This is a genomic window from bacterium, assembly GCA_016124905.1.
Taxonomy (GTDB): domain Bacteria; phylum Pseudomonadota; class Alphaproteobacteria; order Rickettsiales; family RI-342; genus RI-342.
The window spans coordinates 1-45,840 of record WGMV01000037.1 but is presented as its reverse complement, the minus strand read 5'-3'; the positions used below and the strand labels follow the sequence as shown (position 1 = coordinate 45,840).

Annotated in this window: 31 protein-coding genes, 1 tRNA gene and 1 pseudogene; 23 read left to right on the top strand and 10 right to left on the bottom strand. The window is 59.3% G+C overall.

Annotated features, from left to right (window positions below; translation table 11 throughout):
* Positions 1–36 precede the first annotated feature (36 nt).
* The gene (locus GC177_09530; GenBank protein ID MBI1276195.1) at positions 37–1,746 is read left to right on the top strand and encodes a hypothetical protein; all 1,710 of its coding nucleotides are present in this window, start codon (positions 37–39) and stop codon (positions 1,744–1,746) included.
* A gap of 99 nt (positions 1,747–1,845) precedes the next feature.
* Here the strand turns inward: GC177_09530 and GC177_09525 are convergent, their stop codons facing one another.
* Entirely contained in the window at positions 1,846–2,541 is a 696-nt protein-coding gene (locus tag GC177_09525) for a peptidase S16 (protein MBI1276194.1), read from the bottom strand.
* Positions 2,542–2,643: 102 nt separating this feature from the next.
* Here GC177_09525 and GC177_09520 point away from each other — a divergent pair, with 102 nt between their 5' ends.
* A complete protein-coding gene (locus GC177_09520; protein ID MBI1276193.1) occupies positions 2,644–4,374 on the top strand; it encodes a hypothetical protein in 1,731 nt (576 codons plus the stop codon).
* Here the strand turns inward: GC177_09520 and GC177_09515 are convergent.
* Both GC177_09515 and GC177_09510 read right to left on the bottom strand, forming a co-directional pair.
* Positions 4,371–5,225: a hypothetical protein gene (locus GC177_09515; GenBank protein MBI1276192.1), complete on the bottom strand. Its 855-nt coding sequence runs from the start codon at positions 5,223–5,225 to the stop codon at positions 4,371–4,373. The two genes, GC177_09520 and GC177_09515, sit on opposite strands and share 4 nt — an antisense overlap.
* Before the next feature lie 76 nt (positions 5,226–5,301).
* Complete coding sequence (locus tag GC177_09510) at positions 5,302–6,726, bottom strand: PAS domain-containing protein (protein MBI1276191.1); 1,425 nt, start codon at positions 6,724–6,726, stop codon at positions 5,302–5,304.
* A gap of 99 nt (positions 6,727–6,825) precedes the next feature.
* Here GC177_09510 and GC177_09505 point away from each other — a divergent pair, with 99 nt between their 5' ends.
* On the top strand, positions 6,826–7,617 hold the full coding sequence (locus tag GC177_09505) for an SDR family NAD(P)-dependent oxidoreductase (GenBank protein MBI1276190.1): 792 nt from the start codon (positions 6,826–6,828) through the stop codon (positions 7,615–7,617).
* A 1-nt stretch (position 7,618) separates the two neighbouring features.
* Here GC177_09505 and GC177_09500 read toward each other — a convergent pair whose 3' ends face one another.
* Positions 7,619–9,925 carry an NADP-dependent malic enzyme gene (locus GC177_09500; protein MBI1276189.1) on the bottom strand — a complete coding sequence of 769 codons (2,307 nt, stop codon included), beginning with the start codon at positions 9,923–9,925 and terminating at the stop codon, positions 7,619–7,621.
* Positions 9,926–10,168: 243 nt separating this feature from the next.
* Between GC177_09500 and mutS the strand changes: the two genes are divergently transcribed.
* The 3 genes from mutS to GC177_09485 all read left to right on the top strand — a co-directional run bounded on the left by mutS (position 10,169) and on the right by GC177_09485 (position 16,184).
* On the top strand, positions 10,169–12,844 hold the full coding sequence (mutS, locus tag GC177_09495; GenBank protein MBI1276188.1) for a DNA mismatch repair protein MutS: 2,676 nt from the start codon (positions 10,169–10,171) through the stop codon (positions 12,842–12,844).
* A gap of 74 nt (positions 12,845–12,918) precedes the next feature.
* A complete protein-coding gene (locus GC177_09490) occupies positions 12,919–14,574 on the top strand; it encodes a hypothetical protein (GenBank protein ID MBI1276187.1) in 1,656 nt (551 codons plus the stop codon).
* A complete protein-coding gene (locus GC177_09485) occupies positions 14,571–16,184 on the top strand; it encodes a hypothetical protein (protein MBI1276186.1) in 1,614 nt (537 codons plus the stop codon). The genes GC177_09490 and GC177_09485 overlap by 4 nt, the downstream gene beginning before the upstream one ends.
* Here the strand turns inward: GC177_09485 and panB are convergent.
* Positions 16,173–17,006 carry a 3-methyl-2-oxobutanoate hydroxymethyltransferase gene (gene panB / locus GC177_09480; protein MBI1276185.1) on the bottom strand — a complete coding sequence of 278 codons (834 nt, stop codon included), beginning with the start codon at positions 17,004–17,006 and terminating at the stop codon, positions 16,173–16,175. The genes GC177_09485 and panB overlap by 12 nt on opposite strands.
* Positions 17,007–17,164: 158 nt before the next feature.
* On the opposite strand from panB, the gene GC177_09475 reads away from it, so the two are divergent.
* The 7 genes from GC177_09475 to atpC all read left to right on the top strand — a co-directional run bounded on the left by GC177_09475 (position 17,165) and on the right by atpC (position 23,401).
* Positions 17,165–17,827, top strand: coding sequence for a hypothetical protein (locus tag GC177_09475; protein MBI1276184.1), 663 nt, complete (start codon positions 17,165–17,167; stop codon positions 17,825–17,827).
* A gap of 199 nt (positions 17,828–18,026) precedes the next feature.
* Positions 18,027–18,602 (top strand): ATP synthase F1 subunit delta, encoded by a 576-nt coding sequence (gene atpH / locus GC177_09470; GenBank protein ID MBI1276183.1) that lies wholly within the window; start codon positions 18,027–18,029, stop codon positions 18,600–18,602.
* Positions 18,603–18,642: 40 nt separating this feature from the next.
* Positions 18,643–20,175: a F0F1 ATP synthase subunit alpha gene (locus GC177_09465; GenBank protein ID MBI1276182.1), complete on the top strand. Its 1,533-nt coding sequence runs from the start codon at positions 18,643–18,645 to the stop codon at positions 20,173–20,175.
* A gap of 47 nt (positions 20,176–20,222) precedes the next feature.
* A complete protein-coding gene (locus GC177_09460) occupies positions 20,223–21,098 on the top strand; it encodes a F0F1 ATP synthase subunit gamma (protein ID MBI1276181.1) in 876 nt (291 codons plus the stop codon).
* Positions 21,095–21,409 carry a hypothetical protein gene (locus GC177_09455; protein MBI1276180.1) on the top strand — a complete coding sequence of 105 codons (315 nt, stop codon included), beginning with the start codon at positions 21,095–21,097 and terminating at the stop codon, positions 21,407–21,409. The genes GC177_09460 and GC177_09455 overlap by 4 nt, the downstream gene beginning before the upstream one ends.
* Positions 21,410–21,419: 10 nt before the next feature.
* On the top strand, positions 21,420–22,925 hold the full coding sequence (gene atpD, locus GC177_09450) for a F0F1 ATP synthase subunit beta (protein ID MBI1276179.1): 1,506 nt from the start codon (positions 21,420–21,422) through the stop codon (positions 22,923–22,925).
* A 65-nt stretch (positions 22,926–22,990) separates the two neighbouring features.
* On the top strand, positions 22,991–23,401 hold the full coding sequence (atpC, locus tag GC177_09445; protein MBI1276178.1) for an ATP synthase F1 subunit epsilon: 411 nt from the start codon (positions 22,991–22,993) through the stop codon (positions 23,399–23,401).
* A gap of 21 nt (positions 23,402–23,422) precedes the next feature.
* Here the strand turns inward: atpC and GC177_09440 are convergent, their stop codons facing one another.
* On the bottom strand, positions 23,423–25,342 hold the full coding sequence (locus GC177_09440) for a hypothetical protein (GenBank protein ID MBI1276177.1): 1,920 nt from the start codon (positions 25,340–25,342) through the stop codon (positions 23,423–23,425).
* Between the two features lie 153 nt (positions 25,343–25,495).
* Here GC177_09440 and GC177_09435 point away from each other — a divergent pair.
* From GC177_09435 to GC177_09415, 5 genes and pseudogenes are all read left to right on the top strand, one after another.
* Positions 25,496–25,589, top strand: a tRNA-Ser gene (locus tag GC177_09435).
* Between the two features lie 56 nt (positions 25,590–25,645).
* Positions 25,646–25,785: pseudogene (locus GC177_09430) on the top strand (DUF2256 domain-containing protein).
* Positions 25,786–26,485: 700 nt separating this feature from the next.
* Entirely contained in the window at positions 26,486–27,115 is a 630-nt protein-coding gene (locus tag GC177_09425) for an exopolysaccharide biosynthesis polyprenyl glycosylphosphotransferase (GenBank protein MBI1276176.1), read from the top strand.
* Positions 27,116–27,226: 111 nt separating this feature from the next.
* The gene (locus GC177_09420; protein MBI1276175.1) at positions 27,227–30,850 is read left to right on the top strand and encodes a hypothetical protein; all 3,624 of its coding nucleotides are present in this window, start codon (positions 27,227–27,229) and stop codon (positions 30,848–30,850) included.
* A gap of 235 nt (positions 30,851–31,085) precedes the next feature.
* On the top strand, positions 31,086–35,096 hold the full coding sequence (locus GC177_09415; protein MBI1276174.1) for a hypothetical protein: 4,011 nt from the start codon (positions 31,086–31,088) through the stop codon (positions 35,094–35,096).
* Here GC177_09415 and GC177_09410 read toward each other — a convergent pair.
* A complete protein-coding gene (locus GC177_09410) occupies positions 35,083–35,829 on the bottom strand; it encodes a WecB/TagA/CpsF family glycosyltransferase (GenBank protein MBI1276173.1) in 747 nt (248 codons plus the stop codon). The genes GC177_09415 and GC177_09410 overlap by 14 nt on opposite strands.
* Before the next feature lie 78 nt (positions 35,830–35,907).
* Between GC177_09410 and GC177_09405 the strand changes: the two genes are divergently transcribed.
* The 3 genes from GC177_09405 to GC177_09395 are packed head-to-tail and all read left to right on the top strand — an operon-like array spanning position 35,908 to position 39,045.
* On the top strand, positions 35,908–37,089 hold the full coding sequence (locus tag GC177_09405) for a UDP-N-acetylglucosamine 2-epimerase (non-hydrolyzing) (GenBank protein MBI1276172.1): 1,182 nt from the start codon (positions 35,908–35,910) through the stop codon (positions 37,087–37,089).
* Positions 37,082–38,332, top strand: coding sequence for a UDP-N-acetyl-D-mannosamine dehydrogenase (gene wecC, locus GC177_09400; protein ID MBI1276171.1), 1,251 nt, complete (start codon positions 37,082–37,084; stop codon positions 38,330–38,332). The genes GC177_09405 and wecC overlap by 8 nt, the downstream gene beginning before the upstream one ends.
* On the top strand, positions 38,329–39,045 hold the full coding sequence (locus GC177_09395) for a methyltransferase domain-containing protein (GenBank protein ID MBI1276170.1): 717 nt from the start codon (positions 38,329–38,331) through the stop codon (positions 39,043–39,045). The genes wecC and GC177_09395 overlap by 4 nt, the downstream gene beginning before the upstream one ends.
* Here GC177_09395 and GC177_09390 read toward each other — a convergent pair whose 3' ends face one another.
* On the bottom strand, positions 39,046–41,148 hold the full coding sequence (locus tag GC177_09390; GenBank protein ID MBI1276169.1) for a hypothetical protein: 2,103 nt from the start codon (positions 41,146–41,148) through the stop codon (positions 39,046–39,048).
* Between the two features lie 67 nt (positions 41,149–41,215).
* Complete coding sequence (locus tag GC177_09385) at positions 41,216–42,322, bottom strand: hypothetical protein (protein ID MBI1276168.1); 1,107 nt, start codon at positions 42,320–42,322, stop codon at positions 41,216–41,218.
* A 150-nt stretch (positions 42,323–42,472) separates the two neighbouring features.
* Here GC177_09385 and GC177_09380 point away from each other — a divergent pair, with 150 nt between their 5' ends.
* Both GC177_09380 and GC177_09375 read left to right on the top strand, forming a co-directional pair.
* A complete protein-coding gene (locus GC177_09380; protein MBI1276167.1) occupies positions 42,473–43,780 on the top strand; it encodes a hypothetical protein in 1,308 nt (435 codons plus the stop codon).
* Positions 43,773–44,837, top strand: a complete 1,065-nt coding sequence (locus GC177_09375; protein MBI1276166.1) for a glycosyltransferase — start codon at positions 43,773–43,775, stop codon at positions 44,835–44,837. Before GC177_09380 ends, GC177_09375 begins: the two co-directional genes overlap by 8 nt.
* Here the strand turns inward: GC177_09375 and GC177_09370 are convergent.
* On the bottom strand, positions 44,803–45,840 hold a 1,038-nt coding region (locus tag GC177_09370), incomplete at its 5' end, for a hypothetical protein (protein MBI1276165.1). The genes GC177_09375 and GC177_09370 overlap by 35 nt on opposite strands.

The following is a 45,840-nucleotide window of genomic DNA, read 5'->3' as shown; positions in this document are numbered from 1 at the left end:
TTGAGCGATTCGCCATTTGCTGCCATAGGGAACGGCATGAAAATTCTTTCCATTCACAGTGGCGGCCACGATTCCAGCGCCTGCCTGTTCGACGACTACCGCCTGGTGGCCGCCATCAGCCAGGAACGCATGACGCGCAAAAAATGCGACGGCAATTTTCCTTATGACGCCATCGAGGAGGTGCTGGATATCGGCGGCACCGCGCGGGCGGAAGTGGATGCCGTGGTGCTGACGCGCAATTACTACCCGGTGGACTACATTGCGCATAACCTGTTCAAACGGGCCGAGTACGCCCTCAAACGTGCCTTCGGTATTACGCGGTACAAGGACCTGGTGCGCATCATGCGCCATCGCGGCAAGGCAGAAGCCGAACAGCTCTGGCGGCGCGATCTCTTCATCAAGCAAAACGGCTTCCGCCCCGATGTGGAAATATTCTTCTGCAACCACCATAAGGCGCACGCGCTTTCCGCCCTGTTCTATACCGATTGGGCCGAGGCGCTTGTCTATACGGCCGATGGCGGCGGCGACAACGTCCATTACAGCCACCGTGTGCTGAAAAACGGTGAACTTGCCGACCTCTATGGCGGCGATGAAGAGCTGATGAAACCCAAGCGCGTGGACAGCATCGGCCTGGCCTATGGCTACGCCACCCAGGCGCTCGGCTTCAAGATCAACCGGCACGAGGGCAAGCTTACCGGACTTGCCGCCTATGGCCAGCCCACGCTTTATGACGAAATGGCCAAACATTTCTCCGTCGATGAAGAAGGCCAGGTGCACAGCACCTTCGCTAGCAACAAGGACATGCGCGCCTATATAGAGAACATCGCCAAAGACCAGAAGCGCGAGGATGTTGCCGCCTCCATCCAGGAACTGCTGGAGCAGGTTGTGCAGCAATCCGTCAGCACGCTGCTGAAAAAGCACAAGCTAAAGCACCTGGCACTCGCGGGCGGCGTATTTGCCAACGTGCGCCTCAACCGCCTGCTGTGCGAGGCCAACAAACTGGATGAAATCTTCATCTTCCCCGCCATGGGTGACGACGGCCTCTGCGTCGGCGGTGCGCTGGAATTTCTGCTGAAAGAACACGGCATCCAGGATTGGCTGAAACACCGACGACGCCTGCCGGATGCCTATCTCGGCCGCGCGCAGAACGAGGCGCTCGACGCCCTTCTAGCGCAGACGCCCGGCATCAAAAAACTCTCCGGAAATCCGGCGGAAACCTGCGCGCACCTTCTGGCCGAAGGCAAGGCGATTGCCATCTACAGCCAGCGCATGGAATTCGGCCCCCGCGCCCTTGGCGCCCGTACCATCATCGCCAGCCCTGAGGATCACGGCATTAACGACAGCCTGAACGACCGCCTCAGCCGTTCGGAATTCATGCCCTTCGCCCCTTACGTGCTGGCCGAGGATGCACGCGAGGTGTTCGAGGTGACCGACGCCAACGCCTATGCCTGCCGCTTCATGACCATCACCTGCGCGGTGAAGGAGAAATGGAAGGCCCTCATCCCCGCCGTGGTGCATGTGGACGGCACCGCCCGCCCGCAGATCATCACCCGCGCCGATAACCCCCTTTATGCCGACATCCTGACCGAGTTCAAAAAGCGCACCGGCCTGCCCGTGCTGGTCAACACCAGCTTCAACGCGCATGAGGAACCCATCATCAACCGCCCGGAAGAATGTTTCAAAGCGCTGGAACAGGGGCGTATCGACGGCGTGGTGACCGAAACCGCCGTCTGGGTAAAGGCGTAGAACCTCCAATCTGTTAACGCGACAGCACGTCGCGCTGCCCAGCCTTGAGCATGCTTCATTGCGATGGCAAGCAGGCCATCGCAGGAAGCGAAACAAAAGTCACTGTTTGACGGAATCATCCGTAGGCGACACGTTCAGCCGCCCGCCGCCCATCATCTCCATGGTCATCAGCCCCATCAGTACACGGGCGCGGTCGTCCAGGTGCGGGCTTTCCACCAGCGCCTGCTTGTCATGTGTGCCAAAGGGCAGGGTCATGGAAAGCACATCCACCAGCAGGTGGGTGGGAATCGTCTCGATGGATTTGCGCTCCAGCTCCAGATGCTTGAAATGCGCATAATCCACCACCTGCTGAATCAGCTTGTCGCGCGGCACGTTCGGCCCGTCATCCGGCTGGAAATCCTGGGCGAATTCTCCATAGCGCACGGTTGCCATGCGATAGCCGCGATAAGAGAGCGGCAGCTCTTCCACCATCTCAAACCGTGTGATGCCCTGCAGCACAATTTGCAGCCGCCCGTCTTTGGTCTCTTCAAATTGCGTGATTTTGCCGAGGCAGCCCACGCGGTAAAGCGCGGGCGCCTCGCGTTCTTCTTCCCCCGGTTCGGGCATGTTCATTGGCTGCACCAGCCCAATCAGCCGCTGATGCCCCAGCGCATCCAGCACCATATGCAGGTAGCGCGGCTCAAAAATATTCAGCGGCAAATGGCAGCGCGGCATCAGCAGCACGCCGTTTAAGGGGAAAATAGGTAAGCTGGCCGGTAGTTCCGCCGCGCTGATATCGAGGAAATTTTTGCTCATATTCTTAAAGATAGGCCTATTTCCGCCGGTTTCAACCAAGCTTTCATAAAAACAACATGAAACCTGTCTACAAGCGGAACAATCCAAGCAAGATCAGCGACAATGAACTATCCCAACCTGTCCGAACTCGACGAATTCACCAAACTGGCATTGTTGAACCATGCCGCCGCGGGCCTGCGCGATGCCGATGACACCATCGGAACCCGGTTTCTCTCTTCGGATGAATACCAGGACGGCCTTGACCGCCTGCATGGCTTTTACGAGACGACCTACGGCTTCGGCACCCATGCTTACACCACGGTCCGGGAATCGCGTGAATTCATCGCCCCAACGGGCCTTGCCGATGTGTTCGACCGGGTGCATGCTTCCCTCATCGGCTTTGTCAGTGCGCTAGGGACTTTCGACATCGCCCGGATGCGCGGCATGGATGTGCCCTATCCTGAATGCGCGGCCCTCATCGAAAGGCTGGAGCAAACCCTGGCGGCCTATCAGCTCACAGCCAACGCCCTGCTGGACGGCCTGACCGCCTATGTCGCGGCCAATCCCGCCCATTTGCCCATTGAGCGTCACCATGTCGCCATGCGGCTGGAAAAGCAGGCCGGAAATTTCGATCTCACCCGCCAGTCGATCGAGGATGACCTGACATGGGAAGAAAACAAAACCGCCGATATGTACGAGCAGGCACGTCTAACCTACGCCCGTCAACATCTGGACCTGTTGCTGGACGACCAGCCTGTGAAGGAAGGGGCTGACCCGATGGGGTGGCCCGCTTCGGCATCCTGGGGCATGCCGTCCCGCGTGAGCGAATGCGAGCCGTTTGTTGCCGCACTGACGGAGTTGATTCGGCTTAACACGGTCTTTCACGACGATATGCTGCGCCTGCAGGAAATCGAACCCCATATCAAAACCATTCCGCTTTTCATGAAACTGCCCGGCAGCGCGGCTGTGCCGATATCCATCGCCAACAGCCGGGTTCTGGTGGGGGATACAAGCGAGAGCAAACAGGTGAGGCCCTTGATGACCCTTGCATTGGCGGGGCTCACCAAATACGGCCAGGCCGACGCCGCCAACCTTCCGCCCTATTACACAACGTTGACCTTTAAACTGTTGGATAATCAGGAAGACGTCATCAGCAACATGGTCCTGCCGATATTTGATTCAATGGCGGGAATAGACCCGCTGGTGGCAAAACAGACGGTATCCTGGCGCATGCTGCATAATGTGGTGGAAAAAAACGCCGATGCGCTGGCCTGGATCCGACAGGCAACCTTTTTCTCCGCCAATGACGCGACCGATTTCATGCCTGCATGCGCCATTGCGGGGATTGATGCCATCGCCGCGCTGACGCAGGTTTCAATTAACGATACCCGTTTTGCAAACCTGCCGTCCAACCAACGCCTGCTGGCCGCGATGCATGGCCTGCACGCCATGGAAAGCTGGGACGATGCCGAAACCTTGCCTGACACCATCACCCCCGCTGCGGGCGAGGAATTAATGAAGGCAATGAACTGGCTGCTCCAGCCCGGCCAGGAAGCAAAAACCGTTCGCCGGTTATGGGCGGATATGGCTATGGAATGGCCGCAGGTCAGGCAATTGATGCTGGATCTCCTCTGCCAGCCGGATGATCGTCTTGGCCATGGTTACATCCGTCAGTGGCTGGCATCGGAGCAGGTGGGTATCCACCGCGGCACCATCCGGCACGACGAGGAATTGATGCGTCAGTTCATGGGCTATTGCCACAGCCAGATCTTGCCCGATGATCTTCTTGTCCAGCTCACCTGTCCGGTGGCGCATACAGCGGAAGCCGCGCGAGCAGGCGCTGATGCGCGTTAAAGGATAATCTGCCCGGTGCCGCTGTCCATCTGGGTTTTCAGCACAATAGGATTATAGCTGCTTGATACGGGCGACAGGCTGACATGTTGCAGGATGCGTTGCTGCTCAAGGGTTTTGATTACCTCGTGCATCGGCACATGTTCTTTTCCCTTCTGCCCTTCAACATGGCCCACCCAGAGATTTCGCCCAAGCGTATGCGCCAGCTCATGCTCCGCGAGCGTAATGGTTGCCGGGGGCAGGTGGTCGGGAATGGAAATCTGCTGTTTCCGATGTTCTAGCGCTTCCTGCACGCGTTTGACGATAGCATCCGCCACGCTTTGCGGGCGTTGGATGCCATGATTATCTTCAAGCCCCAGTGCCGCATACAGGCCAATGCTGACGGCGTTCAAAGCACGATTCGGCAGGGTTACGCAATTATTGCCCGCTGCCGCCGTGGATATCAGATGATAATCGAACGGCTTGCCATAGAGCATGTCTAACACGTCCTCGACTTCCGCCTCGGTGGCGGGAATGGCGGCAAAAGCCCTTACCGCACCTTCATGCCCGTCATCCGCCACCACTTCAGCTTCAATGCCGGAGCGGAAAATACTCAAAATACCGTCAACGACGGTTTTTGCCTGCACGTTGATATCCAGCAATTTGCCACATTGCATATCGCGAAAGCGTATTTTGCGTTCCTCAATGCCAAGCTCACCGGCGCGGTGTTCATCCCGCTCGTCAATATGCGCCTGCAATGCGGCGATGAGGGCTTCATTTTCATCCGGCACATAGATGCACAGCTTCACATGCCCGTTGCGAAGGCTTTTGTTGGCGCGTACCGCCAGTAATATAACCGGTTTCTGTTCGTCCATGCGACCCTCGGAGAAGACGGGCAACATAGACAAAAAACCTGTTCAGGCAATAGAATCGGTGTCGAAACGGGCCTTGTTATGGCGTCTCAATCACCACTTCGCGCTGCCGGATGGGCAGATAGACGGAGAAGCTGCTGCCCACGCCGACGATGCTTTTGACATCTAAAATCGCCTTATGCCGGTGCAGAATATGCTTCACGATGGCCAGCCCCAGCCCCGTGCCGGATACCTTGCGGTTGCTGCCGGTTGCTACGCGATAAAAACGCTCGGTCAGCCTCGGTATATGCTCCGGCGCAATGCCCTCGCTCTGGTCGCTGACGGAAATTTTCAGCACCGGCGCCTGCATCACCACATGCTTGTCGGGCGGAAAGCGGTTGGTCACCTCGGCCGATACCACAATCGGCGTGTCCGCCTTGCCATATTTGATGGCATTCGACACCAGGTTATGCACCACCTGCATCAGCTCGTTCTCGTCCCCGCGCACCATGGGCAGGTTGTCTGACAGGTTGCACTCGATCTTCATGTTCTTTTCCTTAGTGGCCCATTCCAGGTGTTCTTTCACCTTATGGATCACCTCAGCCATATTGACCGAGCCGGTCGGCGTGGTGTTGGCACTCATCTCGATTTTGGAAAGCGACAGCAGATCGTTCACCAGGCTCGACATGCGGCGCGACTGGTCGGACATGATGCTGAGGAACTGCTCCCGCGCCTTCTGGTCGTTCTTCGCCGGCCCCTGGAGCGTTTCGATAAACCCGATGATGGAAGCCAGCGGCGTGCGGATTTCATGGCTCGCATTGGCTACGAAATCGGCGCGCATCTGCTCGCTCCGCTTGATCTCCGTCATATTGTGCATGGTGATGATCACCGCAATCCCGCCGGGGCTTCGCGCAGGAAAATGGTCGATCTTGGCGCGGTAATATTCATCCTGGCTTTTATCGAGGTAGAATTCCACCTCCTTGTCGCGCCCCTGTTCATAAGCCTCGCGCACGGTGCGAAGCAGCGTTTCGTTGGAAACCACATCCTCCAGCCGCCGGTAGGCGAGGTTCTGCCCCAGAAGCTGGCGCGCGCTGGCGTTGGTGCGGACGATGGACAGGTTGCTGTCCACCATGATGAGCACGTCGGGGATGGAATCCACAAGGATCTCGCGCTCATCGATGATGGCTTCCATCTGCTGGCGTTTGCGTTCGTAACTTCGGTGCATTCGCACCAATGACTGCATCAGCGGCTCAAGCCCCTGCACCAGCGTGAGTTCAGGCGGTTCCACCCGGCGGTCCTGCGCCAGGTCGTCCACATAGCGCGTCAGGGTCAGGATATTGGCCAGGTAGGGGCGCACCAGCAGCGAAAACGCTGCCATAATGGTGATGCTGCCCAGCATGGCATGGCCAAATTGCAGCTCGCCCATCACCACAAGCCCCATCATCGCCATCACCGGCACGGCGGAAACCACCAGCACGGCTTTCAGCAGCAGGCGCAATGAGACGTTGGAAACAGGTTGATTCATGGTAAAGAAAAATACTTACAGGATTGGAACATCCGTCATAGCGCATCAAGCCCTAAGGCTTGGTTAAAAAATTAAGGTTTCTCCACGAAAGGATCAGCCATGACAGCCCTTTTCGATTATACGGAACTACCCCTCGCCGGGCAAACCGCCCTTATCACCGGCGCTTCCTCAGGCATAGGGGAGGCCATGGCCCGCGCTCTGGCCTCACGAGGGGTGAACCTGTTTCTCGTCGCCCGCCGTAAGGAACGGCTTGATACCCTCAAGCAAACCATTCTGGCCGCTATACCAAACCTCAAGGTAACCACCATTCCAGCCGACATCACCTCGCCCGAAGGCATGGAAGCCATCCGCGCCGCGCGCGGTTTTGACGCCGATATCCTCATCAACAACGCAGGCGGCGCCCTTGGCAAGGACCCCGTCGCCACTGCCAGGCTGGATGACTGGCACGGCATGATCGCCAGCAACCTCACCGCCGCCGCCGAAATCGTGCGCGCCATCCTTCCCGGCATGCAAACTCGGGGCAGGGGCGACATCATCACCATCGCCAGCGTCGCCGGTCATCAGGCCTATGAAGGCGGCAGCATCTACTGCGCCGTCAAGGCGGGCATCCGCAGCTTCTCGCAGGCGTTGCGTCAGGAAACCTGCGGCCAGAACATCCGCGTCATGCTCATCTCCCCCGGCATGGTGGAAACCGAATTCAGCCTCGTGCGCTTCCATGGCGACCAGGCCGCCGCCGATGCCGTCTACAAAGGCCTCACGCCTCTGACATCCAACGACATCGCCCGCCAGATGCTCTTCGCCCTCCAGCAGCCGCGCCATGTCTGTATGGATGAAATCCTGACCCTGCCGACCGATCAGGGCAGCGTCACCAAAGCCGTGCGTAAATCTTAAACTAAGCCGATTTGCTCTTCAGCTGCGTCACCTTGCCGCCATGCGGTTTTTCCACGCCCACGCCCGCAGCAGCCAACGCCGCCACGTTCATGATCTCGCTGACGGTCGCGCCCATCTGCACCACCTGCGCGGAATGCTCCAAACCGAGGATCACGGGGCCGACCATCGTGCTGCCGCCCAGTTCCTGCAGCAGGTAAGAGCTGATATGGGCCGAGTGCAGCGCCGGCATCACCAGTACGTTGGCCGGGCCGGAAAGGCGGTTGAACGGGTAGAGCTTCATCAGCTCCGGGTTCAGCGCCACATCGGGTGACATCTCGCCTTCATATTCAAAATCCACGCTGCGCGAATCCAGCACTTCCACGGCCTCGCGAATGCGGAGCGTCTTCTCGCGCATCGGGTTGCCGAAGTTGGAAAACGACATCAGCGCTACGCGCGGCGTATGGCCCATGCGCCGGGCGAAATCCGCCGTCTGAACGGTGATATCGGCCATCTGCTCCGGCGTCGGCAGCTCATGCACGGCGGTGTCGGAGATGAACACCGTGTTCTTCGGCGTGATCACCATCGAAACGCCTAGCAGCTGCTGGCCCCGGCGCGTGGCAATCACCTGCGTGATGCCTTCCAGCGACACGGAATAGTTACGCGTCAGACCCGTCACCAGCGCATCGCCGTCACCGCATGCCACCATGCAGGCCGCATAGGTGTTACGGTCGTTCTTCACCATACGCGCCACGTCGCGATGCAGGAAACCCTGACGCTGCAAACGCAAATACAGATATTCCACATAATCTTCCACGCGCGGGTTCATCGCTGCGTTGGAAATCTCGATTCCGTCGCGCTCGGTGATGGAAAGACGGTCCATCGCCTCCAGAATCAGCTTTTCACGGCCCACCAGCACCGGCGTGCCGTAGTTATTGTCGCGCCACTGCACGGCGGCCAGAATCATCTTGTCTTCTTCACCTTCGGCAAAGATCACGCGTTTCGGGTTTTCCCGCACGCGTTCATAAATCAGGTTCAGGCTGTTGGCCGATGGGTCGAGCCGCGCGCGCAGCGTGCGGGCATATTCGAACATGTTGGCAATCGGCTTGCGTGCCACGCCCGTATCCATGGCGGCTTTGGCCACGGCCACCGGTACGGTGGTGATCAGGCGCGGGTCAAACGGTACGGGAATAATATATTCCTTGCCATAGCGCATCTTGCGGCCGGAATAGGCCGAAGACACTTCCTCCGGCACTTCCTCGCGCGCCAGCATGGCGATGGAATGGGCCGCGGCCACCTTCATCTCGTCATTGATCTCGGTTGCGCCCACATCCAGTGCACCGCGGAAGATGTAGGGAAAGCCCATCACGTTATTCACCTGGTTCGGATAGTCCGAACGGCCGGTGGCCACAATGGCGTCCGTACGTACGGAGCGCACTTCTTCCGGCGTGATTTCCGGGTCAGGGTTGGCCATGGCGAAAATGATCGGGTTCTTGGCCATGGTTTTCACCATCTCTGCCGTCACCGCGCCTTTACCGGCCAGGCCGTAGAACACATCCGCGTTTCTCATTGCGTCTTCCAGCGTGCGGTCTTCGGTATCGATCGCATGGGCGGATTTCCACTGGTTCATGCCCTTGTCGCGGCCACGATACACCACGCCGTCACGGTCGATCAGCAGGGCTTGCTTCACGCCGATTTTCTTGGCCATTTCCATGCAGGCGATACCGGCTGCGCCCGCGCCCAGCACCACGAGTTTCACGTCTTCCAGCTTGCGCCCGGTCAGGTGACAGGCATTGATGAGACCGGCCGCCGTAATGATGGCCGTGCCATGCTGGTCGTCATGGAATACCGGGATGTCCATCAGCTCTTTCAGCTTCTGCTCAATAATGAAGCATTCGGGAGCCGCGATATCCTCAAGGTTGATGCCGCCCCAGCTTGGGCCGAGGTAGCGCACGGCGTTGATAAACTCATCCGCATCGGTCGTATCCACCTCAATATCGATGGAGTCGATATCCGCAAACCGTTTGAAGAGAACCGCCTTACCTTCCATCACCGGCTTGGATGCCAGCGCGCCGAGATTGCCAAGGCCAAGCACCGCCGTCCCGTTGGAGATTACCGCCACCATGTTGCCTTTGGCCGTGTAGCGATAGGCCGTGTCCGGGTCCTTGTTGATCTCGATGCAGGGATATGCCACGCCGGGGCTGTATGCCAGCGACAGGTCGCGCTGCGTCATCAGCGGCTTGGTCGGGCTGACCGCGATTTTCCCGGGGCTTCCCATTTCATGAAAGGCAAGGGCTTCTTCGGAAGTGACGGGTACCTGTTCGTCGGTCATGGCAAACTCAACTAAATGGATGGAGCAACTGGCTGAAAATCGGCGATGAAAAGAGATAGTTAATTCAGCCTTTACCGGCTCAAACCCTGGTTTGGCAAGGTTTTGGCGCAAAATTCGTTGCTGCAATGCAGCATAAACGGGTTCGGCTCATAGTGCCTCATCCGTGACAAGTTAACGCCGGCATGCATAATAGCGGTTTCATTTCAGCTCGGCTTACCCATGTCCACACCCGCCCCATCCCCCATGATGCAGCAATACCTGGCCGTAAAGGCCGCGCACCCGGATTGCCTGCTTTTCTACCGCATGGGCGATTTCTACGAGCTTTTTTTCGACGATGCCAAACAGGCCGCCGATGCGCTGGACATCGCCCTCACCAAGCGTGGCCAGCATGAGGGGCAGGAAATCCCCATGTGCGGCGTGCCCGCCCACAGCCACGAAGGTTACCTGCATAAGCTTATCCAGCGCGGCTTCCGCGTCGCCATCTGCGAACAGCTGGAAGACCCCGCCGAAGCCAAGAAGCGTGGCTACAAATCCGTCGTAAAGCGCGACGTGGTGCGCATCATCACCCCCGGCACGCTGATGGAAGATTCCCTGCTGGAAGCCAAGCTCCCCAACCATCTCGCCGCCCTTTCGGTGGCGAAAGAAAAAGGCGAACGCACCACAGCCCTTGCCTGGGTGGACATCTCCACCGGCCGCTTCGGCCTCTGCCGCGTACTTGCTGGCCAGCTCGGTGCGGAGCTCGCCCGCATCCAGCCCGCCGAGCTACTGCTGGACCAGAATCTGTTCGAGGACGCCGACCTCGTCCCCCACCTTGCCGACATGCGCCACCAGCTGGTGGCCGAACCCCCGCACTGGTTCACCCCCGTCAAGGGCGAGCAGATGCTGAAAGCCGCCTACAACGTCGCCCTGCTGGACAGTTTCGGCGCCCTCACCCAGGCCGAACTCGGCGCCTGCGGTGCCTTGCTGGAATACCTGATGCAGACCCAAAAAGGCCTGCTCCCCCGCCTCATGCGCCCTGAGCGTCAGGAAGCGAACGACCATCTGGTGATGGACGCCGCCACCCGCCGCAACCTGGAGCTCCTCGCCAGCATGTCCGGCCAGAAAAAAGGCGGCCTGCTCGCCACCATCGACCGCAGCCAGACAGCCCTCGGCGCCCGCCTCATGGCCTGGTGCCTTATCAACCCGTTGACCGATGCCACCCGCATCAACGCACGGCTCGATGCGGTCGAATACCTCACCGCAGAACTCACCCTGCGCGAAAACCTGCGCGAACACCTGAAACGCTGCCCGGACGTGGAACGCATCCTCGCCCGCATCTGCAGCCGCCGCGCCAGCCCGCGCGATCTCGGCCAATTGCGCGATGCCCTGACCGCCGCCGAAGCCGTCCGCCAATTACTGGAGCAGCATCAAGAGACCCTGCCATCCCTGCTCAAAGCCCAGGCAAAAGGCCTGATCGCCGACCCGACACTGCGCGACGAACTGGTGAAAGCCCTCGTGGAATCACCGCCCTTGCAGACCGCCGATGGCGGCTTCATCGCCGACGGCTACCTCCCTGCGCTCGACAGCCTCCGCCGCATCCGCGACGACTCCCGCACCCTCATCAAGGAACTCGAAACCCGCTACGCTACCGCCACCGGGGTCAGCTCCCTCAAGATCCGCCACAACAACATCCTCGGCTGGTATGTGGAAGTCACCGTTATGCACGCCGCCAAAATGGGTAAGGAATCCGGCGTGGATTTCATCCACCGCCAGACCATGGCCGGCACCCAGCGCTTCACCACCGTGGAACTGGCCGAGCTCGAAACCCAGATCACCCAGGCCGCCGAAAAAACCCTCGCCGCCGAACTGGAAGTGCTCGCCCGCCTGCTGGAAATGGCCCAGCTTCAGGCCGAGCCGCTCTCCCAGCTTGCCCAGGCCATCGCCGTGACGGATGTCTGCGCGGCACTCGCCGAACTCGCCACGGAAAAGCACTATTGCCGCCCCAGGGTGGACGACGGTCTGGCCTTCGCCATCAAAGGCGGCCGTCACCCGGTGGTGGAGGCCGCCCTCCCGCGCGGTCAGTTCGTCGCCAATGACGCCTGCCTGGAAAAAACCTCTAAACTCTGGCTTCTCACCGGCCCCAACATGGCGGGTAAAAGCACCTTCCTCCGCCAGAACGCCCTCATTGCCATCCTGGCGCAGATGGGCAGCTTCGTCCCGGCCGAATCCGCCCATATCGGCGTGGTGGACCGCCTCTTTTCCCGCGTCGGCGCGGCGGACGACCTTGCCCGCGGCCGCTCCACCTTCATGGTCGAGATGGTCGAAACCGCCACCATCCTGCACCATGCCACGCCCAAATCCCTCGTCATCCTCGACGAGATCGGCCGCGGCACTGCCACCTATGACGGCATGTCCATCGCCTGGGCCGCGCTGGAACATCTCCACAACGAATGCCGTTCCCGCGGCCTCTTCGCCACCCATTACCACGAGCTCACCATGCTCACCGCCACCCTGCCGAACCTTGCCGCACACCAGATGTCGGTGAAGGAATGGAAAGGCGACATCGTCTTCCTCCACGCGGTCGTCCCCGGTGCCGCCGACCATTCCTACGGCGTCCACGTTGCCCGCCTCGCAGGCCTGCCCAAGCCTGTTACCGACCGCGCCAGCGCCATCCTCGCCCAGCTGGAAGGCAGCGGCATGGAACAAACCCTCACCAAACTGGCGGGCGATATGCCGCTGTTCATGCACAGCCATGTGGAAACACCCAAACCCCGCCCGAGCCTTGTGGAGGTGGAACCCCAGGAGCCCGACGCCCTGCGCGACCTGCTCGCCACCATCGACCCCGACAACCTCTCCCCGCGAGAAGCGCAGGACGCGCTCTACCGCCTCAAGGCCCTGCTCCAGCCCGCCAGACTCAAGGCCGTGGACCAGGTCGCCTAAACATAACGGTAACGTAACGAACCGCAAAATGTAACAGTCCAAGGCTATAAACCCTGCGCAGAAAGGCGCAGGAAATGACCTATTGGTACCACACCCATGACTCCCAACTCCCCGACCGTGTGGCCGAATTCGGCCTGCCGATCGAGGTGCATGGAAACTGGTGGTGGCAACCCTCCGGCGCCGTAACGACGTACCCGTTACCGGACGGGCAGGGCGTGCCGCTGCATATCAGCGACCTGGTTGCCGCGGGCAATGGCGATGCCGACGCCCTGGCGCGTGTGAACGAGGCCTGGTGGGAATGGACCCATGAATACCCTGACCTTGGCTGCCTGATGCAAGAACAACTCGCCTATCAGGCCGATCAGATGGAGCGCCGCCTGAACGGCGCCCTTTCCACCGTCTTGAGCCAATGGATCGATGCCGGTCAGCGGGATAGTTATTGGGATGCCCTGGCAAGGGCCGGTATATCGGTGGATTACGGCCTGAAGGCCGTCCTCGCCGCGCTGGAGCAGGCCCCATCGGGCGTCCGCAAAGCCGTATGCAGCATCATCGACGGTCAGGATTTCCAGTCATTCGCCCGTGCATTGGTCGAAGAGGAACTGGAAACGACCTTTCCCGGCATACTGAAAACGCATCCCGGCATTCTCTGCGACCTTCCGGGCACCCCAGAGGATAACGGGCTGGAATGCCTGCCCCTCACCATCGATCGCGCCTGCCTGTGGGATTATGCCGAAATGCAATGGCGAAACTGCGGTTTTGAACCCTGCATGCCGCTAGAGCCGGAATCGCTTTTTCAGAATATTCATCAGCAGGTGCGGCAGCAATATGATATCTCCGGCGTGTCCAGCGCGGTTGGAATCGGTCACCGTCTGGACGCGCTGGCGCATGATGCCATGCGTCAAATCAACATGCGCCCAAAGGAGGAGCGCTATGCCATATGCATCGATGCCATCCCCATCCATCTCCTGACCGATGACCGGGGCATGGGGCTCACACAGCGCGCCATCCGAAGCGCGCGCGGGCATCTCGGCACGCTGGATACCAAAGGCGCCACGCTTGGTTATGTCGATACGAATGGCCGCGTTTACATGCACGATGCCGCGCAGATCAGAAGGAAGCTGAGCCGCGAGCCCCATGGGCTAGAGAAGATGATGGGTGAGACCGGCGCGCTCAGCCAGCAACAGGCGGAAAGCATTTTCAAGGAAGCCCTGACCGAGGAACTCACCCACCGTGTGCAAATCGGCACTCGCCGTCCCAAGCATTTTGAAGCGGCGGGAATGTCCCGCCTGCTGCGGCATGAACTGACCCGGTGCGACAAACTGCCGGACCCGCCTTCGTCCCTCAATCTGGCCTGCGAGAAGATGCGCCGCCAGCTGAACGCGCTGCGGGTCGAACTGGACCAGTATGACAAGCGTTACGACAAGCGCGTGCGGCTGGGCATTCACCCCGCGGCAGGCAAGGAGGAATGGCTGGATAACGAATCCTACGCAAAGCTGCACGATATCTGGGCGCTTTGTTCATCAATCGAAGGCGATGCGCTTCAATATCTCGTGCCCGCATCCACGGCGTATCTGGAGGAACTGCACGGCCGCACCCGCGACCTGCTGCCGGAAACACAGGAGGAGAAACGCCGTGCCGACCGCGCCGTCGCCGAATGGCTGATTGCATCCGCCAGCCAGGATACAGATAAGGTAACGGCCGTGATGGACGGTTACGGGGCCGACCGATGACCTATTGGTACAATGACGCATTGCCCATTGAGGTGCATGGAAACTGGTGGTGGCAGCCCACCGGCGCCATCACGCATTTTCCCGTCCATGACCAGATGGGCGTGAGCCTGCACATCACGGATGTGGCGGCGTATTTCCGCAATGCCGGCAATGCCCAGTCCCGCATCCATGATGCCCTGAACGACTGGATGGGACGCACCCCGCGTGAAATAGTCCGGGCCAGTCTCACACCGCAGATGGAAGCCCTGCTTGCACGGGTGGAATACACGTTGGCTTCATACCTGACGCCCTGGCTGCCGCTGAATATCCGCCAGGACTATCTGGATGCGATCAATCATGGCGACATGGTGAAGGGCAATCTGAGCTTCGCAGAACTGATGGCGCGTCTGGACGCGGAGGCGCCGCATTTTGTCCCGATGCTTGAGCAGGTGCTGAAAAAAACGGAATTCAAGGAATTCTGCCACCAGGCGCTGCTGACGGAAATGCGGAAGCTCTATCCAGACATCAAAAAGGCGGAGCCGCCCGTTCTGCGGGTCCCCGCAGAGGATGACGACGCGCTCTACTTGCATGAATGGATAGACGGTCAAGCGCTGGAAGCCCTTGCGCTGAAACAATGGGAGGCACTCAGGATCCCGGCGGACATGCCGCTAAACAGCGACCTGGTGGCCGAAGCGCTTAACACCCGCCTGAAAAAAGCCCGCGGACAATACATGTTCGAGGACCCTGCTTTCTACGGTCATAAACTGGACAATTATGCACATGATGTCATGAAGCACCTGGATAACCGCCAGGGCGTGGAATGCGAAGCCATATGCCGGCATGCCGTGCCGGTTCATGTGTTGGCCGAGGAAGGGGGCGAGCGGCTGGCCAACCTCATCGATCAACTGCCCGCCTACCCGTTTCATGACAGGCGAAGCCGCCCCCTTGGTTACGTTAATGCCGGCGGCGAAGTCTATCTCTTCACACCCGAAGTGCTGGAAAAACGCAACCTGGCCGATGAATACAGAAACCGTACCTGGCTCGACAAGTTTTTAAACAGGCAGATACCGAGGCTGTTTGAAGGCGTCTTGAGGCTATGGTTCAAGGAAGCCACGCAGGAGGAGTTGACCCACCGCATGCAGATTGGCAATAGCATCGACCAGCCCAATGTTGATGTCGCAGGATTTGCGGACTGCCTGCGTTCCGAGATACGCAACCTGAAAACCCTGCCCGAAGGAATAATCCTTCAGCATGGCTGGCGCCACCCGCAGGAGGCGTTTGAGCTGTTGAAGGGGCTGGAAAAGAACCTGGCGCGATATGAACGGAACTTTCGCGCGCAGCTGAAACTTGGCCTGCTGATGGAGGAGAATATTATTCACCTGATGGATATGGAAGCCTTCGCCCAGTTTTATGACTTCATCAGCGCCCATTCGCATCGAAAGGAGGTCGCCATCCTCATGCCGGCATCCACGGCGCGGATCCATGAATTGCTCGATGAATTGAAGGAAAAATTTCCTGCCGACATGCTTGATGCGGATCTGGCATTGGTGGCGTCCCTGCCGTCCGGCTCTTTGCTGGAGCATTCCGCGGGGGAAGAGGACGCGCCGAACCGCGATGGCCTAGGCTTTTGACGCCGCCTTCAGACCGAACAGATTACCCTCCGTCGGAAACCGCCGCCCCTTCACATCCTGTGCAAATTGCTCCGCTGCCTGCTGGATGATGGCAGAAAGCCCCGCATAATCCTTGGCGAATCGCGGCGCGCGCTCCGTCAGGCCGAGCATGTCATCCGTCACCAGCACCTGCCCGTCACATTCGGCCGTCGCGCCGATGCCGATGATCGGCGCCGATGTGCGGTTCACCACATCGCCGACGGAATCGGCAAATACGCCCTCCAGCACGATGGAAAAAGCACCCGCCGCATCCACGGCCAGCGCATCGGCCAGCAATTGCGCCCGTCCGCCCGCATCGCGCGCCTGGGCCTTGAAGCCGCCCATCTTATGCACATGGGTTGGCGTCAATCCGATATGCCCCATCACGGGAATACCCCGCGCGGTCAAAAAGGCGATCGTATCGGCCATATATTCCCCGCCTTCCAGCTTCACGGCCTGCGCGCCGCTTTCCGCCAGCAGGTAGGCAGCGTTTTTGAACGCTTCCTCCGGGCTGGCCTCAAAACTGCCGAACGGCATATCCACCACCACCATCGCGTGGCTGGAATGCGTTGCCACGGCTTTCGCATGTAGGGCCATCATCTCCAGCGTCACGCCGAGCGTGGTTTCCATGCCATACACCACCATGCCGAGCGAATCGCCCACCAGCAGGATGTCGCAATGCGCATCCAGCAGCCGCGCGATGGGGGCGGTATAGGCGGTCAGCACCACCAGCGGTTCCCCACCCTTGCGGGCCTGGATGGCTGGCGCGGTGAGGCGTGCGGTGGCTTTTGGTGTGGCGGACATGGCTTTCTCCCGGAAAGATGGCCTGGAAAGATAGAGGTTCTATTAGCGCAAAAAACCGGGGAATGCACCCATTCCCATATAAACGGCCCATTAAACTGGCTTTAACCTCGCTCTGTTACAGTTGGGAGACTGTCTCTAAAAAACGGACATCGCATTACATGGCAAGCCATTGGTTCGAAAACGAGGAATACGACAAACCCGCCGGGCAGATTAATGACCCGTTCGGGCCCTTGCCGCTCGCCTACCGCCGCTGGCTGGACAAGGACGCCATCCGTTACAAGGTCTACAGCGAAACCGGCAAATACACCATGGTGCTGGCCACCACCGCGGCCCAGGCCATCCGCCTGAGCGGCATCGAAAAACCCTTGAAGGTTGAGCGTTATCTTATCGACAACCAGGTCGAAGCCCCCGAAGAAGCCATGACCGAGACCGAGGGCGTCTATGTCCGCCCGATTCTGGAAAAACTGGCCGACGAATCCCCCGTAGTGGACTACGGCACCATGCAGGCGTTGATTGAAAAAGACGAGCAGGCCGCCCCCTTGGACAAGGCGCCTCCACTCCAGGATGCCGCCCCGGAAACGGTCGAGGAAACGCAAGAAGCGGCCCAGGCTGCCCCCTCCACCGTGGAAGAGCAGGCTTTACCGGAGCCCGTCAACCCCGAAGAACAGGCCAGCCCCGAAGCCCAACCGGTGGAAGATGACCTTACCCCGCCATCCCTCAAATCCATCCTCGCCAAAGATACCGAACAGGGAGGCGAGGAGATGAGCATCATGCCGGATGTCGGCGCTGCGCCGGAAGCCGTGCCCGCCGCAAAACCGTAATTCTTAAATCATATCACCACAACTAATGGCGTGCTTGGCCATTGCCACCCACCATATATCCGGTGGCACAGATTGATTGCACAAAGCCTCACCTCATGCCTTGCGTCCCCTCCAACCCTATGCTAGAGAGGCGCCGCAGCCCGCGCCATCCATGCATGGAGGGATGCTATCCATTCATCCGGTTTGAGGGTTATCCTACATGGCCAATCAGGCAGCAGCGGCAAACGAACTTGGCACACGCTATGGCCGTGCGTTGTTTGAGCTGGCTGAAAACCGCAATCAGACCGCCAAAGTGGCAGAAGCCCTCTCCGCCCTGGCCGAGGTCTATGCCGAAAATGCCGATTTCCGCCGTGTTATCAGCGCGCCCGTTGTCACCCAGTCCGACAAACTCGGCCTGATTCAGGCCATTGCCAAAAAATACGCTTTCCCCGCCACGCTGACTGACACCCTGCAGCTGATGGCGGAAAAAGACCGCCTTTCCCTGATTCCGCAGCTCAACGATGCCTTCCTGCGCCAGATGCGCGAGGCCTCCGGCGTCGTTGCCGCCAGCGTCACCACCGCCTACGAACTCAGCGATGCCGAGCGTAAAGCGCTGACCGGCGAGCTGGAAAAGGCCGTCGGCAGCAAGGTAGAGCTGCATGAGGAAGTGAATGAGAACATCCTGGGCGGCGTGGTCGTGCGCCTCGGTTCCCAGATGATGGACCTTTCCCTTCGTTCCCAATTAACCAGCCTGAAGCGGCAGCTGCGCAAAGCGGCGCTGGGCCAGGCGGCGTAACGCATACTGAACTATTTAGAGAGCCCTTAGGAGTCAGACCATGGACATTAAACCGTCGGAAATTTCATCCCTGCTCAAAAGCCAGATTGCTAATTTCCAGGCGATGGCCGAAGTGGCCGAGGTGGGCGAAGTGGTTTCCGTGGGCGATGGTATCGCCACCGTTTACGGTCTTGAAAAAGTCCAGGCCGGTGAGATGGTGGAATTCGATTCCGGCGTAAAAGGCATGGCGCTCAACCTCGAAGCCGATGCCGTCGGCGTGGTGATTTTCGGTGACGACCGTCAGGTGAGCGAAGGCGCCGTGGTCCGCCGTACCGGCCAGATCGTGGACGTCCCCGTCGGCAAAGAGCTGCTCGGCCGCGTGGTCGATGGCCTCGGCAACCCGATCGACGGCAAAGGCCCGATCAAATCCAAGCAGCGCTCCCTGGTGGAAACCAAGGCCCCCGGTATCGTCTACCGTAAATCGGTGCATGAGCCGATGGCCACCGGCATCAAATCCATCGATGCATTGATTCCGATCGGCCGCGGCCAGCGCGAGCTGATCATCGGCGACCGCCAGACCGGCAAAACCGCCATCGCCATCGACACCATCCTGAACCAGAAAACCATCAACCAGGGCAAGGACGAGAGCAAGAAGCTTTATTGCATCTACGTCGCCGTCGGCCAGAAACGCTCCACGGTTGCCCAGGTGGTGAAGAAGCTCGAGGAAAACGGCGCGATGGACTACACCATCGTGGTTGCCGCTACGGCTTCCGACCCCGCGCCGATGCAGTACCTCGCCCCCTACACGGGCTGCGCGATGGGCGAATTCTTCCGCGACAACGGCATGCATGCCCTGATCATCTATGATGATCTTTCCAAACAGGCCGTTGCCTACCGCCAGATGTCCCTGCTGCTGCGCCGTCCTCCGGGGCGCGAAGCTTACCCGGGCGACGTGTTCTACGTTCACTCCCGCCTGCTCGAGCGTGCCGCCAAAATGTCTGACGACAAAGGCGCAGGCTCCCTCACCGCACTGCCGGTGATCGAGACCCAGGCCGGTGACGTATCCGCCTACATCCCGACCAACGTGATCTCCATCACCGATGGTCAGATCTTTCTGGAAAGCGACCTCTTCTACCGCGGTGTTCGCCCCGCCGTGAACGTGGGTCTCTCCGTAAGCCGCGTGGGTTCTTCCGCGCAGATTAAGGCCATGAAACAGGTTGCCGGTACGATTAAGCTCGAGCTCGCCCAGTTCCGCGAGATGGAAGCCTTCGCCCAGTTCGGTTCCGATCTGGATGCCGCAACGCAGCGCCTCATCAACCGTGGTCAGAAACTGACCGAGCTGCTCAAGCAGCCGCAATATTCCCCGCTCGCGGTGGAAGAGCAGGTCTGCGTGATTTACGCGGGCGTGAAAGGCTACCTCGACAAGCTGAAGATCAACGATGTTGGCCGTTTCGAGCAAGCCCTGCTGCGTCACCTGCACCACAACCATGCGCAGGTGCTGGATTCCATCCGCGCCGAGCAGAAGCTCACCGACGAGATGGAAGCCCGCCTGAAAGCGGCCATTGAAGAACTGCTCAAGACCTTCACCGCGTAACTTCTGAGCAACATGGCTGAACGAAACGGATAAGTGACGGAAACACGATGGCTGGACTCAAGGCGCTACGCATTCGCATCAAAAGCGTGAAATCCACGCAGAAGATCACCAAGGCCATGAAGCTGGTGGCTGCGGCGAAACTGCGCCGCGCGCGCGAAAATGCCGAAGCCGCACGCCCATACGCGGAAGCCATGGGCGCGATGCTCGCATCGCTCCGCAACGCCATGCCCGAAGGCGCGGCCCCGCGTCTGCTGGCCGGCACCGGTAACGATTCCCGCCACCTGCTCATCGTCGCCACCTCCGACCGCGGCCTTTGCGGCGCCTTCAACAACGCCATCATCCGCGCTGCTCGCAAAGACATCCAGGCGCTGACCGCCCAGGGCAAGCAGGTGAAAATCTTCTGCGTCGGCAAAAAGGTGAACGACATCTTCAAGCGCGAGTTCGAAGGCCAGATTGTTGAGCTGCGCGAAGGCATCAGCAAAGCCCCCGGCTACGCCCATGCCAAGGACATCGCCGCCACCGTCATGCGCCGTTTCGATGCCAACGAGTTCGATGTCGCCACGCTCTATTACAACCGCTTCATCTCCGTCATCACGCAAAAGGTGACCGCGCAAAAGCTCATCCCGCTGGAAATTTCCAGCGATGCGCCCCAAGCACCCGTGCAGATGGGCTATGTGGAATACGAGCCGAGCGAAGAGGAAATCCTCAGCAAACTCCTGCCGAAGAACCTGGAAATCCAGATCTTCCGCGCGCTGCTGGAAAACGCCGCCAGCGAGCAGGGCGCCCGCATGACCGCCATGGACAGCGCCACCCGCAATGCCGGTGAAATGATCAAGAAACTGACCCTGCAATATAACCGCAGCCGTCAGGCCACTATCACCAAGGAGCTGATCGAGATCATCTCCGGCGCGGAGGCGATATGACGGATCTGAGCTTCAAATACCAGGCCAGTGACAGGGTCTCGATCGAGGTGAACGAAAATTCCCTGGGCGAAATGCCGATCTATGACGTAACCATCATGGGGGTTATTGACCGGGATCATCAGCGTTTGATTCAAGAGCAGGCACAAATTATCGCTCATATCGACGGCGGTGACCAAGCCTTTGTAACCTTTGAGGTCGAGTCGGATCGTCTGGACGAAGCACTCGCCTTGCTTACGGATAATAATTTAGGAATTACCGCTGCGGAAGCACAAGCCGCGCTGCAGCAAGTTGTTGATTTTGAAGGTATTTAAGGAGCGTATCATGGCCGAGAAGAAACCCACCAAAAAAGCCGCACCGGCAGTTGCCGTTGTTGAGAAATCCGCACCGGTCAAAAAGGCTGCCAAAGGCGCCGTTGGCCGCATCACGCAGGTAATTTCTGCCGTGGTGGACGTGAAATTCGATGGCGGCGAGCTGCCTGCCATCTTGAACGCGCTGGAAACCGACAACCAGGGCAAGCGCCTGGTGATGGAAGTCTCCCAGCATGTGGGTGAAAACACCGTGCGCTGCATCGCCATGGATTCCACCGATGGTCTGGTGCGCGGCGCCGAAGTGCGCGACCTTGGCGCGCCGATCTCCGTGCCCGTCGGCCCCGAAACGCTCGGCCGTATCCTCAACGTCATTGGCGAACCCATCGACGAGCGCGGCCCGGTCAAAACCCGCCAGGTTGCCCCCATCCATGCCACCGCGCCGGAATACAAAGAGCAGGCTACCGATACCGAAGTGCTCGTGACCGGCATCAAAGTCATCGACCTTCTCGCCCCCTACGTAAAAGGTGGTAAAATCGGTCTCTTCGGCGGTGCCGGCGTAGGCAAAACCGTACTCATCATGGAGCTCATCAACAACATCGCCAAAGCACACGGTGGTTACTCCGTATTCGCCGGCGTGGGCGAGCGTACCCGCGAAGGGAACGACCTCTACCACGAGATGATCGAATCCGGCGTTATCAACCTCGAGAACCAGGACAAGTCCAAAGTGGCGCTTGTTTATGGCCAGATGAACGAGCCTCCCGGCGCCCGCGCCCGCGTGGCCCTCACCGGTCTGACGCTCGCTGAATATTTCCGCGATCAGGAAGTTCAGGACGTACTCTTCTTCGTCGACAACGTCTTCCGCTTCACCCAGGCCGGTTCCGAAGTATCCGCTCTGCTCGGCCGTATTCCGTCCGCCGTAGGTTACCAGCCGACCCTTTCCACCGACATGGGCGCGATGCAGGAACGCATCACCTCCACCACCAAGGGCTCCATCACCTCGGTGCAGGCCGTGTACGTACCGGCGGATGACTTGACCGATCCGGCGCCTGCCACCACCTTCGCGCACCTGGATGCCACCACCGTACTTTCCCGCGCCATCTCCGAGCTGGGCATCTACCCGGCCGTGGATCCGCTGGACTCCACCTCCCGCATCCTCGACAAACAGGTGCTGGGTGAGGAGCATTACAACGTGGCGCGTGAAGTGCAGCGCGTTCTGCAAACCTACAAATCCCTTCAGGATATCATCGCCATTCTCGGCATGGATGAATTGTCTGAAGAAGACAAGCAGGTGGTTGCCCGCGCCCGTAAGATCCAGCGCTTCCTGTCTCAACCCTTCCACGTGGCAGAGATCTTCACCGGCAAGCCCGGCAAGTTCGTGCCGCTGGCGGAAACCATCGCCAGCTTCAAAGGCATCGTCGAAGGCAAATATGACGATCTGCCGGAAGCGGCCTTCTACATGGTTGGCGGTATCGAGGAAGCCATCGAAAAAGCCCGCCAGATGGCGCTGGAAGCCGCCTAAGGCATACGCTCTCCCTCTCTCCGCTTGCGGAGAGGGCAGGGTGAGGGGAATAGAAGGAGAGATACATGGCACTGTCACTGCAACTGGTAACGCCCGAAAAACAATTGCTGGATCAACCGGTCGAAATGGTCGTGATTCCCGGCTCCATGGGCGACATGGGCGTGATGGAAGGCCATGCCGCGGTGGTGACCACCCTGCGCTCCGGCCTTGTGACCATCTATGAGCGCGATGTGCCGACGGACCGTTACTTCGTCCGCGGCGGCTTTGCCGAAGTCGGCGGCGCCATCTGCCGCGTGCTGGCTGAAAACGCGCAGCACCTTGCCAGCGTAAAGAAAAGCGATAGCCAGATGGCGCTGGCCGAAGCCAAAGTGGCCCTCGACCTCGTCCGCACCAAGGGCGGCGTGAGCCAGGAAGAGCTGGAGCGCCTGGAACAGGCCCTGGCCGATGCCGAACTGCTGGATAGCCTGGTCGCCTAACGTCTCGCGCCCTTGGCCTCGTCACGAGGCGGGAAAAACCCCATTGATAGCCGGTGTATGCTCATATTGCTGGATAATGTCCAGAATGGGCGCCCCACTGTCACGCTTAAGCGTATTGGCAATATGCTCAAGCAGGCTCAGATCGGTTTTGGAGGGCGTGCGTATGGGGGTAATCGGAATATCAGCCGTGGCGGCCTTATCCTCGGCGGCCAGCTCGTCTCCCCACTTGTCCTGCAGGTGGCGCTGAAGGGGCAGGTTCTCCCAGTGGGCTTTCAGGTTAAAAGGCCTGTTCAGCCGCTCCACCTCTCCGGTGTAAGGCGACATGGTGAGGGAATTCTCCAGCCAGCCGATCATGCCGAGGTAACGCCCCAGCATCAGGCGCAATTCGTGCTCCCGCGTATTATCCACCGGCGGGGACGCGCGCAGGTCAACCGTCAGGGAGCCGCCCGGCCCTGTCCGGAATATCAGGTGCAGGCCATTAAATTCGGCCTTTATGCCCTGCAGCAGGGCGACATAGGGTTCCTTCTCCCATGGATACTGGGTGATATAGGCGTTCCATGCGTCCAAATGGTCGGAATCTGCGCTTCCGGTGCACAGGGTGGCAAGCACCTCTTCCGTAAACAGCGGGTCCAGCAGAAAACGCGGCTGCAATAACGGATAGGGGGTGAACAGCAAGCCGAGCGGCGTACGGTTTTCCTGGTCGGGGATGTTTTTAAGCTGCTTTAGCAGGTTTAGCTCCTGCTCCTTGATGTCATCCTCGCTCAGGGTGACATCTTCCGGCGGGAAAATATCTTCCGCCACGTGTGAAATGGTATGGTTGAGCAGCAAATCATCCAGGCTGCAATAAAAGGTGACCAGATCGGCCGCGCGTGCAAGTTCGTCGGCGGTACCGGTAACATTGACATGCAGGGACCGGTCATCATCCTGCACCACCTCCGCATGATAGCCAAAACTGCTGACAAGAAAATCGGCCAGCGCGTCGAGATCATCCGCTGCCGCCAGGTCCTCGTCCAGCACCAGGCGGTAGGTATCCGCCGCCAGTTGCATCAGATAGATGGGCTCCAGCTGGCTGCGGTAACCTTGTTGATGAAGCAGAAATTGCTCCGCCGCCCTGTTGATGGCCATGGGCGCATCATGGGTAACGATCTCCGCATTGCTGAACATCGCGGCGCGGGGCAATAACTGGCTTATGTTCAGGTCCGGCTTGAACAGGTGCGCATTAAGCGCCTGGGCAACATCCTCTTCCACCGCCTGGCAGTGATTGCGATCTCCCATGCCATAGATACCCGCCATCAGGGGCGATAGATTGCCATAATCAGCCGGGCTTACAGGGGTCCAGACGCTTTGTTCGTTAAGCTGCCCCCCCACATCGGCATAAAGCGCATAAAGCCCGCGTTCGGGAACCAGCTGGTAATAAACATTCCAGATATAGCCGGGCCCATAGGCACTTGGCATACGTGGCGCGGAGATGTGATAAATCCGGCCAGGCTCGGGTAATTCCATGTCCGGCAGGGTGATGAGGTGCCGTTCCATCAGCTGATCGGCCAGCTTCTCGTAATATGTCACCGTTTCGGCGGGCGTTCCTTTCAGATAGCCGCGCAGATAATGCCCTTCCAGATGCCCGTGCCGGAACGCCTGAAGCCATGCGTCATCCAGCTCCGCAAAAAAGGATTCCACCATCGCGGCGAGCCCTTCTTCCGTGAAATAACGCAGGTCCTCATGCCTGAAATAAGGTGGCGCCTCGTTTTGGTCGGGCATGGTGCCGCCCTGGTGTAGCGTTTCCAGCCAGTGGCATATGTCCCGGTGGGAAATATCGCCCGTAAGCATACCCGCATGATGCTGCTCATACCTGTGCACCAGGTTGTGAACGCCCGCCATCAGGTCGCGCTTGTAATCGGCCTTTATCTTTTCAGCCAGCAGATCGAGCTGTTCCTGGTTCATGGGCAGGGTTCCACATTGCTTGCAGGCATGCTGTGTAACGCCCGATTGATACAGTTTAATGAAACAGGCCGTTCAAACGGTCTTTACACTTGCGGCAAAGCCTGATAACCGAACCCTCTTCAGTTCTGTGGCTGCAAAGCAGCCTATCCCTGCGGAGGGGTGGCCGAGAGGCTGAAGGCGGCGGTTTGCTAAACCGTTATACGCCCTTAAAGGCGTATCGTGGGTTCGAATCCCATCCCCTCCGCCAGAATTTCTTTAATGGTTGGCCATGATGTTATCCACCGTGCTGCGCGACCGGGCCTAATGCCAAAGGGAACCAGAAAACGGGATTTACCGCAAAAACCATGCGCGGCATGCGGCAGACCTTTACCTGGCGCAAAAAATGGGAAAAGAACTGGAATGAAGTGAAATATTGCTCAAAACGCTGTGGAGGCAGGGCATGACGCAGGGCTGACCCTGGCGCGTGAACTGTCGTCAACCGGCCGTTCGCCTGAATTTAACAGCACGTGAGTTTAACGGCACGCGGCCTTGCTATTCCGCGAGGCACGTCTTTATCGCCGCGGAGCACAACACCACGACGACTGAGCACAGCCGTTGCGCGTAGCCTAATGCGTAAACAGAGCAATCAAAAGGATGATAGGTAAGGGGATACCCAGCAGCCATAAAAGGATTCCACCGCCAAGTCGCATAACAGCCTCCATTTTTTAATGTGATGATAGGCAATGCTAGCCTTCATCCCGATTAAAACGCCATTAGGCAAAAAGCGAAATTCATCCCCTTGTCATAAAGGTGGCCGGAAAAGGGCGGAATATCGACGCGAAAAACCAAATACCGGCATCTTTTAATGCATAGCCCGGAGCCGGAACAACCATGACGCTACAATTAATGTCATTAACGGCAAAAATTTTAGCCAAATTTTTTTGTCCATAAAATTCAGCGGCATAATCTTCAATCCCACAAAATCATGCCCAGCTATATTTATGATTTTTAAACATTTTGCCCTCATGTTTGAAATAGACACAAAAAAATGTTGAGGGAGCCATGCTCGACGAGGGACAAGACCAAGCAACCTTAGCCTACCCGGCAACGGATGGCGGCATATCCGTTTATGACTGGTTATCCCAGGTCTGCAATCTGCCATCCATGCGTGATGAGGAAATCGTTTCCCATCTCTCCTTCGCCCAGCTGCTTTTCAAGGAAATCTTCGACCGTCTGGTGGCCCTGGTAGGGCTGGTTCTGGCCATGCCGGTCATGCTGCTTGCCGCGCTGGCCATTCGTCTGGAAACCCCGGGCCCGGTCTTTTTCAAGCAGGAACGCGGCGGCCTGAACGGCAAAAGCTTTGTGATCTATAAATTTCGCACCATGACGGCGGAAGCCGGCATGGACACCAAAGCCGGCCATGCAACGAAGCATGATCCGCGCAAAACCCGCGTCGGCACCTTTTTACGCCAAAGCAGCATTGACGAACTCCCCCAGCTAATCAACGTGCTGAAGGGCGATATGTCCATCGTTGGTCCGCGCCCGCACATGGTGTATCACGATGCCGTTTACCGCACGCAGGTTAAAGGTTATGACCGCCGCTTCCGCGCAAAACCGGGCCTTACCGGCCTGGCTCAGGTCAATGGTTACCGCGGAATGATTCGGGAAGTATCCGACATGCAGAACCGTGTGGATTGCGACAATGCCTATATCGACAGCTGGAGCGCCCTGCTGGATGTCAAAATCCTGTTCAAGATGGTCTGGGTCGTGCTGCGCGGCATCAACGCGCATTAATCACTCATTTAGCGCCCCATGTAAAATGTATCGAATTCGATACATTTTGAAGATTCTTTAACTCTCTCCCGCTAAACTGAGAGTTGGGTTTCCCTCATCCGGATAAGCGGAATGGCATTTACCATCGTATCATTGGGCAGTTACGACATCGATGGCGATGGCATAGCCGAGGAAATATGGAGCATTAAAAACGGCGGCTCCGCTGAAACCATAAGCTGGCAATTGGTGGAATCCGGCGAAACCGCAGGGCTGACGCTCGCCGGCGGCGCAACGGCCATCATTGTAACCCACGGCAGTGGCACGCTTCAGCTTGTGGATGCGGAAGGCAGCCCTGCCGGTTCTCAGACGGCTTCCGGCCTGGCCTACAGCGGCACCTACCCCGGCACCACCCTGGCGGATATTATTTATGGCTCGTCCTATGACGATGCCATCAATGGCGGTGAAAACACCGACACGCTCCACGGTGGCGCGGGGGCGGACACCTTGAATGGCGGCGACGGCAGCGACCTGATCTATGGCGATGACGGAGATGACTCGCTGGTTGGCGGCAACGGGGTGGACACGCTTTACGGCGGCGACGGCAATGATACGCTCGACGGCGGCGATTACAACGACGTGCTGGACGGCGGCGCAGGCAACGATAGCATCATGGGCGGCAACGACGGCAATGCCACCGTCACGGCAGGAACGGGCGACGATATCGTCATTCTGGTAACCGGCAACAACAACGTAACCGGCGACGATGGCAATGATACCATCCTGGGCGGCGATGGGTTTGACATCATCTACGGTAATGCAGGCGATGACAGCCTCAATGGCGGCGACGGCGGCGATATTCTGGATGGCGGCGACGGTGCGGACCGCATCGATGGCGGCAATGGCCCGGACCTGATCATCGGCAATGACGGCAACGATACCCTGTGGGGAGGCGCGGGCAATGATACGCTCGATGGCGGCCTGGGTGACGATGTCATGCTCGATGACAGCGGCGCCAACAACATGACCGGTGACGAGGGAAATGACAGCATCACCGGTGGCACCGGTCAGGATAGCATCTGGGGCGGCGCCGACAACGACACGCTGCACGGGATGGATGCCAACGATCTGCTCTATGGCGAAGCGGGCGATGACAGCATCTTCGGCGAGAATGGCAACGACCGCCTGCTGGGCGGCGACGGGGCCGACAATATTGACGGCGGCGCGGGCGATGACTCGATTGCCGGCGAGAACGGCAACGATACGCTGGATGGCGGTGCCGATGGAAATGACACCATCGACGGCGGTGCGGGCAATGATATCATTACCGATGCCAACGGCACCAACAGCATCACGGCCGGGGCCGGTTTCGACCAGGTTACCGGCGGCAGCGGCATCGACTTCATCTGGGGTGGCGCGGATAACGACACGCTCGACGGCGGCGCCGGAGCCGATCAGATTCACGGCGATGGCGGTAATGACAGTATTTTAGGGGGCGCGGATAACGACGCGCTCTATGGTGATGACGGCAACGACAGCATCGATGGCGGCGATGGCGACGACCTGCTGGATGGCTGGACGGGCAATGACACCCTGGATGGCGGCACGGGTAATGACAGCATCGATGGTGGCGATGGCAACGACCAGATAAACGATGCCAGCGGCGACAATAATATCAATGCAGGCGCCGGTCAGGACACGGTCGTTGCAGGCACGGGCTCGGATGCGATCTACGGCGGCTACGGCAATGACAGCCTGCTGGGCGGCGGCGGCAACGATACCATCAGCGGCGATGGCAATGATGACACCATCTATGGCGGCAGCGGCGACGACTCCCTCAACGGCGGCGACAACGAGGACGAGCTCTACGACGGCACTGGCAACGACACCATGACCGGCGGCCTTGGGCTGGATATTTTCCACTTCACCGTGGAGGCCGGAGCCACCGACACGGTGACGGATTTCAGCACCACCTACGACAAGCTGGATCTCACGGGTTTCCACATTCCATCCTTCGACGATCTGGTGTTGACGCAGGTCGGCAGCGATACCCGCATCAGCTTCAGCGGCGGCCAGTCCATCCTGCTGAAAAATATTAATAAAGATAATCTTGGTGAAAGTCATTTCACGGGCTTTACCCCCGCGGGCTACAACCTCGCCGGCAGCGATGCCAGCTACAGCGCCGTTAGAGTCACGCAAACCCAGGCGGAGAGCTACCAGGCGGTGAACATGACCGCTTCCACAAACCAGACGCTTATCTTCAACATGGCCGACGGCCTGCGCCTGTATGACATCGCGGGCAACAGCTATAACCGCCTGACCTATGCCCATGTGAGCGATTATCAGGCCGTGGATTACAACGGCGACGGCACCAGGGACATGTTCCTGAACATGTCCGACGGGCTTCGCTGGTACGACGGCGCCACCGCCACGGTGACCCGCCTTTCCTACTCCGCCATCGAAACCTTTAAGATCGTGGATTATAACGGCGACGGCAGGCAGGACATTTTCATGAACATGTCCGACGGTCTGCGCTGGCTGAACCAGGCCAACGGCGCGGTGACCCGCCTTTCCTATGCCCATGTCGATGACTATCGCATTGTGGATTACAACGGTGACGGCAAACAGGATATTTTCATGAACATGTCCGACGGGTTGCGCTGGCTGAACCAGGCCAACGGCACCGTCACCCGCCTCTCCTACACCCCGGTGGAGGATTACCGCGTCGTGGATTACAATGGCGACGGCAAGCAGGACATTTTCATGAACATGTCCGACGGGTTGCGCTGGCTGAACCAGGCCAACGGCGTGGTGACGCGCCTGACCTATACCCATGTGAATGATTATTATGCCGTCCAGTTCAACGATCAGGGGCAGACCGACCTTTTCATGAACATGTCCGACGGTCTGCGTTGGATGGATCAGACCACCGGTACGGTGACGCGCCTGACCTATGCGGCGGTGGAGAATTATCAGGTCATGGATATCACCGGCGATGGCAAAAAGGATGTGCTCCTCAGCATGGCCGACGGGTTGCGTATTTACAATCAGGTGGGCGGCATGGTCACCCGTGTGAATTACGAACACCTGAAAAGCTATCAAGTGGTGGATTTCGACGGCGACGGTAAACAGGAGATTTTCCTTCAGTTCAATGGCGGCCTGACGCGTTACGACATGAAGGATGGCAGCTATACCCGCCATTCATGGGTGGATGTGAAAGAATTCCGCATCGTGGATTTCAACGGCGACGGCAAGCTGGACCTGCTGATGAGCCATGCCGGAGGCATCACGCTCTACGACCCCGTGAATGGTTACAACACCATTTACCACGCGCCGGTGGATAGTTTCACCCTGTCCGATACCGATGGCAATGGCGTGCTGAACCTCATCACCAACGACAGCACGGGCATCCGCGTATTCAGCAATTACACCTCCGGAGCAGACACGCTGACCGGCAGCGCGCAGGATGATGTTCTCAACGGCAAAAGCGGCAATGACAGCCTCACCGGCGGCGCGGGGGCGGATATATTCGTGTTTGAAGGCAAGTTCGACAATGATCGCATTGCCGATTTCCAGCATGGGGTGGACAAGCTGCAATTTTCAGGCGTTCAGGGTGTCACCAGCGTGGCCGATGTCATGAACCACATGAGCTATAACCCGCAATATGACTGGGTTTACATCAACCTGCCGCAGCAGGGCTCGATCATCATCGAGCATATCGGGCATTTACTGAGCGCAGACGACATCACCGTCTATTAGATAAGCCCGCCCCCGAACTGGCACGCAGTATGCATAGAAAAACGTCAATCCAAAAGGCGATGGCGCATGCACGGCCACATACCGCACAAACTCGCGATTTTCAAAAACCTGGTTAATAAACAGCTAATTAATAAAAAAATAAATGAGTAAATACTGTGGGGTTATGGGGCAAAACCGGATGCGATTATTAACCTTTGCGGAGTAATTTGAACCATGCGCAACAAAAGGTGAGCATATGGCCTTTACCATTACCTCTTTGGGTAAATACGATATTGACGGCGACGGCATCAAGGAAACTGTCTGGACAATCGTAAACAATGGCGCGGCGCAGAATCTGCGCTGGCAATTACAGGGAACCGCCGAGAACGCAAACATCACCGCCGCCGCCGGTGCCACCTATTTGATCGTGACCCGTGGCAGCGCCACGCTTCAACTGTTTGATGAAAACAACCTTCTGCTCACCAGCAAGGCGGCTTCGGCCAGCAATTTCAGCGGCCTTTACAACGGCACCGCCGCGGCTGACCTGATTTATGGCAGCATCTATGCCAACAACATCAACGCCAAGGCGGGCAACGACACCGTTTATGGCGGCGATGGCAAAGACACCATCGACGGCAGCACCAACAACGATGTGCTTTACGGCGGCAACGGCGACGATCGCCTGCTCGGAAACACCGAGAACGACACGCTTTACGGCGAAGATGGCAATGATTACCTCGACGGCGGCAAAGGCAGTGACCTGATCTATGGCGGCGAGGGCAACGACACCATCCTCGGCGGCGCCGACGGCATCGACGCCATTTTCGGCGGCAATGGAAACGACCTGATCACCGGCAGCGCAGGCGCCAGCGGCCTTTACGGCGAGGACGGCAACGACACCATCACCGGCGGCGCGGCGGCCGATACCATTGACGGCGGCGAGGGCAACGATTCGCTCGATGGCGGCAAGGGTGACGATTCCATCCTGGGCGGCAATGGCGACGACACGATCAGCGGCGGCAGCACCGGTAACGACACCATTGACGGTGGCGATGGCAACGATGTCATCACCGATGCGTCCGGCGCCAACCTCCTTCGCGGCGGCGCGGGCAATGACAGCATTACCGGCGGTTCCGGCGTGGATAACATCTATGGCGGCGATGACAATGACACCCTCAATGGCGGTTCCGGCAACGACATCGTCTACGGCGATGCGGGTGATGATTCCATCCTGGGCGGCACCAACAACGATACGCTTTATGGCGGCACCGGCAACGACGTGATCGATGGCGGCGCGGGTTACGACTCCATTATGGGCGACGATGGCAACGACACCCTCAATGGCGGCACCGACGGCAACGATACCATTGACGGCGGCGCGGGAGACGACCTCATTACCGACCTCAGCGGCACCAACAGCATCCTGGGCGGCGCAGGCAATGACAGCATCACCGGCGGCACCGGTGTGGACAGCATCTGGGGTGGCGACGACAACGACACCATCCTGGGCGCGGCGGGCAATGACAGGCTCTATGGCGGCGCCGGGGAAGACTCCATCGACGGTGGCGCCGGCCATGACCTGCTGAATGGCGACGATGGCAACGACACCCTCAATGGCGGCGCCGATGGCAACGATACCATCGACGGCGGCGCGGGGGACGACGTCATCACCGATCTTAGCGGCACCAACAGCATCCTGGGCGGCGCGGGCAATGACAGCATCATTGGCGGTACCGGCGTGGACAGCATCTGGGGGGGCGACGACAACGACACCATCGACGGCGGCGCGGGCAATGACAAGCTCTACGGCGGGGCTGGCAACGACGTCATCAATGGCGGTGCGGGTGCGGACCTGGTGCAGGGCGACGATGGCAACGACACGCTGGATGGCGGCGCCGACGGCAATGACACCCTCAATGGCGGCAACGGCGACGATGTGATTACCGATGGCTCCGGTACCAACAGCATCCTGGGTGGCGCGGGCAACGACTCCATCACCGGTGGCACGGGTGTCGACAGCATCTGGGGCGGCACGGAAAACGACACCATCCTGGGTGGCGCGGGCAATGATTCCATCCTGGGCGAGGCCGGCGACGACAGCATCGATGGCGGCGCCGATAATGACCGTCTTTATGGCGGTGACGGCCATGATTACGTAGCCGGAGGAACCGGAAATGACCTGATCGACGGCGGCGAGGGCAACGATACCCTGCTGGGCGGTGCGGGCATCGACACCATCACCGGCGGCAACGGCAATGACAGCGCATCCGGCGGCGCGGATAATGACAGCATCACCGGCCTTGCAGGCAATGACACGCTGGCGGGTGACGATGGCAACGACACGCTCAACGGTGGCGACGATAACGACTGGCTGAACGGCGGCACGGGCAATGACAGCCTGACCGGCGGCCTGGGCGCGGATATTTTCTATTTCGGCGCCGCTTCCGGAACGGACACCGTGACCGATTTCAACCTCACGGACGACCGGATCGACCTCGGCGCGCTCACGCTTGGAAACTTTAATGACCTGGCGATGACACAGATCGGGGCGGACACAAGCATCGCACTGGGCGGTGGCAACAGCGTGCTGCTCAAAAACGTGAACAAGAACAACCTGACGGAAAACCACTTCCTCGGCCTTGGCCCGATACCCGGCGTCAACCTCACCGGGACGGACTCCGTCTATACCGCCACACGTGTCACGCAAACCCAGGCGGAAACCTACCTCTCGGTTCAGCTTGGCACGGGCCCCGCGCATACGGTTATCTTCAACATGGCCGATGGTCTGCGCCTTTATGATACGGCCAGCGGCGCATATAACCGCCTTACCTACGGCTATGTGTCGGATTACAAGGCCGTGGATTATAACGGCGACGGCACGAAAGACATGTTTATGAACATGCCCGATGGCTTGCGCTGGTACGACAGTGCCACGGCCACCACCACCCGCCTGACCTATGCCCCGGTCGAAACCTACCAGATCACCGATTATAACGGCGACGGCAAGCAGGACATCTTCATGAACCTGTCCGACGGGTTGCGCTGGCTGAACCAGGCCAGCGGCACCGTCACCCGCCTGTCCTACGTGCATGTGAATGATTACCAGATTGCCGACTATAACGGCGACGGCAAGCAGGATATCTTCATGAACCTCTCCGACGGCCTGCGCTGGCTGAACCAGGCCAACGGCGCCGTCACCCGCCTGACCTATTCCGTGGTCGAGGAGTACCGTCTTGCCGACTATAACGGTGACGGCAAACAGGACATCTTCATGAACATGTCCGACGGCCTCCGCCTGCTGGATCAGGCCTCGGGTCTAGTGACCCGCCTGACCTATGCCCACGTGAACGATTACCTTGTTGCCGACTATAATGGCGACGGCAAGCAAGACATCTTCATGAACATGTCCGACGGTCTTCGCCTGCTGGATCAGGCCTCCGGTCTGGTGACCCGCCTCACCTATGCGGCGGTGGAAACCTACAAGCTGGCGGATTTCAACGGCGACGGCAAAAAAGATATCGTCATGAACCTCTCCGACGGCCTGCGCGTCTACGATCAGGCCACCGGCGTGGTGACCCGCCTCAATTACCAGCATGTGAACGATTACAAGATCGTGGATTTCAACGGCGACGGCAAACAGGATGTCTTCATGCGCTTCGATGGCGGCCTGACCGAAGTGGATGGCGGCGGCGGTGCCGTTACCCGGCATTCCTGGGTGGATGTGAAGGATTTTCGCATCGCCGATTTCACCGGCGATGGCAAGCTGGACATTTTGATGAGCCATGCCACTGGCATCACCCTTTACGATCCCACCAGCGGCTACAGCCTTATTTACGGTGCGCCGGTGGCCAGTTTCAGCCTGGCGGATACGGATGGCGACGGCAAGCTTAACCTCATCACCAACGATGCCAGCGGCGTCCGCGTGTTCAGCAACTATGTCTCCGGGGCTGACACGCTGACCGGCGGCGCGCATAACGACACCCTGAACGGCGGTGGCGGCAATGACCGCCTGAGCGGCGGGGCAGGGGCGGATATCTTTGTCTTCAACGGCAAATTCGATAACGATCGCATCGCCGACTTCCAGCACGGGGTGGACAAGCTGCAATTCTCGGGCGTCACCGGCATCGCCACTGCGCAGGACGTGCTCGATCACGCCAGCTACAATGCGCAAAACGACTGGGTCTACATCGCCATCCAGGGCCAGGGCTCCATCATTTTGGAGCATATCGGCCACATGCTGAGCATCAACGACATCACCATCGTTTAATGGCATATTTCACCAGCAGCCCGGCAAACCGGCTGTTGGTGGTGAAATAGCGCTTCCACATGCGCCGGGGCTCCTGCAGCACCCGGTAAAGCCATTCCAGCCCGGCCTTCTGCATCCACAGCGGCGCGCGTTTGGTGTACCCGGCCAGAATATCCACGCTGCCCCCCACGCCCATGATGAAGGGCACGTGGAACCCGTCCTTGTAGCGCCCCATCAGCCGCTCCTTATGCGGCGTGGTCATGGCAATGAACAGGCAATGCGCGTTAGAGGCCGCGATATCCCGCACCACGTCGGCCTCCTCTTCCTTGCTAAAATAGCCGTGATGCCACCCGGCGAACTGGATATTCGGCCAGCGCGCCTGGATATTGGCCACGGCCTTCTCCAGCACCTCCGGCTTGGCGCCGAGGATATAGGGGCGGTACCCTTTTTCGTTACAAAGGGCCAGCACCTCGGTCATGATATCCACGCCTGCCACCCGTTCCGGCACTTTCAGGCCAAACATCCGGCAGCCCAGCACCACGCCCGCCCCGTCGATATTGATCAGGTCGCTGCCCGTCACATCGTCGAACAGCTCCTTGTCCGTCTGCAGGGCCACGAGTTTGGCCACATTCACCACCACATGCTGCAACCGGTGGCCACCTCTCATGGACTCTTCTATCAACCGTAACGTTTCCTTCATGGTGATAGCGTCCATGGGGCAGCCCATGAACGTGATGCGGTGGGTGGAATTCATCAGGTTTTTCTCATTTAGTGAGAAGTTGTTAATTCATCCGTGTTTTATCTTAGGGCAGTGATTTTTACGAGACCCTATATGCGTATTCTTGCCGTCATTGGCACCCGGCCGGAAGCCATCAAGATGATTCCGGTCATCCGCGCGCTGAAAGCCGCGCCGGACATGGAATTGCAGGTCTGCTCCACCGGGCAGCATCGCGAGATGCTGCGTCCCATCCTGGCCATGGCGGACGTGAAGGTGGATATCGACCTTGATGTGATGGAGCCTAACCAGAGTCTCAACCGCCTGGCGGGCAAGCTTTTTCATGCGCTGCCGGATGTTTTTGCCGGCTGCAGACCGGACCGCGTGCTGGTGCAGGGCGATACCAGCTCCGCCGCCGTGGCCGCCCAGGCCGCCTTTTACGCGCGCATCCCCGTGGGTCATGTGGAAGCGGGCCTCCGCAGCCACGACATGAACCACCCCTTCCCGGAAGAAGGCAACCGCAAGCTCGTCGGGGCATTGGCAGATCAGCACTATGCACCCACCGCCACCGCCGCACGAAACCTTCTGGCCGAGAATGTTATACCCGCCCAGGTCTTCATCACCGGCAACACGGTGATTGATGCGCTGTTCTACTTCAAATCCCGCATGGAACAGGACGCAACCCTGCAGCAGCAATACCGCAAGGAATTCAGCTTTCTGAACGATAAACAGCGCCTGCTGCTCGTCACCGCCCACCGGCGCGAGAATTTCGACGGTGGCATCGCCAACATCTGCCAGGCCCTGCAAAAGCTGGCCCAGCGCGGCGACATGCAGATCGTCCTGCCTGTCCACATGAACCCCAACGTCAAACATGTGGTGACGGAGCAACTGGGCGACAAGCCCAACATTCACCTCATTCCCCCGCAGGATTACCTGCCCTTCCTCTACCTGATGGACAAAAGCCACATGGTGCTGACCGATTCCGGCGGCGTGCAGGAGGAGGCTCCCTCCCTCGGCAAACCGGTGCTGGTGATGCGTGAAACCACCGAACGCCCGGAAGGCGTGGAGGCAGGCACCGCCAGGCTCATCGGCTCCTCCAGTGCGGAAACCATCGTCCAGGAAGTCTCGCGCTTATTCGATAATGAAGCCGCCCATGCCGCCATGGCCCGCGCGCAAAACCCCTATGGCGACGGCCATGCGTCAGAGCGTATCCTGGAAATTCTGCGCACCGGCAGCCTGGCTCCCGGCAAGGAATTTTCCACCCCACTCCCTCTCAAACAGGTTGCCCACCATGCCTAAAAAGAAACGCGAAATATGCATCCTCGGCCTCGGTTACATCGGCCTGCCGACCGCATCCATCATCGCCAGCCGTCATATGCATGTCACCGGGGTGGATACCAACCCCAAAGTGGTGGAGCAGGTCTCCAAAGGCAAACCGCATATCGTGGAGCCCGAGCTGGAAGGCCTGGTCTACAAGGTCGTGAGCGAAAAGCGCCTGACCCCCGTCACCAAGCCGGTGGCCGCCGATATCTACATGATCACCGTGCCCACCCCCATCACCGACGACAACAAGCCCGACGTCACGTTTGTGGAAGCCGCGGCCGACAGCATTGCCAAGCTCTTGACCAAGGGCAACCTGATCATTCTGGAATCCACCTGCCCGGTGGGCACCACAGCGCTTATCTCCCGCCGTCTGGCCGCCAAGCGTAAGGATCTGCGCTTCCCGCATGATGCGCCGGAAAACCCCGATATTCACTTGGCCTATTGCCCCGAGCGCGTGCTACCCGGCCGCATCCTGACCGAGCTGGTGCACAATGACCGTGTCGTGGGCGGCCTCACCCCCAAATGCGCGGCTCTGGCGGCGGATTTCTATTACACGTTCGTCCGCGGCGAATGCCACCAGACCTCCGCCGAAGCCGCCGAACTGGTCAAGCTCACCGAGAATGCCTACCGCGACGTCAACATCGCTTTTGCCAACGAACTTTCCCTCATCTGCGACAAGCTCAAGCTCAATGTCTGGGAAATCATCGGCTTTGCCAACCGCCACCCGCGCGTGGACATCCTCCAGCCCGGCCCTGGCGTGGGCGGCCATTGCATCAGCGTGGACCCCTGGTTCATCGTCGACACCGTGCCCGAGCAGGCTCGTCTTATCCGCACCGCGCGAGAGATCAACAACAGCAAACCGCTCTATGTGATTGACCGCATCAAGGAAGCAGCCAAAACATTCAAGAAAAAGCCCACCATCGCCGTCCTAGGCCTTGCCTTCAAACCCAATGTGGACGACCTGCGCGAAAGCCCGGCCCTCCACATTGCCGAAGCTTTGGCCGATGCGAAAATCGGTAAGATTCTCGCGGTTGAACCCTATATCGATGAGCTTCCCGCCCATCTCGCCAAAAGCGGCGCGGAACTCACCGATGCGCTTTCCGCCATCGATGCGGCCGATATCGTCGTCAGCCTGGTCAACCACCGCCAGTTCGGCCCGCTCGACCATAAGCGCATCACCGACAAGATCACCTTCGACTTCTGCGGGCTCTGGAAATGACAAGTGCCGAGGACATCTATGTCGGCGGTGGATACCTCGACAAGAACCCCCATTTAGCCGAGGGCACGGCCCCCTGGAAGGTCGGTAAGATTCGGCGGATGATGGAACGCCACAAGCTTAACCCCAAGCGTGTGATTGAGGCCGGTTGCGGCACGGGCCTGGTGCTCAGGCACCTGGCCGAAGCCATGCCCGCCATCCCCCGGCTGGACGGCTACGACATCTCTCCCCAGGCCATTGCCCGCGCCAAAGAGAGCGGCCAGCAGCTCAAACAGCTCCATTTCCATGTGGGCGACGCCACACAGGCCTCCACCGAACGGTTTGACCTCATGCTCATGATCGATGTCTTCGAGCATGTGGAGGATTATTTCGGCTTCCTGCGCAGCCACCGTCCTGTGGCAAAACAAACCATCTTCCACATCCCGCTCGACATGCACGTGCAGGGCCTGTTGCGTGACCGGCAGATCGGCTATCGCCAGTCCATCGGCCACCTGCATTATTTCTCCAAAGCCACCGCCCTGGCCACGCTGGAAGACACGGGCTACCGTGTGAAAGACTGGTTCTACACCGCCGGAAGCCTGGAGGTGGAATCCATCAAAAGTCCCAAAAGTCGCCTGCTGGAATTGCCACGCCGCATGCTATTCGCCCTCGCGCCCGATCTGGCCGTAAAGCTCTTCGGCGGCTGGTCCATGCTCGTAATAGCGGATAACGATTAACTAAACGTCGGTCAGCACCAGCGCGCCCACATTGGGGCTGCTGGGAGGGTAGGTGGCAATCAGCTGCTCAATGTCCGCCATGCGGTCGCCCTTGCGCACCAGGTAGAAGATCACCCCCGCCATCTCGGCCAGCTTGCCCATATCCACCCGAAGCCCGCGCAGGGAAGGGAAGTCCAGGATGATAAGGTCGAACGCGCGGTTGAGGTTGTTCACCATATCCACAAAACGTGGGTGGGAAAGCAGCAGCCCGTTATTAGGACCGGTCGTGCCCGGTGGGATGTACCACAGGCTGTCGACCGGGTTTTTCATGGCGTCTTTAAGGCCCGTCTCGCCCACGATGATGTTGGAAAGCCCCGGCGCGCGCTCCAGGCCGAATTTGGCCGCCAGCTCACGGTTGGCGATATCGCAGTCGATCAGCAGCACGCGCTTTTTCTTATCTGCCGCCGCACGCGAAAAATGCTCGGCAATGCTGTGCTTCGCCTGGCGCGGAATATCCCCGGTAAACAGCACCACCTTGCTCTTGGTTCCGCAGGCGATGAAAGGCAACTGCGATTGAAGCTGGCGAATATCCGCCACCGCCAGCGCGCAGGGGCGCTGCATCAGCAGCTTGCCCCAGAAGGTGCTAGGCGGGGTGGAAATGCCGCGAATGGTGCCCGCCAGCGGCAGCCAGCTATGGCTGGTCAGGTCGCGCTCCTCTTCCACCGTCAGGAACGCGCGGGAGCGCACCACCATCAGGTACAAAACGCCCACCAGCACGCCCAGCAGCAGCGAGAACAGCAGCGTGCGCAGCATGCGCGGCAGGTTGCTTTTATCCTCCAGCATCGGCTCGTTGATCAGGCGCGCATAACCCACAATGCCCGCCACTTCCGTTTTCAGCTCAACAATCTTCTCCTGGCTGAGCTGCTGAAGTTTGGTATAGATATCCACATCCCGCTGCAATTCCAGCAGCTTGCGCTCGATTTCCGGCAGCCCGTCCACCCGCTCTTCCAATGCCTGAAGCGAGGAATTCAGGAATTTCAACTGCGATGCCAGCGCGATCTGCGCCGGGTGGTTGGCGGTGAACTGTGTGTTCATCTCCTGCCGTTTTTCCTCCAGCAGCACGATGCGTGTTTCGATCTCCTTGATCTGGTCGAGCAGGTCGATCGTTTCCTTATCCAGGTTCACTGTGCCGTAGGTCGCACGGAATTCGCTGAGCTGGGTCGTCGCTTTCCCCAGGCTCTTGTTGAGGTCGTTCATCTGGTCTTTCAAAAAGTCCAGCGCGCGAATTTTACCCAGGGCGCTTCGGTTATAGGCCGTCTGCAGGTAGGTCTGCACCAGCGCTTCCATGAAGGAGCGCGCAAACACCGGGTTCTGATGCGACAATGACAGCTCAATCAGGCCGGATTTCCCCGTGCTTCCCTTGCGGGAGACATCCAGGCTCTCGATGATGTCGCGCACCATCTTCTGGCGGTTGCGTGGGTAGACGTCGTAGCTGCCCTTTTCCGGCAGGGTCGCCGTATCCACGATGATGGAAATATTGCCTCGCGCGTAGCGCAGCTGGTTGGCTTCCAGCGTTTCAGACGGGCTGTAGGGAATGATGGTGCCGCTCGGATCGCGGATTTCGATATCCTCGTCCGAGACGATCTTCACCTCAAACGGCTTGTCGATCAGGTTGGCCGGAACGGTGAATTCCGGAAAGCGCGGCTGCAGCGCAATGCGTTCCTCCCCCGTGCGCCCGCTTTTGCCCGAGAACATCTGGGAGAACATGCGGCTGAACGGGTTGGTGTGCGGCACTACCTCCACGGCCGAGCCATATTCGCTGATGGCCTGGTTGATGATGGCCCAGGACTGAATGATATTCAATTCAGCATCCACCGTGGTTTCCTCACCGGCGGTGGACACTTCCGGTTCGATACGGATCATCGACAGCACGCGGTAATGCTGTGGCATGAAGGCCAGCACAATCACGGCCAGGCAGAAAAACACCACGGCAAATCGCGCCAATGTCCAGCGATGACGGCGCAGCCAGCCCACCGCCTCGTAAAGGGACAGGTCCTCCTCGTCGCGCCGTGCAAGCGTGCGTGTAGCAAAAGGGGAGGTAGCCGAAGTCATCCCGGGTTGCATTCAGCAGCCCTCCTTGCCGCATGGCGGGTCCATGGCATGTAAGGAAAATACGGAAGCGGAGAAGGGCTTATTCATAGCGTTTCGGGTCGGTCAGGGGTGAAACGCTCATGGGGAGCAGCTGGTTGATGAAGCGTGACCACTCCGTCACCGGACGTGCGGAAACATAAATCACATCACGCGGCTCAAGCGGAAACTGCTCGGCAAGCGCCATGTAGAAGGGGTTTTCCACATTTAGTTGATACACATTCACATGGGTGGCGCTGGTTTTGATGTCGCCGCCATCGTCGCTAACCACCGCCCCGCGCAGCACATATACCTTGCCTTTGTCTGCCGTCACCTCGTTCAGGCCCCTGGAAAGCGTAATCGCCTCCACCAGGCTCATGGTCTCCTGCTTCATGCGGAGCATGGAAGGCACCATCACCTCGCCGATCACGAACACCCGGTCATCCTTATTATAAGGAACATGAATCAGGTCGTTGGGTTGAAGCGCCAGGTTAAAACGCGCATCCCCGCGGTTCAGCAGCGCATCCAGGTCCAGCGGAACGACGGTTCCATCTGCATGTTGAAGCGTCGCCAGACGCGGCGCCGCCGTTTCCTTCAGCCCTTCGGCCCGTTGCAGGGCCTTGAGCACGGTGGAAGACTCGATGCTGAGATACTGAATGCCCGGCTTGCCCACCTCTCCCGTGATGTTGACGATGGCGCTCTGGTATTTCAGTCCGCTCACCTCAACCCGGGGCTTTACGAAATATTTGGACAATTCCTTGATGACGGCCTTCTGCGCCTCCACCATATTCATGCCCGCCACCTTCACATAGCCCGCATAGGGCAGATAGATGGTGCCGTCCTCATGCACCAGCCATCCCTGGCCCTCGGGAAGGTTGTAAAGCTGCAGGTCGCTTTCGCGCAGGCTTTCCATGCCCCATACGCGAATGTTAAGGATGTCGCCCACGCCGATTTTATAGGAATAGGGTTTGAGGTTAGCGGCCTCCTTTGGCGCGGGAACTTTATCGGCATAACGCAGCGCATGCTCGGTTTTCAGGGTGCTGACCAGCTCGGGCGTAACCTGCTGAACCTGAAAATTATCCCCCACGGGCCCGCCAGACGAGCAACCCGCCATCCATAAAAATACCGCAGCTGCCGCTGGAGCTCTTAGGATACTCCAAGGTTTTCCCATCTTCACGTCATTCTCCGGACCAACTCCCTAGATTGTACCATAATCTATCATGGACTTGTGTACAATCATCAAGTTACCCACTAGATATAGTTTATTGACCTTATCAGCCAGGTTTAGCCGCACGTGAAATATTTTGTCTGGCTTGCATTTATGGGATTGATCGCCGCGTCGGTCGTCAACGACAGCGCCGCCTTCGAATCCTTCGTCATCCCCAAGGCCTATCTGGACGAGGCGCTGTGGAGCCTGCTTGCGCTTATCGCGCTGATGACGGGGCTGATGGCGGGCAAGCGCCCGCGTCTGCCCACGCTTCCCTGGCTGTTTGCCATGTTTGCCTACAGCATTTTCATGGCCTCCGGCTCAGGCCTTACGGTCCCGACGCTGGCCATTTCGCTTTTCTTGCTGGTCAAGCCCATGCTGGTGGCGGTTTCCACCGAATGGCTGCCGCCGGGGCGAAACAGGGCCGAGCAGGCGGAGCGCGCCGTCTATGCGGCGCTGGTGGCGCTCTGCGTGGGCATGTTCGTTACGGTCTTCGCACTGGATATCGTCATGCCGGAAAACCCCATCCCTGGCACCATTCTTGCCGCCCGTCTGGGGTTTGTCCCCGCGCGCGGCCTTTTCCCTCACCCGTTTTACGTGGGTATCATCGGGCTGTTCCTCAGCGTCTATTTCCTTTCCCGCCACCAGCTGCTGCGCCAGCGGCAGGACCTGGTTCTGGCCGTCATGGCCGTTATCCTGGTCATCCTTTCCTCCCGCATCCGCATGATGATGTTTGTGCCGGTGGCGGTGTTCTTTTTGGTCATGACCATCACCTACCTGGAGGGCCGGTGGAAAAGAGCCTCAGGCTATCTGGTGTTCGGCGGCATGCTGGTGGCGGTGCTGCTGGTGGCCACCCTCGGCTTCTTCAGCAGGGAAGTCAGTCTTTACACCGATCCAGCGGAAGCCGTGCGCACCAAGATGTTCTTTGTGGCGCTGCAGATCAACTGGGACAGTTTTGGCTTCGGCCTCGGCCCGGGCAATTTCGGCAGCGTGGGCAGCACGAGGGAATATTCCAGCGCCTATTATCTCTATGATCTTGCCTCCATGTGGGGCGCCTTCGGCGAAAACGTCAACCACCTGACCGACCAGTGGTGGAGCTGGTATCTGGGGGAGGTGGGTATCTATGGCACGTTGATTTTCGTCGGCTTCATTCTGTTTTACATGTGGCGCATGCTCCGCATGGTGGTGCCGCTTTATGCCCGCTATCCAAGCCTTTCCGCGCTGGCCCTCTGCACCAGCTGCATGTGCCTGTATGGCCTTCTGGTTGGCGCGGTGGAAACCTTCTTCCACGGTGCGCCGGCCGGTTATCTTGTCTTCATCGGCGGCTCGCTGTGCATGATGGCCTATCGCAGCCTGCCGGCCATGGAGGCCGATGAAACCGCCGCCCGGATAACCGGCCAGCCATCGCCCGCGCATGGCTAGGCTGCGCCTTCTCACCCTCGGCACGGCCCGGGGCAGCCGCGGCGGGGTGGCCATCATTGCGGGCATCATTGCCAACCATCTGCCGGATGAAACTTGGCAGGTCTCGCACATCGCCACCCATCGCGATGGCCCTGCGCTTGCCAAACTGAAAACCTACGCCTGCGGCTGGCTGCAGTTCCTGACACAGCTTCCATCGGCCGATGCCGTGCTGCTGCATCTCTCCGCCCATGGCAGCTGCTACCGCAAGCTGCCCATGCTCACCCTGCTCCGCCTGCTCGGCAAGCCCTACAGCGTCTATGCCCATAGCGGCTATTTCGAGAATTTTTACAAACAATCTCCCTCGCCCCTGAAGGCCTGGATACGCTGGACCCTTCGCGGCGCGCAAAACATTCTCACCGTCTCCGGGCATTGGCAGCAATTTTACGCCCGCCTCACCGGCCTGCCATCCCGTGTCAGCATCCTGCGCCATCCGGTATCAATACCTCAAGATGCCCCCGAGCCGGACGAGCCCATCACCATGCTCTACCTTGGCCGCCTGGACGACAAGAAAGGCGCCTACCGGGCCATTCGCGCCGCCGCCAAACTGGCGCGTAAACCCAATCTACCTTTCTTCCGCATCGTCATGGGGGGCGATGGCGAGGTGGAGCAGGCTCGCCAGCTAGCCCTTCAGGAAGGCCTGGCCGACCGCGCCGTTTTTCCCGGCTGGCTGGATGAAGCCGCCCGCAACACCTGGCTGAGCGATGCGCATATCTACCTCCTGCCCACGGCCTTTGAGGCGGGTCTCCCTCTCTCTGTGCTGGAAGCCATGGCCCATGGCCTTGCCGTGGTGACATCCCCGGTCACGGGCATTCCCGAAGTCATCCGCCATGGCGAAAACGGCTTGCTGGTGGAGGTGGGAGATGAACCCGGCCTCACAACACAGCTGGAAGCGCTGCTGAAAGACGTAAAACTGCGCCAGAAACTCGGCCGCGCCGCCCGCGCCACCGCCGCGGAATTCGCGTTGCCCCATTACCTGCAAACACTCAGAACGTTGCTTCTGCCCACAGTGCGAGGGTGAGCAGGGCGAATAGCTGACGGCTGCGGTCGGGCCGTTCCGCCTGGTGTTCAAGCCACATTTTTTCTACCGCCTCGCGTGAGACCAGTTGCAGATAACCTGCCTGCGGGTTCAGCAACACGGTTTCCAGCCATTCTTTCCATATCCCGCGCGACCATGCGCCGAACGGCACCTGAAAGCCGATTTTTTTGCGCTGGGTGATTTCTTTGGGCAGGTAATGACCCGCCATATGCCGGTGCAGGATCTTGCCCTTACCCTTTGCAAGCCTGTAGCCAATCGGCAGCGACTCGATGAAGCGCACCAGCTCGATATCCAGCATCGGCACCCGTGCCTCCAAGGATGCCGCCATGGTGATCTTGTCGCCGTAAAGCAGCAGGTCGTCGGCCAGGTTCATGCGCGTGTCGATGCGCATCATCGCCTCGGCGGAATCGCATGGCTCGGTTGAAAGCCAGCCCAGCCAGTGACGGATGCGGGCAATGGCCTCCGGCGCATCCGCGCGCCCGGTCAGGGCCGCGCATTCCGCCGGGGTGAACAGCGCATAAGCCGCCGCGAAAGCATCCGGCAGCGCGGAATGCTTGAGGCTCATCATGCCGCGCCGCACCGCCTCCGGCATGCGCGGGTGCAGCCAGGTCAGCTTGCGCGCCATGGCTGCGCCCATGCGTGCCGCGGTGGAATCCCGCCAGCCTTCCAGTTGATAACGGCGGTATCCGCCCCAGGGCTCGTCGCTGCCTTGCCCGGTCAGCACCACTGTGGCCTGCTCGCGCGCCTTGCGTGCCAGAAACCACATGGGCATGATGGAGGTGGTGCCGAGCGGTTCTTCCACCGAGGCCACCATCTCCGGCAATGCCTGTTGCAGCATCTCGGGCGTGACGATCACCGCCTCGTTGGGAATGCCCAGCACCTTGGCCGTATGCGCCGCCGCTTCCAGCTCGCATTCCGGGTGCTCCGGCCCAAAGCCCACGGAGAAACTCGCGATATTCGGATGATCCCGCGCCGCCATCGCCGC

What these genes read in the sequence shown, in the direction of transcription:
- GC177_09385 (MBI1276168.1), bottom strand. Translation starts at nt 42,322, where the DNA reads ATGGGAAAACCTTGGAGTATCCTAAGAGCTCCAGCGGCAGCTGCGGTA.
- GC177_09490 (MBI1276187.1), top strand. Translation starts at nt 12,919, where the DNA reads ATGACCTATTGGTACCACACCCATGACTCCCAACTCCCCGACCGTGTG.
- GC177_09415 (MBI1276174.1), top strand. Translation starts at nt 31,086, where the DNA reads ATGGCCTTTACCATTACCTCTTTGGGTAAATACGATATTGACGGCGAC.
- GC177_09440 (MBI1276177.1), bottom strand. Translation starts at nt 25,342, where the DNA reads ATGAACCAGGAACAGCTCGATCTGCTGGCTGAAAAGATAAAGGCCGAT.
- GC177_09475 (MBI1276184.1), top strand. Translation starts at nt 17,165, where the DNA reads ATGGCAAGCCATTGGTTCGAAAACGAGGAATACGACAAACCCGCCGGG.
- panB (MBI1276185.1), bottom strand. Translation starts at nt 17,006, where the DNA reads ATGTCCGCCACACCAAAAGCCACCGCACGCCTCACCGCGCCAGCCATC.
- GC177_09510 (MBI1276191.1), bottom strand. Translation starts at nt 6,726, where the DNA reads ATGAATCAACCTGTTTCCAACGTCTCATTGCGCCTGCTGCTGAAAGCC.
- atpD (MBI1276179.1), top strand. Translation starts at nt 21,420, where the DNA reads ATGGCCGAGAAGAAACCCACCAAAAAAGCCGCACCGGCAGTTGCCGTT.
- GC177_09530 (MBI1276195.1), top strand. Translation starts at nt 37, where the DNA reads ATGAAAATTCTTTCCATTCACAGTGGCGGCCACGATTCCAGCGCCTGC.
- GC177_09485 (MBI1276186.1), top strand. Translation starts at nt 14,571, where the DNA reads ATGACCTATTGGTACAATGACGCATTGCCCATTGAGGTGCATGGAAAC.
- atpC (MBI1276178.1), top strand. Translation starts at nt 22,991, where the DNA reads ATGGCACTGTCACTGCAACTGGTAACGCCCGAAAAACAATTGCTGGAT.
- GC177_09420 (MBI1276175.1), top strand. Translation starts at nt 27,227, where the DNA reads ATGGCATTTACCATCGTATCATTGGGCAGTTACGACATCGATGGCGAT.
- GC177_09515 (MBI1276192.1), bottom strand. Translation starts at nt 5,225, where the DNA reads ATGGACGAACAGAAACCGGTTATATTACTGGCGGTACGCGCCAACAAA.
- GC177_09525 (MBI1276194.1), bottom strand. Translation starts at nt 2,541, where the DNA reads ATGAGCAAAAATTTCCTCGATATCAGCGCGGCGGAACTACCGGCCAGC.
- GC177_09380 (MBI1276167.1), top strand. Translation starts at nt 42,473, where the DNA reads ATGGGATTGATCGCCGCGTCGGTCGTCAACGACAGCGCCGCCTTCGAA.
- GC177_09455 (MBI1276180.1), top strand. Translation starts at nt 21,095, where the DNA reads ATGACGGATCTGAGCTTCAAATACCAGGCCAGTGACAGGGTCTCGATC.
- GC177_09500 (MBI1276189.1), bottom strand. Translation starts at nt 9,925, where the DNA reads ATGACCGACGAACAGGTACCCGTCACTTCCGAAGAAGCCCTTGCCTTT.
- GC177_09410 (MBI1276173.1), bottom strand. Translation starts at nt 35,829, where the DNA reads ATGAATTCCACCCACCGCATCACGTTCATGGGCTGCCCCATGGACGCT.
- wecC (MBI1276171.1), top strand. Translation starts at nt 37,082, where the DNA reads ATGCCTAAAAAGAAACGCGAAATATGCATCCTCGGCCTCGGTTACATC.
- GC177_09425 (MBI1276176.1), top strand. Translation starts at nt 26,486, where the DNA reads ATGCGTGATGAGGAAATCGTTTCCCATCTCTCCTTCGCCCAGCTGCTT.
- GC177_09460 (MBI1276181.1), top strand. Translation starts at nt 20,223, where the DNA reads ATGGCTGGACTCAAGGCGCTACGCATTCGCATCAAAAGCGTGAAATCC.
- GC177_09395 (MBI1276170.1), top strand. Translation starts at nt 38,329, where the DNA reads ATGACAAGTGCCGAGGACATCTATGTCGGCGGTGGATACCTCGACAAG.
- mutS (MBI1276188.1), top strand. Translation starts at nt 10,169, where the DNA reads ATGATGCAGCAATACCTGGCCGTAAAGGCCGCGCACCCGGATTGCCTG.
- GC177_09465 (MBI1276182.1), top strand. Translation starts at nt 18,643, where the DNA reads ATGGACATTAAACCGTCGGAAATTTCATCCCTGCTCAAAAGCCAGATT.
- GC177_09390 (MBI1276169.1), bottom strand. Translation starts at nt 41,148, where the DNA reads ATGCAACCCGGGATGACTTCGGCTACCTCCCCTTTTGCTACACGCACG.
- GC177_09520 (MBI1276193.1), top strand. Translation starts at nt 2,644, where the DNA reads ATGAACTATCCCAACCTGTCCGAACTCGACGAATTCACCAAACTGGCA.
- GC177_09505 (MBI1276190.1), top strand. Translation starts at nt 6,826, where the DNA reads ATGACAGCCCTTTTCGATTATACGGAACTACCCCTCGCCGGGCAAACC.
- GC177_09405 (MBI1276172.1), top strand. Translation starts at nt 35,908, where the DNA reads ATGCGTATTCTTGCCGTCATTGGCACCCGGCCGGAAGCCATCAAGATG.
- atpH (MBI1276183.1), top strand. Translation starts at nt 18,027, where the DNA reads ATGGCCAATCAGGCAGCAGCGGCAAACGAACTTGGCACACGCTATGGC.
- GC177_09375 (MBI1276166.1), top strand. Translation starts at nt 43,773, where the DNA reads ATGGCTAGGCTGCGCCTTCTCACCCTCGGCACGGCCCGGGGCAGCCGC.